At 59.6% G+C, this 43,829-nt stretch carries 44 protein-coding genes (1 of these 44 only partly in view); 19 read left to right on the top strand and 25 right to left on the bottom strand.

The window, feature by feature from the left end:
- The 5 genes from HY29_RS19580 to mdoH form a co-directional block, all read left to right on the top strand.
- A partial coding sequence (locus tag HY29_RS19580; RefSeq protein ID WP_206741931.1) for a hypothetical protein occupies positions 1-285 on the top strand: 285 nt, incomplete at its 5' end.
- Entirely contained in the window at positions 282-1,055 is a 774-nt protein-coding gene (locus tag HY29_RS05830; RefSeq protein WP_034793902.1) for an enoyl-CoA hydratase-related protein, read from the top strand. The genes HY29_RS19580 and HY29_RS05830, both read left to right, overlap by 4 nt.
- A 130-nt stretch (positions 1,056-1,185) precedes the next feature.
- Positions 1,186-2,079 carry a 3-hydroxyisobutyrate dehydrogenase gene (gene mmsB / locus HY29_RS05825; protein WP_034793900.1) on the top strand — a complete coding sequence of 298 codons (894 nt, stop codon included), beginning with the start codon at positions 1,186-1,188 and terminating at the stop codon, positions 2,077-2,079.
- Positions 2,080-2,436: 357 nt separating this feature from the next.
- Entirely contained in the window at positions 2,437-3,981 is a 1,545-nt protein-coding gene (locus HY29_RS05820; protein WP_162176679.1) for an OpgD/OpgG family glucan biosynthesis protein, read from the top strand.
- On the top strand, positions 3,978-6,173 hold the full coding sequence (mdoH, locus tag HY29_RS05815; protein WP_081811249.1) for a glucans biosynthesis glucosyltransferase MdoH: 2,196 nt from the start codon (positions 3,978-3,980) through the stop codon (positions 6,171-6,173). Before HY29_RS05820 ends, mdoH begins: the two co-directional genes overlap by 4 nt.
- A gap of 8 nt (positions 6,174-6,181) precedes the next feature.
- Here the strand turns inward: mdoH and HY29_RS05810 are convergent, their stop codons facing one another.
- The 5 genes from HY29_RS05810 to HY29_RS05790 all read right to left on the bottom strand — a co-directional run bounded on the left by HY29_RS05810 (position 6,182) and on the right by HY29_RS05790 (position 12,136).
- A complete protein-coding gene (locus HY29_RS05810) occupies positions 6,182-7,129 on the bottom strand; it encodes a C1 family peptidase (protein ID WP_034793898.1) in 948 nt (315 codons plus the stop codon).
- Positions 7,130-7,212: 83 nt separating this feature from the next.
- Complete coding sequence (locus HY29_RS18320; RefSeq protein WP_155838219.1) at positions 7,213-8,751, bottom strand: serine/threonine-protein kinase; 1,539 nt, start codon at positions 8,749-8,751, stop codon at positions 7,213-7,215.
- A 5-nt stretch (positions 8,752-8,756) separates the two neighbouring features.
- A complete protein-coding gene (locus HY29_RS05800) occupies positions 8,757-9,977 on the bottom strand; it encodes an FHA domain-containing protein (RefSeq protein ID WP_034793896.1) in 1,221 nt (406 codons plus the stop codon).
- Entirely contained in the window at positions 9,911-11,581 is a 1,671-nt protein-coding gene (locus HY29_RS05795; protein WP_034793893.1) for a zinc ribbon domain-containing protein, read from the bottom strand. The genes HY29_RS05800 and HY29_RS05795 overlap by 67 nt, the downstream gene beginning before the upstream one ends.
- 3 nt (positions 11,582-11,584) lie before the next feature.
- The gene (locus tag HY29_RS05790) at positions 11,585-12,136 is read right to left on the bottom strand and encodes a hypothetical protein (protein WP_034793890.1); all 552 of its coding nucleotides are present in this window, start codon (positions 12,134-12,136) and stop codon (positions 11,585-11,587) included.
- A gap of 145 nt (positions 12,137-12,281) precedes the next feature.
- Between HY29_RS05790 and HY29_RS05785 the strand changes: the two genes are divergently transcribed.
- Together HY29_RS05785 and HY29_RS05780 are read left to right on the top strand one after the other, a co-directional pair.
- Complete coding sequence (locus HY29_RS05785; protein ID WP_034793887.1) at positions 12,282-12,866, top strand: sigma-70 family RNA polymerase sigma factor; 585 nt, start codon at positions 12,282-12,284, stop codon at positions 12,864-12,866.
- The gene (locus tag HY29_RS05780; protein WP_034793884.1) at positions 12,847-15,219 is read left to right on the top strand and encodes a serine/threonine protein kinase; all 2,373 of its coding nucleotides are present in this window, start codon (positions 12,847-12,849) and stop codon (positions 15,217-15,219) included. The genes HY29_RS05785 and HY29_RS05780 overlap by 20 nt, the downstream gene beginning before the upstream one ends.
- On the opposite strand, the gene HY29_RS05775 is transcribed toward HY29_RS05780, so the two are convergent.
- The 10 genes from HY29_RS05775 to HY29_RS05730 form a co-directional block, all read right to left on the bottom strand.
- Positions 15,220-15,927: a metallophosphoesterase family protein gene (locus HY29_RS05775; RefSeq protein WP_051601182.1), complete on the bottom strand. Its 708-nt coding sequence runs from the start codon at positions 15,925-15,927 to the stop codon at positions 15,220-15,222.
- 10 nt (positions 15,928-15,937) lie between these two features.
- Positions 15,938-16,360: a hypothetical protein gene (locus tag HY29_RS05770; protein ID WP_034793881.1), complete on the bottom strand. Its 423-nt coding sequence runs from the start codon at positions 16,358-16,360 to the stop codon at positions 15,938-15,940.
- Between the two features lie 90 nt (positions 16,361-16,450).
- Entirely contained in the window at positions 16,451-17,347 is an 897-nt protein-coding gene (locus HY29_RS05765) for an alpha/beta fold hydrolase (protein ID WP_051601181.1), read from the bottom strand.
- Positions 17,347-18,651: a spinster family MFS transporter gene (locus HY29_RS05760; RefSeq protein ID WP_034793879.1), complete on the bottom strand. Its 1,305-nt coding sequence runs from the start codon at positions 18,649-18,651 to the stop codon at positions 17,347-17,349. Before HY29_RS05760 ends, HY29_RS05765 begins: the two co-directional genes overlap by 1 nt.
- Positions 18,652-18,770: 119 nt before the next feature.
- Positions 18,771-21,065: a TonB-dependent receptor gene (locus tag HY29_RS05755; protein WP_241765143.1), complete on the bottom strand. Its 2,295-nt coding sequence runs from the start codon at positions 21,063-21,065 to the stop codon at positions 18,771-18,773.
- Between the two features lie 121 nt (positions 21,066-21,186).
- Positions 21,187-22,248: a helix-turn-helix transcriptional regulator gene (locus HY29_RS05750; protein WP_034793877.1), complete on the bottom strand. Its 1,062-nt coding sequence runs from the start codon at positions 22,246-22,248 to the stop codon at positions 21,187-21,189.
- Between the two features lie 86 nt (positions 22,249-22,334).
- On the bottom strand, positions 22,335-22,637 hold the full coding sequence (locus HY29_RS05745; protein WP_034794018.1) for an ArsR/SmtB family transcription factor: 303 nt from the start codon (positions 22,635-22,637) through the stop codon (positions 22,335-22,337).
- 17 nt (positions 22,638-22,654) lie between these two features.
- Positions 22,655-25,939: an efflux RND transporter permease subunit gene (locus HY29_RS05740; protein WP_051601179.1), complete on the bottom strand. Its 3,285-nt coding sequence runs from the start codon at positions 25,937-25,939 to the stop codon at positions 22,655-22,657.
- Positions 25,940-25,943: 4 nt separating this feature from the next.
- The gene (locus HY29_RS05735; RefSeq protein ID WP_051601178.1) at positions 25,944-26,927 is read right to left on the bottom strand and encodes an efflux RND transporter periplasmic adaptor subunit; all 984 of its coding nucleotides are present in this window, start codon (positions 26,925-26,927) and stop codon (positions 25,944-25,946) included.
- On the bottom strand, positions 26,914-27,273 hold the full coding sequence (locus HY29_RS05730) for a rhodanese-like domain-containing protein (protein ID WP_034793874.1): 360 nt from the start codon (positions 27,271-27,273) through the stop codon (positions 26,914-26,916). The genes HY29_RS05735 and HY29_RS05730 overlap by 14 nt, the downstream gene beginning before the upstream one ends.
- Positions 27,274-27,433: 160 nt before the next feature.
- Here HY29_RS05730 and HY29_RS05725 point away from each other — a divergent pair, with 160 nt between their 5' ends.
- From HY29_RS05725 to HY29_RS05700, 6 genes are all read left to right on the top strand, one after another.
- Positions 27,434-28,708, top strand: a complete 1,275-nt coding sequence (locus HY29_RS05725) for an NAD(P)/FAD-dependent oxidoreductase (RefSeq protein WP_034793872.1) — start codon at positions 27,434-27,436, stop codon at positions 28,706-28,708.
- 9 nt (positions 28,709-28,717) lie between these two features.
- Positions 28,718-29,176, top strand: coding sequence for a thioredoxin family protein (locus HY29_RS05720; protein ID WP_034793870.1), 459 nt, complete (start codon positions 28,718-28,720; stop codon positions 29,174-29,176).
- A gap of 20 nt (positions 29,177-29,196) precedes the next feature.
- A complete protein-coding gene (locus HY29_RS05715; RefSeq protein ID WP_034793867.1) occupies positions 29,197-29,400 on the top strand; it encodes a YgaP family membrane protein in 204 nt (67 codons plus the stop codon).
- Positions 29,397-30,671 carry a TolC family protein gene (locus tag HY29_RS05710; protein ID WP_034793865.1) on the top strand — a complete coding sequence of 425 codons (1,275 nt, stop codon included), beginning with the start codon at positions 29,397-29,399 and terminating at the stop codon, positions 30,669-30,671. Before HY29_RS05715 ends, HY29_RS05710 begins: the two co-directional genes overlap by 4 nt.
- A gap of 141 nt (positions 30,672-30,812) precedes the next feature.
- On the top strand, positions 30,813-31,031 hold the full coding sequence (gene infA, locus HY29_RS05705) for a translation initiation factor IF-1 (RefSeq protein ID WP_011646371.1): 219 nt from the start codon (positions 30,813-30,815) through the stop codon (positions 31,029-31,031).
- Between the two features lie 2 nt (positions 31,032-31,033).
- Entirely contained in the window at positions 31,034-31,618 is a 585-nt protein-coding gene (locus HY29_RS05700) for a Maf family protein (RefSeq protein WP_034793863.1), read from the top strand.
- A gap of 93 nt (positions 31,619-31,711) precedes the next feature.
- On the opposite strand, the gene HY29_RS05695 is transcribed toward HY29_RS05700, so the two are convergent.
- Genes HY29_RS05695 through HY29_RS05685 form a run of 3 tightly spaced genes read right to left on the bottom strand, consistent with a single transcriptional unit; the run spans position 31,712 to position 33,000 of the window.
- Entirely contained in the window at positions 31,712-32,062 is a 351-nt protein-coding gene (locus tag HY29_RS05695; protein WP_034793861.1) for a hypothetical protein, read from the bottom strand.
- 10 nt (positions 32,063-32,072) lie between these two features.
- Positions 32,073-32,600 (bottom strand): RNA polymerase sigma factor, encoded by a 528-nt coding sequence (locus tag HY29_RS05690; protein WP_034793858.1) that lies wholly within the window; start codon positions 32,598-32,600, stop codon positions 32,073-32,075.
- 31 nt (positions 32,601-32,631) lie between these two features.
- The gene (locus tag HY29_RS05685) at positions 32,632-33,000 is read right to left on the bottom strand and encodes a DUF6249 domain-containing protein (protein WP_034793856.1); all 369 of its coding nucleotides are present in this window, start codon (positions 32,998-33,000) and stop codon (positions 32,632-32,634) included.
- Between the two features lie 151 nt (positions 33,001-33,151).
- Here HY29_RS05685 and HY29_RS05680 point away from each other — a divergent pair, with 151 nt between their 5' ends.
- From HY29_RS05680 to HY29_RS05655, 6 genes are all read left to right on the top strand, one after another.
- Entirely contained in the window at positions 33,152-33,868 is a 717-nt protein-coding gene (locus HY29_RS05680) for a fused DSP-PTPase phosphatase/NAD kinase-like protein (RefSeq protein WP_034793843.1), read from the top strand.
- Positions 33,869-33,929: 61 nt separating this feature from the next.
- Entirely contained in the window at positions 33,930-34,253 is a 324-nt protein-coding gene (locus HY29_RS05675) for a hypothetical protein (RefSeq protein WP_034793841.1), read from the top strand.
- A gap of 109 nt (positions 34,254-34,362) precedes the next feature.
- On the top strand, positions 34,363-34,638 hold the full coding sequence (locus HY29_RS05670; RefSeq protein WP_034793837.1) for a hypothetical protein: 276 nt from the start codon (positions 34,363-34,365) through the stop codon (positions 34,636-34,638).
- A 121-nt stretch (positions 34,639-34,759) separates the two neighbouring features.
- Positions 34,760-36,106 (top strand): TldD/PmbA family protein, encoded by a 1,347-nt coding sequence (locus HY29_RS05665; protein ID WP_034793988.1) that lies wholly within the window; start codon positions 34,760-34,762, stop codon positions 36,104-36,106.
- On the top strand, positions 36,093-37,217 hold the full coding sequence (locus HY29_RS05660; RefSeq protein ID WP_241765141.1) for an inositol monophosphatase family protein: 1,125 nt from the start codon (positions 36,093-36,095) through the stop codon (positions 37,215-37,217). The genes HY29_RS05665 and HY29_RS05660 overlap by 14 nt, the downstream gene beginning before the upstream one ends.
- A 28-nt stretch (positions 37,218-37,245) precedes the next feature.
- On the top strand, positions 37,246-38,994 hold the full coding sequence (locus tag HY29_RS05655) for an ABC transporter ATP-binding protein (RefSeq protein ID WP_034793835.1): 1,749 nt from the start codon (positions 37,246-37,248) through the stop codon (positions 38,992-38,994).
- Positions 38,995-39,068: 74 nt separating this feature from the next.
- Here the strand turns inward: HY29_RS05655 and HY29_RS05650 are convergent, their stop codons facing one another.
- From HY29_RS05650 to smc, 7 genes are all read right to left on the bottom strand, one after another.
- Positions 39,069-39,482 carry a hypothetical protein gene (locus HY29_RS05650; protein WP_034793832.1) on the bottom strand — a complete coding sequence of 138 codons (414 nt, stop codon included), beginning with the start codon at positions 39,480-39,482 and terminating at the stop codon, positions 39,069-39,071.
- Positions 39,483-39,614: 132 nt separating this feature from the next.
- A complete protein-coding gene (locus tag HY29_RS05645) occupies positions 39,615-40,205 on the bottom strand; it encodes a F0F1 ATP synthase subunit B family protein (protein ID WP_155838215.1) in 591 nt (196 codons plus the stop codon).
- An 11-nt stretch (positions 40,206-40,216) separates the two neighbouring features.
- Positions 40,217-40,768, bottom strand: coding sequence for a F0F1 ATP synthase subunit B family protein (locus tag HY29_RS05640; protein ID WP_051601177.1), 552 nt, complete (start codon positions 40,766-40,768; stop codon positions 40,217-40,219).
- 88 nt (positions 40,769-40,856) lie between these two features.
- The gene (locus HY29_RS05635; protein ID WP_027838455.1) at positions 40,857-41,093 is read right to left on the bottom strand and encodes a F0F1 ATP synthase subunit C; all 237 of its coding nucleotides are present in this window, start codon (positions 41,091-41,093) and stop codon (positions 40,857-40,859) included.
- A 115-nt stretch (positions 41,094-41,208) separates the two neighbouring features.
- Positions 41,209-41,991, bottom strand: coding sequence for a F0F1 ATP synthase subunit A (locus HY29_RS05630; RefSeq protein WP_034793827.1), 783 nt, complete (start codon positions 41,989-41,991; stop codon positions 41,209-41,211).
- A complete protein-coding gene (locus tag HY29_RS05625) occupies positions 41,988-42,344 on the bottom strand; it encodes an AtpZ/AtpI family protein (RefSeq protein WP_051601176.1) in 357 nt (118 codons plus the stop codon). The genes HY29_RS05630 and HY29_RS05625 overlap by 4 nt, the downstream gene beginning before the upstream one ends.
- 150 nt (positions 42,345-42,494) lie before the next feature.
- Positions 42,495-43,829: the 3' end of a chromosome segregation protein SMC gene (smc, locus tag HY29_RS05620; protein WP_034793824.1), read on the bottom strand. It continues 2,127 nt past the right edge of the window; the window shows 1,335 of its 3,462 coding nt (coding positions 2,128-3,462); its start codon lies off the right edge, out of view — the gene reads right to left on this strand; it ends in the stop codon at positions 42,495-42,497.

Here is a 43,829-nt window from a genome sequence, read left to right as displayed (position 1 = left end):
CGGCGACCAGGCCTTCATCATTCCGACGATGGGGTAAGACAGGTGAGAGCCCTGATAGTCATCTGCATGCTTGGCCTCGCGCTGGCGGCATGCGACAAGCGGGGCGATTGCAGCGATGGCGGCGGTGTATGGGTAGCTGAACCGGGAAGGTGTATCTGCACCTACGAAGCCCGGGGAACTTACTCGGACACGCCGAACGCCGACCAGTTGAAGACTCGAGAGCTTTGCGCTCAAAAGCCAAACGGATCGGATTGGACCAAAGAGGACATTGAAGAACTGCCATGACTTACAACACAATCACTTTCGAACATAATGACCGCATCGCGCTGGTCACGATCAACCGGCCGGACAGCCTCAACGCGCTGAACCAGGAAGTCATGAGCGAAGTTGCGCATGTCTTCGGCGAGATCGACCGGAACAAGGACATCGCCGTCAGTGTGCTGACGGGTGAGGGCCGGGCCTTTGCGGCGGGCGCTGACATCAAGGAGATGCAGCCGCAGAGCTTCTCCGACATGTATGTCGATGATTTCTTTGGCCTGTGGGACCGGTTCGCAGCCTGCCGCAAGCCGGTGATCGCGGCAGTGAACGGTTTCGCCCTCGGCGGCGGGTGTGAGCTGGCCATGATGTGCGATATGATCATCGCATCCGAAAAGGCGAAGTTCGGCCAGCCGGAAATCAAGCTGGGCGTGACGCCGGGCATGGGCGGCTCCATCCGCCTGACGAAAGCCGTCGGCAAGGCCAAAGCCATGGACATGGTGCTGACCGGCCGCATGATCGACGCCGCAGAAGCAGACCGGATCGGCCTCGTCTCCCGCGTTGTGGAGCATGACGCGCTGATGGACACGGCCATGGGCGCGGCGAAGGAAATCGCCGGCTATTCCATCCCGTCGCTGATGGCGGCAAAGGAAATGGTGGGCCGGGCGCTGGAGCTGCCGACGACGGAAGGCGTGAAGTTCGAACGCCGCCTGTTCCAGGGCCTGTTCGGCACCGCCGACCAGAAAGAAGGCATGAGCGCCTTTGTCGACAAGCGCGCACCGGACTTCAAGGACAAATAGACCAGAAGGCCCTCATCCTGAGCGAAGTCGAAGGATGAGGGCCGTTTTGCATGGCGGGCTCAGCGCAGCCCGTTCGCATGTTTCGGCTTCGCTCAATATGAGCGCTTCTCAGAGGCGCCGGGAGGAAGACATGACACAGATTGCATTCATCGGGCTCGGAAACATGGGCTCTGGCATGTGCGCCAATCTCTGCAAGGCAGGGCACGACGTTCATGCCTTTGACCTGAGCGCCGAGGCCGTAAAGGCGGCGGCAGAGCAGGGCGCAAAACCCGCCGCGACGCTGGCTGACGCGGTAAGCGGCGCGGAGGTGATCGTCTCCATGCTGCCGGCGGGCAAGCATGTGCTGTCTGTCTATTTCGGCGATGATGGCGTCGCGTCTCATGCCGCACCGGGTACGCTGTTCCTAGACTGCTCCACGATTTCGGTCGAGGATGCGCGTGAGGCGGCTTCGAAGGCTGAGGCGGCAGGATTTCCCATGGTGGATGCCCCTGTCTCGGGCGGCACGGCGGCGGCAGATGCCGGCACGCTGACCTTCATGGTCGGCGGTCCGGATGAGGCCTTCGCCAAGGCAAAGCCTATCCTCGATGTCATGGGAAAGAACATCTTCCATGCTGGCGGCAGCGGGAATGGCCAGGCGGCAAAGATTGCCAATAACATGCTGCTCGGTATCTCCATGATCGGGACCTGTGAGGCGTTCAATCTGGCTGAAAAGCTGGGCCTGGATGCCCAGACTTTTTACGACATCTCTTCCACGGCCTCAGGCCAGTGCTGGAGCATGACCAGCTATTGCCCGGCCCCCGGTCCGGTGCCGACAGCGCCCTCAAATCGCGACTACAAGCCCGGTTTTGCGGTCGCTATGATGTTAAAAGATCTTCATCTGGCCGCAGGGGCCGCCAAAGCCGCAGGCGCCGAGATCGCTTTGGGTGAGATGGCAGAGAAAATCTATGAAGATCTGGACTCTAGGGGCCATGGCGGTCTCGACTTTTCCGGTGTGATGAAAGACATCAAGCGCCAGCTGGACTAGAAAATACCCTCAAAACACGCCTTTGAGCCTGCTTTGCAGCACGCCCAGTAAACGTCCAATTCCCTCAGTATGGGCCCGCTTTGCAACCATTCCTATGCTTATGCATTGGAAGCGAACGCGTTTGTATTGCGCTGCAGCATATCGGGTGTGGAGTGTGCTTGGCGCCAATCAGCAGTGAGGTGCGTTTTGGACGGACGGTATATTTGTCGGGCGGGGGTAATTTTTACGGCGGGCTTGGCCGCGTTGCTGGCGGCGTGTTCTGAGCCGCAGCAGAGCACCGCAAGACAAGAGCCAGAAGCGCAGCCTTCAGTCGTTGAAACTGAGATCCCTGACACAGCGGAAATTGCGTCACCAGAAATGCCGGATGAGGAGGCTGAACAGCAGTCTGTCCTCTACAATCTCGACACAGAGCCTTCGCCGCAAGAAATCGATGCGCCGGCGCCATCGCCGCCGCAGCCTGATGTTGTCATCCAGGGCCGCGAGTTTGGCATGTCGGATATTGTCGACAAGGCCCGGCGGCTGGCCGCTTCAGAGTTCCAGCCTTCACCCGCTCTGCCGGATGATGCGAAGGCGATGAATTATGACCAGTATCGTAGAATCCTTCCTGCCGAACCCGACATGGGATGGCCCGAGGACAAGGGCCGGTATCGCTTTCTGTTCGATCCGCGCGGTTATCTTTTCAATCACGAAGTCAAGATCAATCTGGTGGATGGGGCGGACGTAACGCCCAAGGCATACGATCCTGACCTGTTTGACTTCAAGGATCTGCCGCTTTCCAAGAGCACACGCCAAGCGCTTGGCTTTGCCGGTGTGCGCTTGCTGGCGCCGATCAACCGCTCAGGCAAGTTCGATGAGGTCCTGAGCTTCAAGGGGGCCAGTTTCTTCAGGGCGCTTGGGTCGGGGAATGTCTATGGCGCATCGGCGCGAGGGCTGGGCCTTGGCACGGCCTCTCCGGAAGGCGAGGAGTTTCCATTCTTCAAGGAATTCTGGATCGTCAATCCGGACACGGCGGATGACCAGGTGGAAATGTTTGCCTTGATGGACAGCCCAAGCGTGACTGGGGCATTCCGGTTCTTCATTACCACTGGCCAGACGACACGCATGGATGTGGAGGCGACGTTTTTCCCCCGCAAGGAAATCCAGCGTGTCGGGCTCTCCCCTCTGACATCCATGTATTATTTTTCCCCGCATGATGTGATCAAGCAGGCCACGGATTACCGCCCGGCCGTCCATGATTCAGAAGGGTTGGCCGTCCATATGGCCAATGGCGAATGGGCTTGGCGGCCCTTGCTAAACCCCGCAGAGCTTGAAGTGTCCGTGCTGACCGAGCGCCAGCCAAAAGGATTTGGCCTTTTGCAGCGTCACAGAAAGTTCGATGACTTTTCTGATCTGGAGGCGGGTTATCATCAGCGTCCGGATGTCTGGATCGAACCGACCGGAGAGTGGGGGGAAGGGCAGTTGATGCTTGTGGAAATTCCCACGGTCAATGAATACAACGACAATATCGCAGTCTTTTGGCGGCCTAAGAATAGCTGGCGCGCCGGTGAGGCGAAAACCATTTCCTACACCATGAATTGGGGCCTGAAGCCTTCGGTCATGCCGCAAGTTGTATCTGTTTCGGAAACCCGGGCTGGAAAGAAGCCAGGCGAGAAACGCTATCTCTTCATTCTCGATTATGACGAGGCACCGGCGGAGTATTTCGATGATGCGGAATTGGAAATCACGTCATCAGAAGGCGAGATCCTGAACCCGATCCTCCGCAAGCATCCCGATGATGATGGCTATCGCCTGAGCTTTGAGCTGGACCCCGCAAGCGCCAGCATGGCTGAGCTGCGGGCCGTTGTTCACAAGGGAGGTGCTCCGTTGACTGAAACATGGCTTTACCGCTGGAGAGCGAAATGACGGATCTGCGCCCCCGGCCGACCGAATTCCCCCTGACCATGCCGAACCAGGCCTTCAAGGCACAGGAAGGCGCACCGAAGGCTGAAACGCCATCCTATCGCTGGCGGAAGCTATTTGTTTTCGCCTCTTCCATGTTGCTCACCCTATGGGCCACACGGGAAATGTATGAGGTTTTGGCGGTCTCCGAGATGACGCTGCTGGAATGGGTGCTGCTTGTTGTCTTCGTGATCAATATCAGCTGGATATGCTTTGCGTTCGTGAATGCGACGATCGGGTTCGTCTCCGCACTGTTTTCCGAAATACGCGCTCCGAAGGACAAGCCGGATGTCTGCATTCGCAATGTGCGGACCGTGATCGTCTTCCCGATCTACAATGAATCCGTGGAGCATGTGTTTGCCACTGTGTCGGCGACGGCGCGCATGCTGAAAGAGGCGCCGGGCATATATGAATGCTTCATCCTGAGTGATACGACGGACCCGGAGGTCGCCCTTGCCGAGGAGGCCGCCTATTCGGAGCTCCTGAGAACAGCGGGCCATGATGTGGCGGTACGGTATCGTCGGCGGACAATCAACCATCATCGCAAATCCGGCAATGTGCGTGACTTCGTTATGCGTTGGGGCGGCCGGTATGACTATATGATCGTGTTCGATGCCGACAGTTATATGGAGGGCGACACAATCGTCCATCTCGTGAAGGAGATGGAGCGGGCCCCTCATACTGCGCTGATCCAGACCATCCCACAACTCGTCGGCGGTGCGACACTCTTCGCACGCTGCCAGCAATTTGCCTCCGCGTTGTATGGCCCCATCCTTGGCGGTGGCATGGCCTGGTGGGCGCAGAATGAAGGCAATTTCTGGGGGCACAATGCGATCATTCGCGTGTCGGCCCTGGCCGAGGCGGCCGGCCTTCCGGAAATTCCCGGCAAGGCACCCTTTGGCGGAACCATCCTAAGTCACGACTTTGTCGAGGCGGCATTCCTTCGCCGTGCCGGATGGAATGTCGAGATCCGTCCGGAAATTGGCGGCTCCTATGAACAGGGCCCGCCGACAATCATCGAACTGGTCAAGCGAGACCGGCGCTGGTGTCAGGGCAATATGCAACATATGGCCGTGCTGCTCAAAACTGCTGGCCTCAGCTGGACGAACCGTTTTCACCTGATCACGGGTATATTCTCTTATCTGGCCTCACCGCTGTGGCTGATCTTCATCACGCTTGGTATGATGTTGTCTCTGCAGAACAGCTTCATGCGGCCGAACTATTTTAGTGATGGGGCGTCCTTGTTCCCGACTTGGCCTGTGATTGACTCCGAGCGCGCATTGACGCTGTTCGTGGCGACAATGGCACTGCTTTTTGCGCCCAAGATCTATGCACTGATTTATGGTCTGGTCTCCAGCCGCTGGCGCAAGACAGTGGGCCTCGCGCGCACCGCGATGGGGATGCTCACGGAGACGTTCATCTCTGTGCTGATTGCCCCCATCCTGATGGCAACGCAAACCAGCGCAGTGATCAATGTATTCCGTGGCAAGGATAGCGGCTGGTCTCCACAGGAGCGTAGTCAGGGCGGATATGGTTTTCTCACAACACTGCGGCACAACGCACCTGCCACACTCCTGGGGCTGGTGCTTACGGTTTCTGCCATTGTGATTTCTCCGGTTTATGCGGCATGGCTGGCACCTGCCACAATCGGCCTGTTGCTAAGCGCGCCCTTGTCTTATTGGACAGCCAAGGAAAGCGCCGGGCAGGCCGCGAAGCGCAAAGGCCTTCTCGTCACACCGGTCGAAATAGACACGCCGGAAAGCGTTCAGCTATCGAAGGCAGAGAGTGCAATCTATGCCACGCTGCCCAAGACAGATATCGTTTCCCTGCTGCGTGACAGGAACAAGCAAAGAGCGCGCAAGCACCTGATTGATCCCTATTGGCCCCTGAACCGGTATGAAGTGCACACGCCCTTGGCAATCGCACGGGCAAAGGCTGCACGTGTCCTGTCGCTAGACGACTACATGAATGCCATCACGCGGGCTGAGTTGATGGCCGTGCTGAACTCAAGTCAGGATATGGAGAGCATCAGCTTCCGCTTCTCCGTAGCCGGAAGGGTTGCCGGGGACGCCACGAGTTTTGAGCGCTTTCTGGCTAACCGCCGCGCTTCGGGCAGACCGCATCAACCGAGTGGCGTAAGGCGCGGCCGCACCTAGGCAGAAGTCTACTTGCCTCTCAATCGGTTGCGGAAGTCTCTCTTGGCGGCTTCCAGACCTTCATTCAGCTGTTTACGCAGTCCCATCCGCAAGTCGCTAACGCCTTGGCTGGTGGATTGAACAAGGTCCTCCGTCACGCCAGCAGACGCCATGCTTTCTGACATGCTCGGTCCCATCAGGGAGAAACCAGAGGTTTGCTCGATCGCGCCAATGGTCCAGAAGTCTTCCTCCTGAGACCAGGCATCCATGGTTTCGAACGGGATCCAGAAATAGCCACCTTCGGCCCAGTTGGCGCTCCAGCTGTTGCGCACCAGATAGCAGCGCTCTGTCATATCGTAGCCAACAATCACCATGGCATGACCGGAAGGCGGTTTGCTCGTTGCAATCTGATCGGGTCTTGGCATCCGACCGGTCTTGCCGGCAACCTGATAGTATTCTCCCGGTGCGAACATTCCGAAAACGACCGGTAGTCCTTGCGACAATGCGGTGAGGGCAGGCACGCCGCGCGGGGTGCGGGCATATTGGACAGCGTCATAATTGCGCGCGTTCTTGTAACAGGCTTCAGTGGGTTGCGTGGTGACCATGGCCTCCTCGAAAGGCCACATCCGCGCTTCGCAGGCCCCGAAGGCGAGCACAGCTGCCATTCCATGGTGGATGTAGCTGCCATCGTCGTTCTTTTCGCTTTCAGAAAGGGACCGCGCATTATAATAAATGAACAGGCGTGACAGATCCGTCAGTGGCATTTTGTTCTTGTTCTGATGAAACTCCAAAGCGCCCACAACAGCATTGGCAACGCAGGAATTTGTGCGAAGCTGGTTCTCGACTGGCGAGCAGAGGGATCTCAGGTCGATGCGATCCGGTAAGTTCAGCTTTGGTGCAGATAGAGTGGGCGCCGGTGAAGGCGTGGTTTCGAATATGCATCCGTGCAGGCTGTAGTCTGATGTGTGACCGGACATGTCGTGTCCCCTTCCGTATTAGATTTGTGGGCTGGTCCAGGGGCGTGGCGCCGTAGAAGACCCGTGTGTGAGCGTGCGAGTTTTTACGAAGGGCATGGTCCCCCTGGCTGATGGTTCACATGCATCTGTCCCTGCGCGACAACATTGTTGTAGGCATCGAATGTCTGGAAACTGATGTGGCATCCCCGGTCCCATTGCAGCCGTCCGTTCATGGATACGCCGATTGCGGGAGCCGTCACCGTATAAGACCCATTGACGCCATTCATGCGGCCAGACATCTGCAATCTATAGCCATCCGCGCTTGTGCCTGTTCCGGAGAAGGAGCCATCCTTACTGACTCGCATGGAATATATGCTGCCAATGCCATCATTCCATTGTCCGTTCAGGGACTGATACATGCTGACCGGTTCCTGAGGATTGATACACTCCTGATACGCGCTACCCGTCAGGCCGTCGCATGGCGGAGGGGGTGGTGGTGTCGATCCCGGTTCCATAAATGATGCAATGCCTGCGATCATAACGACCAGCCCCACAACACCGATTGTGGCGAGCGAGATGAGTTTGATCAGACCTCTTTTGTCATCGGTTACATCTTCGGGTGTGTCGGGAGTTTTCTTACGCGGTACGTATCCCAGATTGACCGCCTCTACGAGTTCCTTGCGATATTCCTGTGCGCTTTGTGGGCGGCTGGCTGGACGGTTTGAAAGGCCGCGTTCGATCAATTTGTCGATACCAATCGGCACGTCAGACCTCCCGCCAGAGGGAGGCTGCCAATGCCCTTGCGGCAGAACATCCACAAGAAGCTCATAGAAAAGGACGGACAGGGAGTAGAGGTCCGCTTCAGGGCCGACACTGCTGGCATGGGTTATTTGCTCCGGCGCCATATAGCGGGGGGTGCCGATCCCTGTGCCAGTGCCGCTGTCCAGTGTGCCTGTTGTGGCTTGGGCGATGCCAAAGTCGAGTATCTTGAGAGGTGCGGTTCCATCCGTCGGCTCATCCATCAGGATGATGTTTTCAGGTTTCAGGTCGCGGTGGATGACGCCGGCGGCATGGGCTGCGGACAGACCATCCAGTATTTCGGCAACGATACGGGCGGCATGGCGCAAGGGAATATCTTCGCGCGCCTGTATCTTTTTTCTGTGCCAACCGCGCAGGGATTGCCCCTGCAGATATTCCATCGACACATAGGGCTGTCCATGCGCGTCCCCTACATCATAGACAGCCACAACATTCGGGTGGCGGACATTGCGTGCCGTCACCCCTTCACTTATCAGCCGCTTTACGGCCATCTCACCGCCCAGCCGGTCGCTTCGAATCAACTTCAGCGCAACCGTCTGGTCCGACACCATGTCTTTGGCCTTATAGACCAGGCCCATCCCGCCGCGTCCGATCACCTCTTCGATGATGTAGCGGTCGGCGAACACTTCGCCTGTTTCCAGTGCCTGTTGCTGGTGGCGCGTTCTGGACAACGTCGTGGCATCATCAATCGTTTCCAGACCGCCCAGAGTCATCAGGCCTGCATCGCTGAAATCGGCTGCAGGCGGTTTTGTCTCCGTGCCGCACTCAGGACAGAAACGATCTTCAGTGGTGATCTCGGTTTTACAGTTCGGGCATAGGGGCATGAGGGTCACCGATTGTGTGAGGAGCGCGTCAGGCAAACTTTGCCAACACGTCCGTAGTCAGATTTGAATGAAACTTTCAGGGATAGGCTGTCGGGCGCGGACACGACCGGAGAGATGATGTCTCCATCATTCAGAGTAATCGTCTTGCCGTCACCATAGGCCTCGCCATTTATGCGTACACCTGCCTGTCCGGTTACGCGCAGGGTGAGGCGGTCGCATTCGACATAGAGTTCGAAATGCCGGCGGGAGAGCAATCTGCTGGCTTCGGTGTCCACCGCGCCAGTACTATCTGTCACCAGCAGGCGGACATCTCCTAGGCCATCCTCTGCCCGCGTGCGGCTACGCCCTGCGCCCAGAACGCCGTCGGAGGTTAGGATCGGGCCCTGCCGCGGTGCATGCTGCGGCGCAAAACCTGCCCAGGAGAATTCGGTGTTACGGGGAACCCATATGTCGCCATCCATGCCGCGCAGGCCCAGCCGTCTTTCTTCCTTCTCTGCACGGACCATGCGCAATTGCAGGGCCTCTTGTGTCAGAGTCTGCGTTTCGCGCGTCTCTGATTTGCCTGAAATATACACTGTGTTGCCGTGGCCAGCACTTTGTCCGCCGATATTGACGATAGGTGCAGCCTCTGCGCGATCCTCAGACACGGTGAGTTTCAGATCTGTTGTGAAGGCATAGCATTCCTGCCGCCAGCGCCAGCGGCTGGCAACTGCCAGCAGAATTTTTACGCCATGGGCCCCAGGCTTGGTAATCTGGTTTACGGCGATGCTCGCGGGGCGGCTCTCGCCCGTGTTCAGCCTTTCCCAGCCGATATCTTCTTCCCGCCAGTCGCCTGTGCCTTCGCGACTCCAAAGGCCTGTAATGAACAGCGGGCGGCCAACGGGGGAAAGATTTGCAATGGAAACCGGCAGGCTGACAGCGCCGCCGACTTTCACCGCCGTGAGCGCCCCGGCATCCACTTCCAGATGTGGCGCAACACAGACCGTACACAGACCGGAATCATTCAGCAGGCCTCCGCATTCTTCTGTTGCCATGCAGCGCAACAAAGGCTTGCCGCACTCGGCGCAGAAGGTTGCTGCTTCATCCAGCGCGGATGTGTAGCAGCATTCTCTCTGGGAGCGCGCAGGCAGACTGGGGGAGGACGATTTCGGCATGTCGATCAGGTCCGCATCTTGTGGCCACAGCCGGTGCAGAACTTTGCCTTGGCGGGCAGGACCCGTCCGCATTCGGGGCACTCCACTTTGTCCGGCGGGGTTTCAGCGCCATCCTCGGAGCCGCCATTGCCGGATTTCCCACCGGCGCCATGCGCAACGCCTGTGGCACCTGTCATGCCGGCTTTCAGGATATCCAGCTCATGCCGGCGGCTGGCTTCGCGTTCTTCGGTCGCGCCTTTGATGAGTTCTTTCATCACCTGCATGGAGTCTTCGGAATTGCTGGTCTTGGCGCGAGCCTGTTCCTTCAGCACCTCGGCCACATCAGCGGAAAGGCCTGCATTGATGGCCAGGATTTGTTCTGGCGTCATTTTGGAGCCTGCCGTCAGCTGCGCTGTGCGGCTTTCCATGTCGGCCCGCATCTTGGCCAGTTCGTTCTCTGTGGCGCTATTATCGCGTCTTATATCCCGGTCCGTGTCACGGTCCGCCGCGTCACCTTCAATCTCCATAAGGGAGCGAAGATTTTTGGCCGATTGCTCTTGGGCGATCCGCGCCAGTTCCATTTCCATCCGCTGGGACCGCTCACGTAGCTCAATGTCGGTCAGGACACCGAGTTTCTTCATCTCGGCAACATGCTGGGCATCCAGCATTTCAATAGACCGTTCTGAGGCGCGCAGATTCCCGGCCTCATTGGTCAGATCGGTAACATGGCTCGCTTCAGCGATGTCGTTTTCCATCTTCGCGGCGCGTTCTGTCCGCAGCACTTCAATCTCATGCGCCAGGGCCTCCATCTCTTGTCGCCGCGTGGCCGCTTCGCGGGCATCGATGAAGCTGATCTCGCTTTGAAGCACCATGTGCGCGAGTTCGTCCTCGCTGGCACTCTGGATCTTGGCCATGTCCACTGAGGCATTCAGCTTCACTTCCGTGGCATCGGACTGGCGCTCAACCTCGCGCTTCAGCAAGTGCAGCTGATAGTCCATGGCCTCTTGCTGACGTTCGATTTGCGCCTTTTCAAAGGCTTCGCGCTCTACGGCGTTCATCGCCCATTGGATGGAAACGGCTTTGACGAGCACGCCGATATCACCGCAGACGCGTTCGGCTTCCTGCATCATGTCGGCCTGGATCTTGTCTTGCAGGCCGGCCTCTCCGCGAATGTCGGCTGCGTCCATACGCCCGACGATGGCCTCCATCACGCGATCAGAGAAATGCGGTGCGATGCGATCCAGCACATCAATCCGCGACAGCGCCTTGCGGCCCGTGACCGGCATATCACCTGTGGTCTTGTCGGTCTGTTTGCGAGTCACCCCGCCCATCAGGCCCAAAATATTTGACGGCTTTTCAGGGTTCAGCTGCAGCTCCAGCGTCGCCAGGCCGGCAATCTCTACATTGTCACGCGACAATGCCTTGACCGGCAACTGAACCTGAAAGGGCTTCAAATCGGCCAGCATGATGGCGATATGAGTTGATCCGCCCACGACACCTTTCAGGGCCGTGGCCAGTCCGCCAACAGAGAAATGTGCGCCTTTGAACGTGTCAATCAGTTCGCCATTGCGGAACAGAAGTGCGGCAAGGTCCGGCGGCGTGGCGAAGCGCTTTTCGAAGAAGGCCTTGAATTCACTCTCGCGGACAAATTCCGCAAGAAGGTTTGGATCGGTGAGGACAAGTGGGGACGAGGCCATGGATCAGCCCTCCTTATGTGACGGCTTGACGAAATATGTGTAGATGCGCGCGAGAATGACGATGACGCAGATAGAAAAGGCGATCGGGTGGGTCTTGATGATCGTGACCATGCGCTCTGTCGTGGAGTATTCTTCCATCATCTCTCCCATCCGGGTGACGCTGAAGATTGAGCCGTAGATGATGGAAACGATGGTGAAGAGCGACATCACAAGGGCGACTATGCCAGACAGGCGCTGGAGCAGGCCGACCTTTCCTTTGCGACGCTTGGCTTCGGCTTTTCTTTCGGCAATGTCGCGCTGGTCGAGTTCTTTCTCGAAGGCCTCGCCGCGTTTGATCGCCTCGGCGCGGGCCTTGTGATCCACTTTCAGGAAGTCTGGCTGTGCTTTGCGGCTCTTCTCGGCAGAATTGACGGGCGTAAGATTTGAAGCATGACGGCGCCAAAGGACAAACACCGTGATGCCCAGCCAGATGCCTGCTGCCGCCATGGTGAGGTTGAACATCAGGTCAATGAACGGCCAGGCTTCTGGCGGAATTTGGTTCAACGTTTCTTGCATCACGGGGCCTCATAAAATTCGGTCTCGTAATGGAAGGCGTCAGACTGTCGCCGAACGGGTCACAGTGGACAAAAGTTTTTTCAAAAAGTGGCTGCGCCTTGTGAGATCGGGATTTTTGGGACAAGTTCAGGTGGGGAGACGCGTAATGAGCCGTGAAGAAAACCTGTCAGCCAAACAGCTGCTGGATGCCTGGAGAGGCGGGGACATGGGTGCCCGCGACCAGCTCTTCACGCAATTATACTCTGAATTGCGCCTGATCTCTGCGGCCTTGATCCGCTCGGAAAGCAATCTTTCCCTGTCCAGCGGAGACCTGGTGAACGAGGCAGCCATCCGCCTTATGCGGCTTGACCAGATCGAGTGGGCCGACAAGGCCCATTTCCTCGCGTTGGCCGCGCGCGCCATGAGACGTGTGCTGATTGACCACGCCCGGAAAAAAAATTCAGACAAGCGGCACCACCGGAAAGTGACCCTTGTCTCCAAGGTGGCAGGCAAGGGCGCGGAACGTCTTGAGGTGGACCAACTGGAAAAGGCATTGATCCGCCTCAGTGTGATTGATCCGGACAAGGCGGAAATCGTTGAGCTTCGCTATTTCGGGGGGATGACTCTCGAAGAGATCGCAGAAGTAAAGGCCATTTCCGAGTCCACGGTGAAGCGGAACTGGAGGGTCGCACGGGCCTGGTTGCTGGATTCCCTGAAAGAGGATTGGCAGGATGAGCACAGAATCTCTTGAGCGTGCGGCGCTGGAGCTGCTCTCGCGCGCTCTGGATGTCACCTCGGCTGACCGTGCCGCATGGGTGCGTGAACAGGCAGGGGACAATCAGGCGCTCGCTGACCGCGTTCTGGCCATGCTCGCGGCAGACGGGTCCGGCTCTGGTCGCTTCAGAACCGGCGGTGCCAGTGGAGACATCGTTGAGCCTGCTGCGCCTGAACGCGTTGGCGCTTACCGCATCACCAGTGTTATCGGCCAGGGCGGCATGGGCGCTGTCTATAAGGGCGTGCGAGTATCCGGGAATTTTGACCACACGGTTGCTATCAAGATCATACGGCCCGGCGTCTTGTCTGATGCCCTGATTGACCGGTTCCAGCGCGAACGCCAGACGTTGGCGGGCCTCAATCACCCTAATATTGCGCGTCTCTATGATGGCGGCGAGATGGATGACGGCGCCCCCTATATCGTGATGGAATATGTCGATGGGCAGCCGATACTGGATTGGACGGCTGAGAAAAATACTCCGCTATCGGAGCGAATGGGCATGTTCCTGGATTTGTGCCATGCCGTTCATTACGCCCACCAGAACTTGGTCATCCACCGGGACATCACGCCTTCAAACGTTCTGGTGACGCAGGACGGGCAGGTCAAACTGATTGATTTCGGTATCTCCCGTCCCCAGGAAGACAGGGCAGAGGACATATTGGCGGCCACGTCATCGGCCAAGCCCAGCCTCAGCTACACCCCTGGTTATGCCGCGCCGGAGCGCAGCCTCGGCGTCAGCGCCAATACGCTGTCGGATATATATTCTCTTGGAAAATTACTGCAGGACCTAGCAGGGCCGGAGAGCGAGAGAGCAGACCTTCAGGCCATTATTGCCATGGCGACGGCGACTGCGCCGGAAGACCGGTATCCTTCTGCAGATGCGTTGATTGAGGATATCCAGAACTATCAGTCCGGGCGCGCCGTGATCGCACGCGGGGCAGGCGGCCTCTATCGTTTCAGGAAATTCGTAGGGCGGCACAGCATCAGCGTCGCGGCGGGCGTAGTCGTCTTTCTGGGGTTGAGCGCGGCGTTGGCGGCGACCTATGCTCAGTATACCCGCGCGGAAAAGGCGCTGGGCATTGCCAATACCCGGTTTGCGGAAGCGCGCGAGCTGAGCCAGTCGCTCGTCTATGACGTCTATGACTCGATCTCCCGCGTCTCCGGTACCATGGAACCACGTCAGGCGCTGGCGAATGTCGTGCGCGATTATGTGAATGACCTTTCTGTGGATGAGGACGCGCCGGGTGATGTGATGTTCGAAGTCGGAATCATCAAGTCGCGGCTGTCAGACCTCTATGGCGGCGTCGGTATGGCCAATCTGGGCGACACGGACACTTCCTACGCCCTGCTGAAGGATGCGGAGGCCACACTTGAGGCGTTGCTGCGGCGTGATCCTCAGGATACCGCAACCATGTCAGAACTCGTCATGGTGCTGAGGAGTGTCGCTATGCAAAATCTGAATTACCGGCATGATATTGAAGCGGCGGAGGCTGCCAACCGGAAGGCCATTGCCCTGGCTGAACGCGGCGCTGCGATCGGCGATGAGAATGAACGCACTCTGCTGCGCCATGTCTGGAGCTGTCGCACGGACGCGCTGCAGATCATGCTGAGCAAGGGGGAGAGCGAGGTCGCGCTGGAAAGCGTGCGGCAATGGCGTAAGGAGTTGACGCCAGAGATGTTCGCCCGGTTGGGCGGAGGCGAGGAAATGGCGGCCTATCTGGCCATGCAGGAGGCTGAATTTCTGATACAGCTGCAACGCGGCAACGAGGCGGTAGAGCCTTTGCAATATGCTATCTCATTCCGGCAGCAGATGCTGAAAGACAGTCCTGAAAACTATTATCAGATGACGCAGCTGATGGTGGCTCTGGGGGAAATGTCGACTGCCCTTCGGCAGACACCGAACAAAGCGGAAAGCCTTGAGTATGCGGATGACGCTGTCGCGCTCGCCCGTCAGATACAGGCGGCAGACCCACAGGATGCCGGTGGGCCGGAAGGACTGTCTTCCATGCTGATAAAGCAGGCCGATACCCTTGTTGCGCTGGAGGACTACAAGACCGCAAAGTCAGCCCTGACAGAAGCAACAGCGCTTGCGATGGGGCTTATTCAGCAGTTCCCGGATGATCTGTTCTATGAATCGCTTCTCTTCACGGCGTTGGACCATTCCGTCGAAACGGATCTTGTGATGAATGAGGGCACCCCTGACTGGTCGTGTGCGCTTCTGCAGGAGGCTTCGAAGGCCGTGTCCATACGGCAGAAACTGTCTGATCCGGATGCTGGACATGACCTGGAAGAACTTTCGACCCTAACAGACCAGACTTGTCTGCCCTGATCAGGCATAAATGAAGCTGGGCTTCCCTCGGCCAGTCAGGCAGACGGCAGTCAGGCGGCCGCCATAGACTGCGCCTGTATCGATATTGATGCGGCGTGAGGTTTCGCCGTGCACATCCGGAAAGAAGTCATCTGTTGGGGTGTGTCCGTGTATGACAGTGTGTGCGTATAATTGTGGATTCTCCCAATTCTCTGTCTTGAAAAAGGTCGATGCCCGCGTCCACAGCCGTCTGCCGGGACGACAATTTGGATAGTCTCTTGTGTCGACGCCCGCATGAACAAAGATCAAATTCTGGTCGTCCTCGACATAAATATCCGGCAGACTTTCCAGCCAATCAAGGTGCGGTTGCGGAACAGCGTCCAGACCCATTGTCTCATAACTGTCGAGTGTTTCCTGCCCACCATTGCGCAGCCACATGTCGCGTGCGCTGGTATCATCCGGATCATGCGCCTCAATCATCATCTGCTCATGGTTTCCCCGCAGGCAGATGATACGGTCTGGATCCGCTGCCTGACAGTTCATCAGGAAGGCTACCGCGCCTGCGCTGTCCGGCCCTCTGTCGACATAATCGCCAAGGTGCACGATCCGATAGTCGGATTGGGCATGCATTTTCTCGTGGCGCGCATGGATCGCGGCGTGCAGGCGTTTCAGCCGGTCGCACTCACCATGGACGTCCCCGATCGCGTAGTAGACCAGCGACCGAGCCATGTTTGCCGTATCAACCGATAATTCTTTCGCCGACACCAATATCTCTCCGTGCTGCGACTATGCTGATGATTGGTCCCGCCAGAACATCCAGCAGGCACATGATCATTATCAGAAAGAATACCGATGTCGAAAACCCCGGAAACAGCAGAAAGGCCACAACGCAGAAGACCAGTAACAGCATGGACAAGGCGTGGTTCACGATGGCATCGGAGCGTGTACTGGCAGATTTGATGATTTCCACGAACAGGCAGATCAGCCCGATGAACAGAACAAGGTCTCCTAGCGTGAATATCCAGGCCGTGGATGTGATCATGGGCGAACGAAACATCACCTGCGCCAAGCGTATATCGGCATTGCCGGAAAACAGGATGACGCCAAGATACAGCATCACGGGGATGAACAGTAACGGGGCGTAGACGATAGCTTTGCGCATGGTGGCCTCCAGACAGGCAGGATTGCGTCCATGGCATCGCTGTCCACAGACTCTGTTACCTCTAGAAGCGTGGGAATACGCCGAAACAGGTCAGCCCATCAGGCCGGTGATGAACTTCTGTATTGCGGCAAGACTGATGGGCTCGTCCAGGGCGGGCGTATGGCCACGGCCGGGAATGGTCAGCAGGGTGCTGTTCTTGTGGCGCCGGTGCATACGGCGGGCCGTCTTGTCTGAGAGGATGTCGGATGTCTCTCCGCGAATGATCAGCAACGGGATATTCTTCATCACACCGAACAGGCGCCACATGGCGAAATTGGTTTTCCAGTCCGGCTTGGTCGCGCCCATGCCCTGCACGATGGCCGGGTCATAATCGAAGATAATGCTGCCATCATAGGCTTCGATACACGTGCGTTTGGCAAAGGCCATCCAGTCGTCGGTGCCATAGTCCGGATACACAGTCGCCTGTGTCCGGCCTATGGCGCCTGCAGCGTCCACCCAGCTGCGATAAGTTTCATTGCCGCCGGCATATCCGGCGATGCGTTGAAGGCCTGCAGGCTCCACCACAGGGCCGACATCATTCAGGATGATGCCGCGTATCTTTTCCGGCATCACCTTGGCCATGATCATGGCCATAAGGCCGCCCATGCTGGTGCCGGCCAGCACCAGATTGTCGAGGTTCAGTTTTTCGATCAGCGCGGCCATGTCCTGTACGTAAACGGGGGGAAGATAGCTTTCTGCCGACGCTGCCCGGTCTGACTTTCCGCGCCCGCGCACGTCCACCGCGATGAAGCGCACGGGCAGGTTCAGACCTGCTATCATGGGCTCGAAATCCTTGTGGTTCCGGGTCAGTCCATGCATGCACAGCACGGTCAGGTCTGCATCTTCCGGTCCATAGTCTGCTGCATAGAGGTTCAATCCGTCAGCGGAGGTCCAGTAGACATCCCGCTTTGACGACAGGGCTTGTTGCCGGGGCTGTGTCGTTTGCATCAGACCATCTCCGCTGCGCGCTTGGCATCGCGCGCATAGGTGAAGCCCGCCATGAACAGGAAGACGACGCTCAGTGCATTGAAGCCCAGCATTAACTCCAGCGCCGATTTCAGAGGCGTCTCATTGCCCTGCGCGGCGAAATACTCGCTCAGATATCCGACAATGCTGGGACCGCCGCCGATGCCAATGAAGGTCAGGCAGAACAGCATGAAAGCAGAGGCGAAGGCCCTCATGCGCAAGCCGACCAGTTCCTGTGACGCGGTGTAGGCGATGCTGGCATAGATCAGCCCGATAAAGGCCGGCACGACATTCCATGCATAGGCCATGTTGATCGTATCAGCCTGCAGGAACATCCAGGCAAAGGGCAGGGCCAGCGCCGCGCAGACGGCGATCATCCAGGGCCGCCAGGCCAGATTATTTGCCGACAGCCGATCACAGACACGGCCCAGCGCAATCGCGCCCACACTGCCCACGCCGCCGATCAGCAGGCCCAGAGGAATGGCAATTTCGCTCGGCCCGACATGATAGGTGCGCTGCAGATGGCTGGGCGTCCAGGCCAGGAAGGCGTTCGCGGAGATGCAGATCATGCAGCACCCAGCCAGCATCCACAGGAAGGATGTTTGCCCTCCGATGAAGCGGATCGTCTCGCCCAGACTTGACGCTTCCCCGTCATCGCTGCGCTGTTCGATGGCGCCGCGTTTCGGTTCACGAATGGTCAGCCACACAATGGCAGACAGGATGAGCCCCGGAATGCCCGCCACGAAAAAGGCCGTGCGCCATCCGAAATATTTGTAGACATATCCACCAATGGCAAAGCCAGCGAGCACGCCAAGGCCGATGCCGGCGGTGTAGATGCCCAGCGCGAAGGCGCGCTCTTTTGGGGCGTAAAGGTCAGAGATGATGGAGGTTGCCGGCGGTGTGCCGCCTGCTTCACCCACGCCGACGCCCATGCGGGCAATCAGTAGCTGCCAGTAATTCTGCGCGATGCCGGACAGTGCCGTCATGCCAGACCATACCGCCAGTGCGATGGCCAGAATGTTCTTCCGGTTGCCCCGGTCGGCCCACATCGCAATCGGGATGCCGAAGGTCGCGTAGAAAGCTGCAAACACAAAGCCCGTCAACAGTCCGATCCGCCCGTCTGATATGTCGAGGTCTGCCTTGATCGGTTCGATCAGGATCAGGAGGATTTGCCGGTCAATATGATTGAAGGTGTAGACCAGCGTCAGCAGGCCCAGAACATAGCCGCGCGAGGCGTTGCGGGGTGATCGTAAGGCGTGTGTCGGGGGGGTAATGTCCGCGCTCATCAGCTCAGATCCTTTGGAGCAGTCCGGAAGGCAGCGATGCTCTGGAGCAGCGCCAGCAGAGAGGGGTGACTGGCGGATGCGGGAGGACACACCCGCCAGTCTTGAGTTCGACGGCTAAATCAGAACTCGTATGAAATCGACGCAGTCACGGTGCGCGGCGGGCCGTAGAAGGCCGAATAGGCGCTGTCTGCGCCCAGCTGGCTGGGCGTAACGAAGTTATACGCGGCGACGCGGTATTCCTCGTCAGTCAGGTTGCGGCCATGGATGCCGAATTTCAGCTTCTCGGAGGGTGATGTCCAGACAAGGCTCAGATCCAGCAGTGTGTAGGAATCCGGGTCCAGCGCCGGGCCACCCTGCGGGAAGACAACATTCGTTCCTGGATCGAATCCTTCATTTGGCACGTTGAAGAGATAATACTCGTCACGATAGGAGGCCGATCCCGTGATGGAGATGGCGCCGAAATCCGGTCCGAAATCCTTCATGTAATTGAGCGAGAGTTGCCCCTGCAGTTCAGGTGTATTCTGCGTGACGAACTGGTCGGCAATGTTCACGCCCGCCGACAGGATTTCCTTGATCTCGGCGTCGATGTAGCCAAGATTTCCCATCAGGGTGAACTCGTCGCTTATGAACCAGCTGCCTTCGATTTCCAGGCCCTTGTATTCCGAAGACCCGGCATTGAAGACAGATGAGACGAAGGTGTCATTGACGCCGTCATTGTCGGAGTCTGCGCCACTCTGCACCGTGATCTGCTGATCTGTGTATTCAGCATAGAAGGCGGCGGTGTTCAGCTGCAGGCGGTTGTCAAAGAAATTGCCCTTCAGGCCGATCTCATAGCTGTCGACTTTTTCCGGCCCGAAGCCTTCCTGTGACAGGCCAAGCGGGTCAAGGTCTGCCCGGGCGCGTGGATCAAAACCACCTGCCTTGAAGCCTTGAGCATAGGTTGCATACAGATTGATATCGTCGGTGGCCTTGTAGGACACAGAGATGCGAGGTGTGAATTCCTCGTCCTCACGGTTCAGCCCAGTATAACCGGTCTGCGTCGCCAGGAAGAGAGAGGTTTGATTATCCGCATCAAAGGAGCCGGAGCCAAGCCCCAGCCACAATTCGCGTGTTACATCCGCCGTTGTCTCGTCCTTGGTGTAACGGCCACCGAGTGACACACTCCAGCGATCTGTCAGGTCATAGGTGAAGTCTCCGTAGAGAGAGAAGTTCTCCTTGTCCTGCTTGCCGCCCTGGAACACGGTGACGCCCAAACTGGACAGCAATAGGTCGAATGCGCCATCTGCGCTGCCGTCCAGATAGTAGATGCCTGCGACGCCGGACAGGCGGTCGCCGGTGTACAGCATCTGGAATTCCTGGCTGAACTGGTCGTCATTGTAATAGGCGGGAACATCGAAGTCCGGCTGTGGCAGGGCGTCAAAGTCAATCGGCGTTACGGTGTGGCCTTCACGATAGGCCGTGATGGACTTCAGCGTGACGGCTGGGTTGACGTCCCATTCCGCCGTCAGGGAGTAGCCTTCGGTCTCGACCGAGTTATCGTCGCCTGCGCCGCCGCGTGTATCATAGACATTGTCCGTAACCGGCAGGGTTCCGTCGGCGCTCGGCAACAGGCGGTGGCCGTGCTTTGCGTTGGAATCGTCTTGCGATTTGTCATAGGCAAAGCGGACGAAGAAATCGCTGGTCGGCTGCCATTCCGCGCTCACGCGATAGGCCAGTACGTCCTTGTCGTAATGCTCTGCGCCCGTGAAGAGGTTCTTACCATAGCCATCGCGCTGATAGCTGGCGATGGCTCCACCAATGGCGAACTGGTCGCCAATCGGGGTCGATCCGGACACGATTGTATCGAGCTGGCTGTAGGAGCCGAAGTTCACTTTCGCCTTCAGTTCAGGCTCGTCACTCATCTTCTTCGTGACGTATTTGATCGCGCCGCCGATCGTGTTGCGTCCGTAAAGCGTGCCCTGCGGGCCGCGCAGAACTTCGATGCGGTCAATGTCGAAGATGTCGAGGATCGCGCCTTGCGGGCGGGCGATATAGACATCGTCCACATACAGGCCCACGCCCGGCTCAAAGCCCCAGAGCGGATCCTGCTGGCCGACGCCGCGGATGAAGGCGATCAGCGTGGAGTTTGATCCGCGCGCCACTTCGATTGTGGCGTTTGGGGTGGAGCGCTGAATGGATGTGATGTCGACTGCGCCGGTGGCTTCCAGCTGGGCGGCGTCGAAAGCGGAAACTGACAGCGGCACGTCGATCAGGTCTTCTTCGCGGCGCTGCGCCGTCACCGTCACGCGCCCCAGCGTGCGGGCTTCTTCCTGCTCGCCGGAATCGTCCTGCGCATGGGCCATATATTGCCCCGTGGTTAGAGCAATGGCGGAAACCAGGCCGAGCTTGAGTGTATTGAAGCGATGGTGTCTCAATTTATCCTCCCACGGATTTATGGCCACATATGTGTGGCATTATGGGAGAAGTATTGCGGGAAACCGTGCCAGCAGGCGATGACCCGACGGCTCAGGCGGAGTGAACATTTTCGCTCACGCGCTATTTCGCGTGAACGGGGGGCTCATTCATCTTTATGAAGGCAGCTGGGGAAAGACCGCGTAATTTCTTGAACGCGCGATTGAAGGCGCGGACATCGGAATAGCCGAGCTTTTCGGAAACCTGAGCGACACTTTCGCCCTGTTCCAGCATCCGTCCAGCCCGCCGTGCGCGGGATTCCTGAAGGATGTCCCGAAAGCTCGTATTCTCCTCGCTGAGGCGCCGGCGATAGGTGGCGATGCTGATGCCTAGCTGGCTGGCGGCGGCCTGCTGGGTTTCATAGCCGTCGGCAATCAGGTCTTCGGTACGGGCCGTGTAGGAGCGCGTATCGACCGTGGGCGAGAGTTCTTCAAGATACCGGATCACCCGGTCGAACAGGCCGTCCGTCGTCAAATCCACATCGCGGGCAGGGGTGATAGGTTCGCACGCGACATCGATGTCATAAACCAGTTCGTAGGCAGAATGGCCGTAACTGATCGGCACCTGCCAGAAACGCAAATGCTCCTTGCCGGCTTCCTGCCGGTCACGTTTCAGCACAACCCGTTTCAGGGCGCGTCCGGCCGTGCCATTGGAAATGCTCTCCAGCAGGCATTGCGTCTTGATCAGCAGGGCATCGCCAATGAAGTGGGTAAGGGCGCTGTCATCGCGGAAGCGGTAAGGGAAGCTTGCATCATCCACCACCAGGGTCAGAGTCGTCTCATTCTGGCGGATATTGTTGTAATTGCCGCCATGCATCATGTTGAAGTGAGAGGCCAGGCTGCGGATGGCGTCCATCAGCGTCACGGCAGAGCGCATCTGCGTCACCACAAACGGACCGGTCTGGTACAGCAATTTGCGTTCGGAAAGCTGCGCGGTCAGGTCATCCATCAGGCGCGCGATTTCGCGCTGGATGCGGTAATAATCGACAATCCTGACCCGGCTCTCGGCCGTGCCTTTGCGCGCATCCGCATCAATGCCCAGACGGGCAAGGATGCCATCAATGTCCACACCTGATTTTTCCGCCCAAGAAAGAATGGGCTCAATCTGGTGTAGCTCGAAATATGCCTGGTTCAGTTCCTGCGCCATGTCCAAATCATGCCGGCAAGCGAATCTGATTATTCATCGCGCCCGGCCAAAATCATTCACCGCGCAGCCGGGTCGATCCGGTCGCGTCAGCGATAGAAGTTACACAATGTATGTACCAGAGCTTCGCCAATGCCGCCACTACAACGATAATAGATGGTCTGGGCATCTCGCCGGCTCTCCACCAGGCCTGCTGCGCGCAGCTTGGCCAGATGCTGAGAAACGGCCGATTGCGATTGCCCTGTCATCTCGGCCAGCTGGTTCACGGCCAGCTCCCCGTCGCTGAGGGCGCACATGATCTTCAGCCGCGTTTCGCTGGCCATGGCCTTCATCACTTCGGAGGCCTCATGGATGCGGTCGGACATCAGCTCGAATGCATCAACACTGTTCATTTGGCGGCCTGCTGGCATCAGCGGGGTACCTCCTGTGTATCAGGCGCTGCGGCCCGCGGTTTGTTTTTGTCAGCCGGAATCCAGTCCGGGCCCCTCAAGGCTATATAGATCGCAGGGATCACCAGAACAGTCAGAGCTGTCGAAGATGCAAGCCCGAACAGCAGTGAAATGGCCAGTCCCTGGAAGATCGGATCGCTCAGAATCACAGCTGCACCGATCATGGCGGCCAGCGCCGTCAGCAAGATCGGCTTGAAGCGAATGGCGCCTGCATCCAGCAACACCTCCTTCAGTGGCGTGTGGTCATCGGTCCGGTGGCGTACGAAATCCACCAGCAGGATGGAGTTGCGCACGATGATCCCGGCAAGGGCGATGAAGCCGATCATGGAGGTTGCCGTAAAGGCAGCCCCGAACAGCCAGTGACCGATCATGATGCCGATCAGCGTCAGTGGCACTGGCGTCAGGATGATCAGCGGCACGCGGAAGGTTCCAAACTGGCCGACGACCAGAATGTAGATGCCGAACAGCGCGACCGCGAAGGCGAGCCCCATATCGCGGAAGGTGACATAGGTGATCTCCCATTCGCCATCCCATAGCAGCGTGGTGTTTGCCTCATTGTCTGGCTGGCCATACATGCGGATGGCAGGCTGTTCCAGGCCTGCAGCGGCCCAGTCATAGGCCTTCACCTTGTCCTGGATTTCGAACATGCCATAGATCGGGGCTTCATAGCGCCCGGCGAGTTCCCCCATGACCATGTCTGCGAAATACCCATCGCGGCGGAAGATGACTGGAGATCCCATTTCTTCCGACACGTCTACCAGCGCGCCGAGCTCCACAGGCGTCTGGCCTGTGCCGAGTGGGCGCCGAGGCACCGGAATGGCCGCGAATTCCTGAGACCAGTTGCGTTCGGCCTTGGGCAGCTTAACCTGGATGTCCAGCGGATCGCGGCCTTCACCGCGGGGAGAGACGCCCACAATCTGCCCGCCAAAGGCCAGCGCGATCGTGTCCAGAATATCCTGTTGGGCGATGCCATAGTCTGCGGCGCTTGGCTCATTGACGGAAACCGTCATGCGCGGGGCCGGGTCGCCTATGGAATCGTCCACATCGACGATGAAATCCGTTTCCTCGAAAAAGTCGCGGACAATCGCCGCCGTCTCGCGGCGGGCTTCAGGCGTTGGGCCATAGATCTCCGCCATAAGTGTCGCGATGACTGGCGGCCCCGGTGGCACTTCGACCACTTTGACACTTGAGCCTTCGGGCATCGGTACGGCCAGCAGGCGCTGGCGCAGATCCAGCGCGATGTCATGGCTCGCCCGCTTGCGGTGAGACTTCTCGGATAGATTTACCTGCAGGTCGCCCAGCTCCGGGCTGTTGCGCATGAAGTAGTGGCGCACCAGGCCGTTGAAATTGAACGGCGCGGCTGTGCCCGCATAGGCCTGTACGGACTCGACTTCCTCGACATCGCGCATGGCGTCGGCCAGCGCGAAGAGGGACCGTTCGGTGTCTTCCACCGTCGCGCCTTCCGGCAGGTCCACAACCACCTGGATTTCGGATTTATTGTCGAACGGCAGCAGCTTCACCGGCACCAGTTTGAAATAGAACAGGCTGAGCGAGGCCAGTGTCGCCACACCGACAATGATCAGGAAGGTCCATGCATTACGTTTGGATGAGACAATCGGCGTTGCGATGCGGCGATAGAAGCCGCCCAGACGGCTTTCGCCATGCGCTGCGCCCTCTCCGCCCTCGTCGCCATGCCCGGCCAACTTCGCCCGCCCGGCAATCTTCATGATCAGCCAGGGCGCAATGCCCACGGCGACAAAGAAAGAGAATACCATCGCCGCCGACGCATTCGCCGGAATTGGCGCCATATAGGGGCCCATCAATCCGGAGACGAACATCATAGGCAACAGGGCGGCGATCACGGTCATCGTGGCTATGATTGTCGGGTTGCCCACTTCGGAGACCGCATCGATGGCGGCCTGCATGCGTGTGCGTCCGTCGCGCATCGCCCAGTGCCGGGCAATGTTTTCGATCATCACGATGGCATCGTCGACGAGGATGCCGATGGAGAAGATCAGCGCGAACAGAGAGACGCGGTTGATCGTGTAGCCCATCATCAGTGATGCAAACAGCGTCAGCAGGATGGTCGTCGGGATCACGATCAGCGTCACCAGCGCCTCGCGCCAGCCAATGGCAAAAGCAATCAGCACAACGATGGAGACCGTCGCCAGCCCCAGATGGAATAACAGCTCATTGGCCTTGTGATTGGCCGTCTCGCCATAGTCGCGGGTGACATCCAGACGTACACCTTCCGGGATCAACTGGCCCTTCAGCGTGTCGACGCGCGCCAGAATGGCTTCGGCCACTTTCACCGCATTCGCGCCGGGCCGCTTGGCCAGCGCCAGCGTGACAGCGGGCCGGGCGACAAAGGCATCGTCGCCCGCATGATGCTCCAGCGTCCAGACACGCGATTCCGTTTCGGCACCCTCCACTGTCACTGTCGCGACATCGGAGAGATAGACCTTGCGTCCGTTTGCGCCGCTGATTTCCAGCTTCTCCAGCTCTGCCAGAGACTCCAGCCGGTCCCCGGCCTGCACCAGCAGCGAATTGCCATCCTGCCGCGCCGTGCCGACGGGCAGCGCCGAGGCGGCCTGTGCAACGGAGGCGGCCAGCGTCTGCAACGGTACGCCATAGGAGGCCAGCGCCTGAATGTCCGGCTCCACGCGCATCACCAGATCCCGCCCGCCAACCAGAGAGGTCAGGCCGACATCCGGCACCTTGATCAATTCCTTCTGCAATTCATCTGCCAGCATGCGCAGGCTGGTGTCGTTCCAGACATCGCCGGTCCAGTCTTCTGGTGACAGGGTCAGCGTCACGATCGGCACATCATTGATGCCTCGTCCGACAACCAGAGGCATCGGCACGCGCGGTGGAATGCGATCCATATTCGCGCGGATTTTCTCATGGATGCGCAGGATCGCGTCATCTGCATCGGTGCCGACATTGAAGCGGGCCGTGACCATCGCGCCATCATCCCGGCTCTGGGAGTAGACATGCTCCACATCCGGGATCGCCATGACGATCTCTTCCAGCGGCTTGGATACCTGCTCCACCACGTCCGGCGCCTGCAGGCCCGGTGCGGAGACCATGATGTCCACCATGGGGACGGAGATCTGCGGTTCTTCCTCACGCGGAATGGTCAGCAGGGCGATCAGCCCCACCGCCAGCGCAGTCAGCAGGAAAAGCGGCGTCAGGGGCGAGCGAATGGTTGCGCGCGTGATGGAGCCCGAAATGTCGGCTTTCATCGGATTACTCCGGTTTCTCGATACGGTCGCCGGGGCGAAGTCCGCTCAGGATTTCATATTGGCCATCCGTGTCGGCCAGCGGCGCAGCCAGCGCGACAGGCGCTTCCACAAAGCGGTCACCGACAAGGACGCGCACGAAGTCCACACCATAACGGGTAGAGACATAGTCTTTCGGCACACGGATCGCGCGGCGCTCGCCCACGGGGGCCAGCACGTCGACGCGTTCCCCCACCAGCGCCTTCAGGCCGCCGGGCACGGTCGCGTCCGCGATCACTTCCCCGTTGCGCAGCTCAGGGTAGACCTTGACGATGGTCGCCGTCTGCAGGTCTCCGCCGCGTGCGGGCAGGCGCAGTGTCACGGTCTCGCCCTCTGCCATCTGCGCGGCATGGCGCTCTGGCAGGGACAGGCGCACGATGCCGTCCAGCGTCGCGAAGCTGGCGATCACTTCGCCGGGCGACACGATGGAGCCTTCCACGACATTCACTTTTGTTACCCGGGAATCTGCTGGCGCGCGGATCTGGCCTTCGGCCTGGCGTGCAGACAATGCGCGGCGTTCCGATTGTGCCGAGGACAGATTTCGCTTCAGCACGTCCAGCCCTGTGCGTTGCTCATCCAGACGGGCTTTCGGGAAAAAGCCTTCCTTGAACAGGGCCTCATTGCGGGCAAGGTCTTCTTCTGCCTGCCGGATCTGGGATTCAAGCCCCTGGATACGCGAGGACAGCGCCGCCAGTTGCGGGGCGAGTGTCCCATCGGTCACGACGGCAACCACCTGATTGGCTGAGACGACATCGCCCTCATCAATTGTCAGGCGGCTGACAACGCCTTGCAGGCGGGAGCGCGCCGTGGCTGTGTCACCGGCCTCGATGCGGGCAACGACCGGACGGTAATCCATCACGGTCGATGTCTCGATGTCCAGGGTCTGCGCGGCAGCCATACCTGCCAGCAAGGTCATCGCCGTGGCGGCGAGGAAGGCTCTAGTAACGGCCATTGTCTTCAACCTGCCCTGTTGCGGGATTGATCTGCACGCAGGGCAGACCGGCCTGTTTCCATGCGCCAATGCCGCCCGCCAGATGCGCAGCGTCTACACCTGTTTCAGCCATGAAAGCCTCCAGCGCCTGGCGGGAGCGTTTGCCGGAACCGCACTGGAACACAATGCGCCGGGCACTGTCTGTCGGAACGGCCTTTGGCTCGAATGTGGACAGCGGGTTCAGCAGCGCGCCATGGATGCGCTGGTTGGCGAACTCTGCCGGCTCGCGCACATCCACCAGAATGATGCGGCCTGCTTTCAGGTCTTCAAACACGGTGTTCGGGGACAGGTCTCTCTCGTCGGCCATGGGGTAATCCTCCAGTATCTATACATATGCGTGCGAGGCGTCTTTAAACTTAGGTACAGGCACTCCCGGCTTGCATCTATGCGACATAATGCGCATTTTATAAAATACGAATATAAAGTAAAGTATTCGTGTCAGATAAAAAGATACCAGGGAGTTGATCATGGCCAGGATTGTCATTTTAGGGGCAGGGCTCGGCGGCGTCATCGCGGCCTATGAAGTACGCAATTCTGCGCGCAAGGAAGATGAGGTCATCTGCATTAACGAGACCTCCTATTACCAGTTTGTCCCGTCGAATCCTTGGGTTCTGGTTGGCTGGCGAGACCGCGAAGACATTGTGATCGATCTCGAAAAACCGATGAAGCAGCGCGGCGTTGAGCTGCTGGTCGGTAAGGCCGAGAAGCTGCAACCCGATGAGAAAACCATTCTGATGGCGGATGGTCAGGCCGTGCCTTATGATTACCTCATCATCGCGACAGGGCCGGAGCTTGCCTTTGACGAGATTGAAGGCTTGGGTCCTCAGGACGGTTACACCCAGTCGGTCTGCCATATAGATCACGCCCAGTCAGCGCATGATGCCTTCGAAGAATTCTGTAAGGATCCCGGCCCGGTCATTGTCGGCGCGGTACAGGGGGCCTCCTGTTTCGGCCCGGCCTATGAGACGGCGATGATCATTGAGACCGAGCTGCGCAAGCGCAAGATCCGCGACAAGGTGCCGATGACCTTCGTCACCTCAGAGCCCTATATCGGTCATCTCGGCCTCGACGGCGTGGGCGACACCAAGGGCCTGCTCGAAAGCGAGTTGCGAGAGCGCCACATCAAGTGGATCACCAATGCCCGCGTGAAAAATATCGAACCCGGACAAATGATCGTGGAAGAGGTCAACGAAGATGGCTCGGTCAAGCAGACGCATGAGCTGCCCATGAAATACTCCATGATGCTGCCGGCCTTCCGGGGTGTGCCTGCGGTGAGAGATATTGACGGCCTCGTGAATCCGAAGGGCTTCGTCATTACAGACAAGCATCAGCGCAACCCGAAATATCCGGAGATCTTTGGCATTGGCGTATGCATTGCGATCGCGCCACCTGGGAAGACGCCGGTTCCGGTCGGCGTGCCGAAGACAGGTTTCATGATCGAATCCATGGTCACCGCAACAGCCGAAAACATCGGCGAGATCCTGCGCGACAAAGCGCCGACGCATGAGGCGACCTGGAACGCCATCTGTATTGCAGACTTCGGCGATGGCGGTGTTGCTTTCGTGGCCCAGCCGCAAATCCCGCCACGCAATGTCAACTGGTCCGTATCCGGTGGATGGGTCCACATGGCGAAAGTCGCCTTTGAGAGATTCTTCCTGCGCAAGGTGCGCACAGGCAAGTCCGACAATGTGTTCGAGAATGCCGCACTTCACCTGATCAATACGCACAAGCTGAAAGCATAGAGGCTCTTCATGTCCGAGACGTCCGTCGATACCCAGATGCTGGTCTGCGTCCATTGCGGCGCGGCGAACCGTGTGTCTGCCGGCAAGCCATTGACCGGCGGGCGCTGTGGCAAATGCAAGGCCGGCCTCGCCACGCCCCAGCCTGTCGATATTGACGAAAAGATGCTGGCCCGCCTGCAGGCGCGCGATACCGGCGCCTATGTGCTGGATGTCTGGGCGCCCTGGTGCGGCCCGTGCCGCATGATGGCCCCGGCCTATGCCGAGGCCGCCAGCCGCTTTGCCGGTCAGGTACGGTTCTTCAAACTGAATTCAGACCAGAACCAGTCCGCATCGGCTGGCCTCGGCATTCGGGGCATCCCGACGCTGATCGCCTGGAACGGCGCAAAGAAGATCGCCCAGCAGCCCGGCGCGCAGACCCGGGACGGACTGATCAACTGGGTGAAGTCAAACTTCAGGCTGTCTGCCTGATCTGTGGAAGGAGTATTCCCATGAATATCGACCGTGCTGTTTTTGCTTTTGCGGGCCTCATCGTTCTGGCCAGCCTGGCACTTGGCTATTTCGTTTCGCCTTACTGGTTCCTGCTGACCGCCTTTGTCGGGCTGAACCTGTTCCAGGCAGCCTTTACCGGCTTCTGCCCGGCGGCGATGATTTTCAAAGCGCTGGGCCTGAAATCCGGAAACGCCTTCAAATGAGGTTTCGCGCGTGTCTGTCCGGGGCCTGCCTGATGGCGCTCGCGCCGCTGGCAGTGGCTGAGCCTGTGTCCCTGCAGCAGGCCCTTGAGGCTGCCCTGCAATATGACCCCGCGCTCGATCAGGCCTCTGCCGGGATGGAGCGCAGTGAAGCCGGTCTGGACGCTGCGCGCGCAAAGACCGGTCCGACTGCGGGCCTGCAGGCCCAAATCGGCGCACTGGAGACAGACTTCACAACAGACCGCATCTCACAGGTGCCGCGTCAGATCGGTCTGCAGGCGGAATGGCCGGTGTTCACCTCCGGGGCCAACGCCGCCGCGATTGATGCCGCCCGGGCCCAGCGTGAGGCCTCTGCCGCGCAATTGCTCAGCGCGCGCGAGCAGACCGTCCTCAACACGTTTGAGGCTTATGCCCGTGCCTGGCTGGCGGAACAGGAACTGGCCGTCGCCCGTCAGCAGGTAGAGACGTTCCGCCTCCGCCTGCAACAGACAGAGGCGCAGTTCGATCAGGGCATCGTCACGCGTACAGACATCGCGCTCACCCAGTCTCGCCTTGCCTCCGCTGAGGCGCAGCAGGCGGGCTACCGCGCTGCGCTGGCCGCAGCGAAGGCAAGGCTGGCCCGTCTGACCGGTTTGGACCAGCCAAGTCCGCAACACCCGGCCGCGCTGCCGGGAGAGACGCCAACAGACTTCCAGCAATCATTGGCGCATGTGCTGGAGACCAATCCGGACCTCGCCGCCGCACGCGCCGCTGAGACCTCCGCCGACAAGCGTGTTCAGGAAGCGCGCAGCCGGTTTGGCCCGAAAGTCTCCCTCAAGGCACGGGCGACCACGGGCGAGGACATCTATTTCTTCTTCGATGACCCGATCAGCGATGTCGGGGCCTTCGTCTCGGTGGAGGTGCCGCTTTACACAAGCGGTCTGAAATCCGCGAGCGCGAGAGAGGCGCGGGCAGGGCGCAGCGTCGCCACTGCAGGTGTGCGCATCGCGGAAGTTCAGCTGAAGGAAGCCGTCAGCAGCCTGTGGGGCGATATTGAGGCGCGCCGCCTGGCCCTGAAGGCCGCGACCCGCGCAGAGCGTGCGGCCAGCCTCGCGGCAGAAGGCGCCTACAAGGAATATGATGCCGGTGCGCGCACCCTGGTGGATGCGCTGGATGCCGAAAACGCCTATCGTGATGCCCAGATTGCGCGCCTTCGGGCGGGGGTGGAGCTGCAGCTGGCATCGGCCCGTTTGCGCGCGCTGTCCTCTGATCTCGAACCGAGTCTGATGCCCTGACGTATCAGAAGCACGGGAATTCCGGAAAATGGCTTTAATCGCCTTGCTGAGCTTCAAATCTTGCCGGAATCCGTGCAAACCGTTATGCGCCCCCTATATGCGTTTCGGCGGCGCAATGGACCGCCCTGATTTGGAGACTGCATGTCGAAGGAAGAACTGATCGAATTTGAAGGCACAGTTGTCGAACTGCTGCCGAACGCGACGTTTCGCGTGAAACTGGAAAATGACCACGAAATCATTGCCCACACCGCAGGCAAGATGCGCAAGAACCGCATCCGCGTGCTGACCGGTGACAAGGTTATGGTTGAAATGACGCCCTATGACCTGACCAAGGGCCGCATCACCTACCGCTTCAAATAAGCATGATCGCGTCCTCCGGGCACGCCCCCTTGATCCTCGCCAGTGCGAGTCCCCGGCGGCGAGACCTGCTCGCCCAGATCGGGATTGTGCCGGACGCGATCCACCCGACCGACATTGACGAATCCCGTCGCAAGGACGAGTCGCCACGCGCGCTGGCGGAGCGTCTTGCTGTGGAGAAGGCTGAGGCCTGCCCGGAAGCGGGCTATGTGCTGGCAGCGGATACGGTCGTTGCGCTGGGCCAGCGCAATCTGGAAAAGGCGGCAGATGAGGCTGAGGCGGAACAGTTTCTGCGCCAATTATCTGGCCGCGCCCATCAATGCATCACAGGAGTGGCCGTAAAGGCTCCGGATGGCCGCCTCGCCAGCCGCACTGTGCTCGCGCGGGTCAAGATGAAGCGGCTGACCGATCAGGACATCGCTGCCTACATCGCCAGCGGCGAATGGAAGGGCAAGGCCGGCGGCTATGGCATCCAGGGTATGGCCGGCGCCTTCATCACCCATATCAGCGGCAGCTACACAACCATTGTCGGCCTGCCGCTATACGAAACAAAAGCCCTGCTCGAAGGGCTGGGCTGGCGCAAACCCTGAAGCCCGAGCCAGTGCTTCGACTTCGCTCTGCATGAGCGCGCCTCAAATACAGGCCTCATCCTGAGCAAAGTCGAAGGATAATGGGAAAAGAGCCTAAGTCCGTTCCCAGGTGGTGATGGCCAGGAGGCTGAGTGTCACGACGCCGCCGACGACCAGCCAGAGCGGATCGACCGTGGACAGAAGGCTCGCATCCTTGCTCGCGTCGACCACGGATTTGGTGAGGGCCAGGTCCAGCCCCGTCCAGCCTGACAGCAGTTTTGGCAATTGCATCGCGGCGACGCTCGCCCCGGCTAGGCCGACTGCGCCCAGCAGGACACGGCGCATCAGGGCCTTGCGGCGGATACCGCCCATCACGTCCTGAACGAAGGGGGCCGGGTCCAGCTTGCGGTCCTCTGCCGTAAAAAGATCGGTGAGGTCTGAGTAGGTTTCCTGTTCACGCATCATCTGTACTCCATCACGCCACTTGGCTGCTTGCAAGTTGTTTGCGAAGCGCGTCCACGCCGCGCGTCACATGGGATTTTACGGTGCCGAGCGGCCAGCCGGTCGCGTCGGCCGCTTCGCGATGTGACAGGCCCGCTGCGACGCAGAGCGTGACGCACACGCGCTGGGCTTCTGTCAGTTTCTGCAAGGCATTGGTCAGATCCATCTGGTCGCCCACCTCATCGGACTGGGTGCGCATAAACGGAACGATTTCTGCTGTTTCGTCAAACTCGATCTCGATCTTCTGCTTGCGGCGGGCTTGCAGATATTCCCGCCAGCAGATGGTGCAGATCCAGGCCGAGAAGGTGCCGCCGGTATAGGTGCCGATCTTTTGCCAGGCCTTCAGGAAGGTGATCTGGGCTATGTCGTCACCGTCACTGGCAGACCCGGTCAGCCGCCGGGCCATGCCCCGCACGCGGGCCTGGTGGCGCCGCACCAGCTCGGCATAGGCTGCCTCGCTGCCTTGTGCGGCGTCTTCGGCCAGGTCTGGATCGCTGCGCATGTCGCGCCCTCCTTCGGAGACCCGTCTCAGCTCAGGCCGTCTCACGGCGGCCGAATGCCCAGAGGCCAAGATAGGCCAGACCCAGGAATACCGGAAATGAGGCCACGCCAATCATCGGCTTGATGGCTTCACCCTGTTCGCTGCCAACCATCACGCCGAGGAAGCCAAAGGCGATCCCGACGGCCAGGAACAGCACACCGCGGCGCAGATCAGCCCGGACCGGGTCTGTCACCAGCGCCAGGCGCTCAATCATCTCACGGTCCAGAACCTGGCCCTTGTCGATGGCGTCGCGCACGGTTTCGTGGATGGTTTTGCGTTTCTTGAAATTGAAATGGCTGACCAGCCAGACAATTCCGACAATCGTGGCGCACAGGCCAATTGGGACGATGATGTCTTCCATAATGAAGCTCCTTCAAGGGTTTAATGGGCGCTCACTGCGGCGCCTTTGATTGTAAGATGCAGGCAGGAGCGCGTTTGGATGCAGGCGGATGCGATTTTCTTTCTGACGCTATTGCTTGCAGGCAGAAGGAGGGGCGGCTAATCGCAGGGCAATGGTAAAGATCAGGTCCAAGAAAAAGCGGAAGACGCCCCACGTTGCGGCGGATCTCACGACACGCGAAGGCCGTGCCCGGGCCCGCCGGGAGATGGTCTGGCAGGATCACGGCTTCCTGCGCGCGGCTTTTTCAAATCTGCATCAGATCTCGCCCGAGATGTGGCGGGCGAACCAGCCCTCTCCGAAGAAGGTGGTCGAGTATGCCGAGAAACTGGGCATCCGCACGATCCTGAACCTGCGCGGGGAAAGCACCAAGGGCTATTACCTGTTGGAGAAAGAGGCCTGCGAGAAAGCGGGAATCACCCTCATCGATTTCCAGGTCTTCTCCCGCGATACGCCGACGAAAGAGGCGCTGTTCGCGGCGAAGGAGCTGTTCGAGACCATCGAATACCCGGCGTTGATGCATTGCAAATCCGGCGCGGACCGGGCGGGGCTGATGTCCGTTCTCTACAAATTGCTGCGCGAAAACGTGCCTTTTGAAGAGGCGGTGGAGCAATTGTCTCTGAAATACCTGCACGTGAAGCATGGCAAGACAGGCATGCTGGACGCCTTCTTCCAGACCTATGCCAACTATAATGTCGGGCGCGCGCCGGAAGACTGGAAGCCTTTCCTGGACTGGGTGGAAGAGGATTACGACCGCCTGAAAGTGAAGGAAGACTTCATGCGTGACTTTGGTAAAGGCGTTCAGGTCGACAAGATCCTGAACCGGGAATAGGCGCTTTACCTGCTGGTTAATTTCATGCTTGGCTTGGGCCACACAGATCGGAGCTGCCGGAATGCGCGTGCTTATCCTGACCTTTGCGGCCATGGCGACCCTGACCGCTTGCCATCAGAAGTCCGACCGGCAAATCCTGACCGAGACCTGCGTGGCCGAGGGCGAGACCCCTGCGACCTGCCAGTGCATCACCGCCGCCATGGAAGAGAATTTGAGCCCGGGCCTGTTCCGCCGAACCGCTGCCGCTATCGGCCGGGAAAAGCGCCGGGTCGGCAAATATGTCGAATCCCTGAAACTGGAAGAACAGCTCGAATTTGCGAGTGTTCTGAGCGAGATGGTGTCGTGTGAGCTGTCGCAGCCCGATGCGGAAATCGTCGTCGATTGAGGCATAAAAGCACCCGATAGCCGGGCCCAAGTTCGTTTCTCGCGTGTATTTGCGTGACGTGAGACACCAATCCGCTTAGATATGACGCGGAGTTAAGGAAGGGGATACCATGAAGTTCTTCATCATCAACAGCTTCCGGACGATGGTTTACGTGGCCTATATCGCCATTGTCGTCGCCGGTATCGCACTTGGCCTGTACAATCGCGGCGAGTTTTCAGGAGAGTTGCTGGGCCTTAGCGGCACGCTGGCTCAAGTGGCTGATTTTGCCATCTTCACGGTTGGCGGCTGGATCGCGGCCAGCCTGGTCTGCGGCCTGATCGTGACGCTGCTGGACATTCGCGACGACATCAATGACCGCCTGCCGGACGCGCGCCGCGACGACTGAGCAGACACATGATTTCCGGGGGGAGATGAAAGGGCCGTCAGCCAGTGCTGGCGGCCTTTTTGCCACCTGTTGCCTGACTCCCGCAGTTGCGCAGTCAGGCGGCGCAGTCCATCTACGCTTCATGGCTGATTTTACTACACCGCCGGCCGATCTGCTTGCCGGACTTCTGGACCATTGCCGCAAGGAAGGCGCCGATGCCGCCGATGCGAGAATCGGCATTGCCGATGGCGTCAGCGTTTCTGTGCGCGATGGCAATCTCGAAAGCATCGAACGCGAAGAGGGCCGCTCTGTGGCGCTGCGCTGCTTCTATGGAAAGCGTCAGGCGCATGTCTCTGGCGCAGACCTTTCCAGCGAGGGCCTGAAGGCCCTGGCAGAGCGCTGTGTCGCGATGGCGAAGGCTGTGCCCGAGGACAAGTTCTGCGGCCTGCCTGGGCCGGATGAGCTGGCGACGGGCGACCTCGACATGGATCTGACCGGCGAGCCGGAAATCTCCGCCGAAGTGCTGGAAACCGAAGCGCTGACAGCAGAAGCCAGCGCCCTGTCTGTGCCGGGCGTCAAGACTGTGGCGGGCTGCGGCGCGGCCTGGAACCGGTCTTCGCGCTGGGTCGCCGCCAGCAATGGCTTTTCCGCCTACAAGACCGGCACCTCGACCAGTCTGGGCCTGGCGGCTGTGGCCGAACGCGATGGCCATATGGAGCGTGACTATGACAGCTGGTCTGTCCGCTTCACCAAGGACCGCCCGACGGCCGAAGAGATTGGCAAGACGGCAGGCGAACGCACGATTTCGCGCCTTGGCTCCCGCAAGCTTGCGACGCAGAAGGCGGCTGTCCTGTATGACCGCCGCGTCTCTGCCAGCCTGATCGGGGCCTTCCTCAGCGCGATTTCCGGCCCGTCCGTGGCGCGCGGTGTCAGCTTCCTGAAAGACAAGATGGGCGAGCAGGTGTTCGCCAAGGGCATCCACATCATTGATGACCCGTTCCGCCCTATGGGCATGGGCTCGCGCAGCCATGATGGCGAAGGCATGCCGGTGAAGGAGACTCATCTGATTGATGATGGCCGCCTGACCGACTGGCTGCTGAACTCCCCGTCTGCGCGCCAGCTGGGCCTGAAGCCGAATGGCTTTTCGGCGCTTGGCTTTGGCGATCCGCCGGGCGTGACGACGTCAAACCTTTACCTCAAGGCCGGTGAGCAGACGCCTGCCGATCTGGTGAAGCAGGCCGGCAAGGGCCTGTTGGTGACAGACATGTTCGGCCCGTCCATCAACCCTAATACCGGCGACTATTCCGTCGGCGTGGCGGGCTTCTGGTTCGAGGATGGCGAGATTGCCTATCCGGTCTCTGAAGTGACCATTGCGGGTGACCTGCCCTCCATGTTCGCGCGGCTGATCCCGGCGTCGGATTTGGAGTTCCGGGGCACGCGGGATGCGCCGAGCATTCTGGTTGAGGATATGAGTCTTGCGGGCAGCTGACCGCACCCTGTCTGACGATATGAGGGTCCTGCGCGAAGTGGCGCAGGAGGCAGGCAAGCTCGCTCTGTCCTTCATGATGGATGACTCAGCTGTCAAAACCTGGCGCAAATCCGGCGGCAGTCCCGTTACCGCGGCTGATATTGCCGTGAACCGGCTCTGCTCCGAGCGGCTGACCCGCTTTCGGCGAGACTATGGCTGGCTGTCTGAAGAGACGCTGGACAATCGCGATGCCCGCCAGAAGGATCGCTGCTGGGTGGTCGACCCGATCGACGGCACGCGCGCCTTCATGCGCAATGACCCCTATTGGTGTGTCGGCCTTTCCATCGTCGAGGAGGGCGAGGCGGTGGCTGGCGTGATCTATGCTCCGCAACTGGACCAGCTATACGAGGCCCGGCGCGGCGGCGGGGCATTCCTGAACGGACAGTCCATCCGCGTGTCGGAATGCCGGTCGGAACAGGGCTGCCGGATGATCGCGGCGGAGGAAATGATCCGCCATAAGGCCTGGAGCGAGCCCTGGCCGGAGCTGACCCTGGCACAGCCGAAACCGAACGCCACCCTGCTGCGCCTGGCCTTTGTTGCCTCCGGCGCGTGGGATGCGACGATGGCCATGGGCAACAAGTCTGACTGGGACCTGGCGGCTGGAACTGTGCTCGTTCAGGAGGCAGGAGGTGTCGTAACGACACATAAAGGCGAAAAACTCATCTTTAACCGCGATGTACCTGCACAACGAAGCGTCATCGCATCTGGAAACAGCTTGCATCCTCTGTTAGTGCGCAGATCAGAAATTGTGGATATACCTGACCCACAGGAAAGGGCGGCTGAAATAGCCCCCGCACAGATTACGGAGCCAGTAAAAATGGGCGAAGCCACCCGCGACACCAAGCAGCTTCTCCACATCGTATTCGGCGGCGAGCTGAAGGATGTGGCCGAAGTGGAATTCGAAGATCTTTCCAAGGTCGACTTTGTCGGCGCCTTCCCGAACTACAAGGAAGCCTACGACGCCTGGAAAAATGCGGCCCACCGCACAGTGGACAATGCAGAAGTCCGCTATTTCATCCTGCACGCCCACAAGCTGCTGGACCCGGAAACAGGAGATCACCATCACGTCTGAGGTGGTGACACGTAAGGCCCCCAAACAAATGGGGAGCCTGAGACGACTGTTCTCGGCTTATTTCAGCCATTACCTTGGCTGGTTTGCGGCTGGGACGCTCATGGCCCTGCTGACCTCGCTCAGCGCCATGGGCTATTCCCTGATCCTGAAGAAGATGGGCGACCAGCTGCAGGCGACCTTCGGGGAAACCGTCGCGCAGGCAGAGGCCGATTCCGGCTGGATCGGCTGGGTTGCCCTGGCGATCATCGGCCTGTCGGCGGCGCGGGCGCTGTCGCTCTATCTGATGACGCTGTTCAACAATACCGGCGTTCAGCGCGGGCTTGTGCTGGTACAGAGCAGCCAGTTCGATTCCCTGACCGATGGTGACTATGCGCGCATCTCTGCCGATGCGTCCGGCGATTTCGTCTCGCGCTTCATCAATGATGTGAACGCGATCCGCGATGCGGCGCTGCGCTTTGCCAATAATTTCACCAAGAGCGTGATCACCGTGACCGGTGTGCTGGGCGTGATGCTGTACATCGACTGGCAGCTGACCCTGCTGTTGCTGGTGGCCTATCCGATTGCATTCGGCCCGGTCATCAGCCTTGGAAACCGGATCCGCAAACGCTCCAAACAGGCGCAGAAGCAGATCGGGGAAGTGACCTCTCTGCTCTCGGAAGGCTTCCAGTCTGCCCGCGTGGTGAAGGCCTATGGGCTGGAGCCGTATCAGAAGTCCCGCGCCAAGAGGGGCTTTGTCGAACGCTCCCGCCTGTTCCTGAAAGTGCTGTCGAACCGGGCGGCGGTCGACCCGATCCTTGAGGTCGCAGGTGGCGCGGCGCTGGCGGGCATTCTGGGCTTTGCGGCCTGGCGGATGTCCGAAGGCGCGATGACGCTGGGCGACCTTCTCGGCTTCATTGCGGCGCTGGGCATTGTCTCACCGGAGCTTCGCGCGCTGGGCACGCTGAACTCGGTGGCGCAGGAAGGCGGCGCCGCCGCAGACCGCGTGTTCGAGATCATCGATGCGCCGTGCCATATCTCTGACCTTCCGGATGCGGAGCGGCTGGGCAAGGTGTCTGGCGAAGTCCGCTTTGAGGATGTGCATTTTGCCTATCCCGACGGGACGCGCGCCCTGCATGGGCTGAGCTTTTCGGCAAGGCCGGGAGAGACGGTGGCTATTGTCGGCCCGTCCGGTGCGGGCAAGTCGACCGTCTTCAATCTGTTGATGCGCCTGTATGATCCGATGAGCGGGGTGGTCAGCGTGGATGCCCATGACATTCGCCATGTCGTGGGCGATACGCTGCGGGCGAATATCGGCCTGGTCGCGCAGGATGCGGCGCTGTTTGACGATACGATCCGCAACAATATCGCGCTCGGTCGGCTGGGCGCCACGAATGCCGAAATCGAAGCCGCAGCGCGGGCGGCCAATGCGCATGAGTTCATCACGCAGATGCCAGACGGCTATGATGCACCGGCAGGTGAAATGGGGCGCAACCTCTCCGGTGGCCAGCGCCAGCGGATCGCCCTGGCGCGGGCCATTCTGCGCGGCGCGCCAATCCTGCTGCTGGATGAAGCGACGTCGGCGCTGGACGCCGAAAGCGAAGCCAAGGTGCAGGCGGCTCTGGCAGAATTCTCCGCAGGCCGCACGACGCTGATCATCGCACACCGGCTGTCCACCGTGCGGTCTGCCGACCGGATCATCGTGATGGAAAATGGCCGAGCCGTGGAAGAAGGCAGTCACGACACGCTGATGGCGAGCAGTGGCGCCTATAAGCGGCTGGTAGAACTGCAGCTGAGTTAGGCTTCTAGCTGCACGTGCGACGCCGGTTAAGGCGCTTTGTGGGTGGGGTAAATTTTTATCCGTGAGGGGATGGGTCAGGTGTCTGGTGGCGGCAGGACGCATTCCACAACATTGGCGCTCATCCCGGCAACAGCCGAGATCCAGAACTGCGCGTCCTGAGCCTGCTGCCCTGGGCCCCGGCTTTCGCCGGGGTGAGCGGACATGAGGACGCTGCCATCAAGAGCCGCTGTGAAGGCCTTGCCTGGTTCCCACGCAAACGGATCTTGCTGTTTCTGCTTGGCGAGGGCCGCTTCGCGTTCAGCTTCCGTGTCGCCAATATATACGAGTGTGACATCGCCATGGCGGTTCATTTTGAACATGAATGGTACGCCGGGCCCCTTGATCGAGCGGATATACATCCGCACGACAATCAGCTGCAGCCAGATCCAGAAGCGGTATGGCTCCAGTTCCGGTGTCAGATTGCGGGGAGGGGCGAATAGCTGATCCATGGCCGCAAGTGTGCCCCGGCCGCCTCTCCTACGAATTCAGAAAAGCAAAAACCCCTGATCTGCCGGGCAAATCAGGGGTTTTCAAAGATGCGGGCAGGGAGAGGCGTTTGCCTATTCCCCTATGTTCGAGCCTTAATTGGCCAGAGCCGTCTCGATTTCGCGAGCTGCAGATTCGAACTGATCGACAGCCGTGTCTTCAGCCAGAAGACGCTTGGCAGCCTGTGTCGCAGCGTCCGCAGCGGCACGGCGCACTTCGTCGGTTGCCTCTGCTTCGGCGCGCGCGATGCGTGCCTCGGCCAGCGCTTCGCGGCGCGTCAGGCGATCTGCCAGTTCCTTGCGGGCTTCTTCCATGATGCGCTTGGCGTCTTCTTTCGCCTGGGCGATCATGGCTTCCGCTTCCTTGTCAGCGTCCTGCTGGCGGCGCTCGGCCAGGGCAAGGGCTTCAGCAGCCTGCTCACGCAGATTGCGGGCTTCTTCCAGCTCGTTGCGGATGTCATCCGCGCGCTTGTCCAAGCCGCTGGTGATGGCCTTGAGGGCCCCCATGCGCCAGGCAATGATCAGGAACACCGCAAAGGCCAGGAAGGCCGTGTGGGTGACAGGGTCTGTCAGCGAATACATCAGGCCGCCGATAAAGCCGCCACCACCATGGCTGCCGGACGCGGCAAATGCCGGCGCAGCCACCAGTGTGGTGAGAGCGAGGGCAGGGACAACACGCATATTCATAAGTTTGTCTCCTACTTCAGCGAGGCCGAAACGGCTTTTTTCAGATCGGCGGGAGAGGCTTTCAGGCCGAACCGGGCCGTCATGGCATCTGCCGTATCAATTGCGATCTGTTCGACATTCTGCATGGCCTTGGTGCGCATCTCGGTGATGCGGGATTCAGCGGCTTCCAGCTTTTTTTCGATCTCTGTGTCGACGCGAGCGGTTTGCGCGCTCACTTCGTCATCGATCTTCTGCTTGGCTTTGGCAGCCGTTTCACGGGCCTTTGCCTTGGCCTGCGCAATGCGCAGCTCAAGGGCCTGTTGGGCTTCGGTGGCCTGCTCGTTCAGGACAGCAGCCTGATCGAGATCCGAGGCGATGCGGTCAGATCGTTTTTCGATCGTGTCCGACATCTTCGGCAGGATGAAGCGCGATAGGGCGAAATAGAGAACCGCAAAGAGGATGGCCAGCCAGAACAGCTGACCCGGCATGTGCCAGGCTTCGAACGGCGGGAACGGCGGCGGTGCGTCGTCCGGCATATGCCCGGACCCGTGTGCAGCCCCTTGTGCCAGTAATGCGATCAGCATTGTCTATCCTCAGTCATACAGTCCGTTTTGACCGGGCCTGATGTGCGATGTGCACGGGCCCGGCCAGAGAAGAGTCCGGTAGGTGGTGTTAGACCACGAACAGGATCAGCACGGCGACCAGGAAGGACAGAATGCCGAGGGCTTCTGCGAGGGCCATACCGATGAAGAGGTTACCGGTCTGCTGCGGAGCAGCGGACGGATTGCGCATGGCAGCGTCGAGGAACGAGCTGAAGATGTTACCCACACCGATAGCAGCACCGATCATGCCGAGCGTTGCGAGGCCTGCGCCTACATATTTAAGGCCGAGAGCGATATCGCCTTCCATGGTTGTCTCCTGTTTGGAATGCAAAAGGTTTCTAATTTGCCGCCCGTGAAGCGTGTTCGCCGGGCTACGTCAAGGTTTTAGTGCGGCCCCTATGGCCGCACTGGCGAAAGTTTCCCTAGTGTGACGGGTGAAGTGCGTCGTTGAGATATACGCAGGTCAGAATAGCGAACACATAGGCTTGCAGACCGGCCACCAGCAGCTCCAGTGCGTTGAGCGCGACGCCCATGCCGAAAGCCAGCAGGCCGACCACACCAAGCAGCACCGTGCCGGAGATGGCTGCGCCGATCAGCTGGGCTGCAAAAGTTGCAAACAGTTTCAGCATGATGTGTCCGGCCAGCATGTTGGCGAACAGACGCAGCGCCAGGGTAACCGGGCGGGCCAGGAAGGAAATCACCTCGATCGGAACGAGGATGAAATAGATCAGGAACGGTGCGCCCGACGGGGCGAACAGTTTGAAGAATTTCAGGCCGTTCTTCCAGATACCGAAACCGATGACGATGGAGATCACCAGGATGGCAAGGGCGCCGGTGACAACCAGATGGCTGGTTGTCGTGAAGGCATAGGGCACCATGCCGATCATGTTGGCGAAGAAGACGAAGAAGAAGAGGGTGAACACGAACGGGAAGAAGCGCAGGCCTTCTTCACCGGCGGTGGAGCGCACCATGTCTGCGACAAAGCCATAGCCGATCTCTGCCATGGACTGGGTGCGGCCCGGCACCAGGGCGCGCTTGGAGGCCGCGTAGCCGAAGAAGGCAATGCACAGCACAACGCCCAGCAGCATGAAGCCCGACGCGTTGGTGAAGGAAATGTCGATGCCGCCAATGCTCAGGTCCAGCCATTTGCTGACCTGGAACTGGTGGATCGGATCAATCGCGGTTTGTGTAAGAGCGAAGTTCATTCGTTCCCGGTCCCGTTTGTTGAGGTCTCAGACCCCTGTGAAGTTTCCTGCGCCCGGGCATTCAGTTCCCGATAGGCGCGCATCATCGCCCGAATACCTGCTGCGAAGCCAAAGGCCCCCATAATCAACAGGCCCCAGGGTTTGCTCCCTGCGAATACATCAATCCAGTAGCCTAACAGACCCCCGACAAAGATGCAGGCGACGAATTCCGCGCCATATCGCAGGGCATACGCCCCGGCTGAGAGACTTCCCTCGTCAGGTTCCAGCTTGCGCTTGGCTGCTTCCTTGGCCGCTCTGGCCGCCTGCGCCTGGGCGATACGCTCCCCCAGGTCGTCTGGACCATTACTGGACATTGTCTGCCATAGCTCCGCGCACGCGAATCCCTTCCGATGGGGTGCCCCCCGGATTTCGGCGCAAACTATGTACAGGGGCCCGCCAAGTCAACCGCGATTGCAGTTTGCTACATCTTTGAAAATACTGGGTTTCTATACCCGGAGTGTGCGTTACTCCGCCGCAACAAGCTCTTCAGCGGCCTGAAGGTCCACGGAAACCAGCTTGGAGACGCCTTTTTCGCGCATGGTTACGCCGAAAAGACGGTCCATCCGGCTCATCGTCACCGGGTTGTGGGTGATGATGACAAAGCGGGTGTCGGTACGCTGGCGCATTTCGTTCAACATGTTGCAGAAACGATCCACGTTTGCGTCGTCCAGCGGGGCGTCGACCTCGTCCAGCACGCAGATCGGTGCCGGGCGGGAGAGGAAGACCGCGAAGATCAGCGCAGCAGCCGTCAGGGCCTGCTCGCCCCCGGACATCAGGTTCAGCGTGCCGAGCTTCTTGCCGGGCGGTTGGGCAAAGATTTCGAGGCCAGCCTGCAGCGGGTCCTCCGCATCGACGAGGCGAAGCTCTGCCTGGCCACCGCGGAACAGGGCGGTGAACAGAGCCTTGAAGTGCTCGTTGACCGTCTCGAAGGCTTTTAACAGGCGTTCGCGGCCTTCGGCGTTCAGGGCATCGACGCCCTGGCGCAGCTTGGCGATGGCGGCAACCAGGTCTTCCTTCTCGGTTATCTGTGAGCCGAGCCGTTCTTCCAGCTCTGCCGCTTCTTCCTCGGCATTCATGTTGACGCCGCCCAACTGGTCGCGGTCCCGGCGGAGGTCGTCGGCGCGGCGTTCGGCATCACGGGGCGTAAAGTCGCCCATTGTCTCTTCGTCGAGGCCCGCTTCGGCAATTGCCAACAGGCCGTCCGGCGTGCGTTGGAAATTATTGCGGGCGATCTCGACCGATTCTTCGAGGCGGCCTTCGGCGTTTTCGAGCTTCACTTTCCAGCCCGCGAGATTCTCACGCGCTTCGGAGGCGGCATTGGCAGCCTGGCGGGCGGCCTGCTCGGCCTCGCGAATCGCGGTTTCCTTTTCGGCCAGTCTGTCGGCCATTTGTTTGCGCTCGGCTTCAAGCGATTCGACCTGGTCGCGATTGCTGTCGATCTGGCCTGCCAGTTCTTCCGGGCGTGCTTTCGCGGCCAGCGCCTCAGAGGCGGCTGTCTTGCGGCGTTCGATCAGGCGGGCAAGGCGTTCCTCGGCGGAGGTGATGCGCGCCGACCATGTCTTGATGTCCCGCTCCAGCCCTTCGCGGCGGGCGGCGGCCTGTTCGCGGCCACGCGTGATGTCTGTCAGGCGGCCACGGGCTTCGACTTCTTCCGTGCGAGCCTCGGCAACCATTGTGCGGGCATCGGCCAGGCGGGTCTGCAACTCGGCTTCATCCTCGGCCGGGCCCTCGGGAGAGATCATGGCCAGCGTCTCATTGACGATGGCGAGATCTGCCTCGGCGCGGGTCAGGGCTTCGCC

Source organism: Hyphomonas beringensis (assembly GCF_000682755.1).
Classification (GTDB): Bacteria; Pseudomonadota; Alphaproteobacteria; order Caulobacterales; family Hyphomonadaceae; genus Hyphomonas; species Hyphomonas beringensis.
Note: the sequence above shows the minus strand (reverse complement) of the source record. Positions and strands in the feature narration are given on the sequence as shown.

Bases quoted from the DNA above. Each gene is read 5' to 3' on its own strand.
- HY29_RS05830 (WP_034793902.1), top strand. From the start codon at position 282: ATGACTTACAACACAATCACTTTCGAACATAATGACCGCATCGCGCTG.
- mmsB (WP_034793900.1), top strand. From the start codon at position 1,186: ATGACACAGATTGCATTCATCGGGCTCGGAAACATGGGCTCTGGCATG.
- HY29_RS05820 (WP_162176679.1), top strand. From the start codon at position 2,437: ATGCCGGATGAGGAGGCTGAACAGCAGTCTGTCCTCTACAATCTCGAC.
- mdoH (WP_081811249.1), top strand. From the start codon at position 3,978: ATGACGGATCTGCGCCCCCGGCCGACCGAATTCCCCCTGACCATGCCG.
- HY29_RS05810 (WP_034793898.1), bottom strand. From the start codon at position 7,129: ATGTCCGGTCACACATCAGACTACAGCCTGCACGGATGCATATTCGAA.
- HY29_RS18320 (WP_155838219.1), bottom strand. From the start codon at position 8,751: ATGCCCCTATGCCCGAACTGTAAAACCGAGATCACCACTGAAGATCGT.
- HY29_RS05800 (WP_034793896.1), bottom strand. From the start codon at position 9,977: ATGCGGACGGGTCCTGCCCGCCAAGGCAAAGTTCTGCACCGGCTGTGG.
- HY29_RS05795 (WP_034793893.1), bottom strand. From the start codon at position 11,581: ATGGCCTCGTCCCCACTTGTCCTCACCGATCCAAACCTTCTTGCGGAA.
- HY29_RS05790 (WP_034793890.1), bottom strand. From the start codon at position 12,136: ATGCAAGAAACGTTGAACCAAATTCCGCCAGAAGCCTGGCCGTTCATT.
- HY29_RS05785 (WP_034793887.1), top strand. From the start codon at position 12,282: ATGAGCCGTGAAGAAAACCTGTCAGCCAAACAGCTGCTGGATGCCTGG.
- HY29_RS05780 (WP_034793884.1), top strand. From the start codon at position 12,847: ATGAGCACAGAATCTCTTGAGCGTGCGGCGCTGGAGCTGCTCTCGCGC.
- HY29_RS05775 (WP_051601182.1), bottom strand. From the start codon at position 15,927: ATGGCTCGGTCGCTGGTCTACTACGCGATCGGGGACGTCCATGGTGAG.
- HY29_RS05770 (WP_034793881.1), bottom strand. From the start codon at position 16,360: ATGCGCAAAGCTATCGTCTACGCCCCGTTACTGTTCATCCCCGTGATG.
- HY29_RS05765 (WP_051601181.1), bottom strand. From the start codon at position 17,347: ATGCAAACGACACAGCCCCGGCAACAAGCCCTGTCGTCAAAGCGGGAT.
- HY29_RS05760 (WP_034793879.1), bottom strand. From the start codon at position 18,651: ATGAGCGCGGACATTACCCCCCCGACACACGCCTTACGATCACCCCGC.
- HY29_RS05750 (WP_034793877.1), bottom strand. From the start codon at position 22,248: ATGGCGCAGGAACTGAACCAGGCATATTTCGAGCTACACCAGATTGAG.
- HY29_RS05745 (WP_034794018.1), bottom strand. From the start codon at position 22,637: ATGAACAGTGTTGATGCATTCGAGCTGATGTCCGACCGCATCCATGAG.
- HY29_RS05740 (WP_051601179.1), bottom strand. From the start codon at position 25,939: ATGAAAGCCGACATTTCGGGCTCCATCACGCGCGCAACCATTCGCTCG.
- HY29_RS05735 (WP_051601178.1), bottom strand. From the start codon at position 26,927: ATGGCCGTTACTAGAGCCTTCCTCGCCGCCACGGCGATGACCTTGCTG.
- HY29_RS05730 (WP_034793874.1), bottom strand. From the start codon at position 27,273: ATGGCCGACGAGAGAGACCTGTCCCCGAACACCGTGTTTGAAGACCTG.
- HY29_RS05725 (WP_034793872.1), top strand. From the start codon at position 27,434: ATGGCCAGGATTGTCATTTTAGGGGCAGGGCTCGGCGGCGTCATCGCG.
- HY29_RS05720 (WP_034793870.1), top strand. From the start codon at position 28,718: ATGTCCGAGACGTCCGTCGATACCCAGATGCTGGTCTGCGTCCATTGC.
- HY29_RS05715 (WP_034793867.1), top strand. From the start codon at position 29,197: ATGAATATCGACCGTGCTGTTTTTGCTTTTGCGGGCCTCATCGTTCTG.
- HY29_RS05710 (WP_034793865.1), top strand. From the start codon at position 29,397: ATGAGGTTTCGCGCGTGTCTGTCCGGGGCCTGCCTGATGGCGCTCGCG.
- infA (WP_011646371.1), top strand. From the start codon at position 30,813: ATGTCGAAGGAAGAACTGATCGAATTTGAAGGCACAGTTGTCGAACTG.
- HY29_RS05700 (WP_034793863.1), top strand. From the start codon at position 31,034: ATGATCGCGTCCTCCGGGCACGCCCCCTTGATCCTCGCCAGTGCGAGT.
- HY29_RS05695 (WP_034793861.1), bottom strand. From the start codon at position 32,062: ATGATGCGTGAACAGGAAACCTACTCAGACCTCACCGATCTTTTTACG.
- HY29_RS05690 (WP_034793858.1), bottom strand. From the start codon at position 32,600: ATGCGCAGCGATCCAGACCTGGCCGAAGACGCCGCACAAGGCAGCGAG.
- HY29_RS05685 (WP_034793856.1), bottom strand. From the start codon at position 33,000: ATGGAAGACATCATCGTCCCAATTGGCCTGTGCGCCACGATTGTCGGA.
- HY29_RS05680 (WP_034793843.1), top strand. From the start codon at position 33,152: ATGGTAAAGATCAGGTCCAAGAAAAAGCGGAAGACGCCCCACGTTGCG.
- HY29_RS05675 (WP_034793841.1), top strand. From the start codon at position 33,930: ATGCGCGTGCTTATCCTGACCTTTGCGGCCATGGCGACCCTGACCGCT.
- HY29_RS05670 (WP_034793837.1), top strand. From the start codon at position 34,363: ATGAAGTTCTTCATCATCAACAGCTTCCGGACGATGGTTTACGTGGCC.
- HY29_RS05665 (WP_034793988.1), top strand. From the start codon at position 34,760: ATGGCTGATTTTACTACACCGCCGGCCGATCTGCTTGCCGGACTTCTG.
- HY29_RS05655 (WP_034793835.1), top strand. From the start codon at position 37,246: ATGGGGAGCCTGAGACGACTGTTCTCGGCTTATTTCAGCCATTACCTT.
- HY29_RS05650 (WP_034793832.1), bottom strand. From the start codon at position 39,482: ATGGATCAGCTATTCGCCCCTCCCCGCAATCTGACACCGGAACTGGAG.
- HY29_RS05645 (WP_155838215.1), bottom strand. From the start codon at position 40,205: ATGAATATGCGTGTTGTCCCTGCCCTCGCTCTCACCACACTGGTGGCT.
- HY29_RS05640 (WP_051601177.1), bottom strand. From the start codon at position 40,768: ATGCTGATCGCATTACTGGCACAAGGGGCTGCACACGGGTCCGGGCAT.
- HY29_RS05635 (WP_027838455.1), bottom strand. From the start codon at position 41,093: ATGGAAGGCGATATCGCTCTCGGCCTTAAATATGTAGGCGCAGGCCTC.
- HY29_RS05630 (WP_034793827.1), bottom strand. From the start codon at position 41,991: ATGAACTTCGCTCTTACACAAACCGCGATTGATCCGATCCACCAGTTC.
- HY29_RS05625 (WP_051601176.1), bottom strand. From the start codon at position 42,344: ATGTCCAGTAATGGTCCAGACGACCTGGGGGAGCGTATCGCCCAGGCG.